Below are 57,671 nucleotides of genomic sequence, written 5' to 3'. Positions count from 1 at the left end.
GCAAGCCCGATCAAACCCCCTCCAGGAGAGACAGACATGACGGACGAAACCATCGTCGCCATCTTCGACACGGACGCCCAGGCCGATGCCGCCGTGCGTGACCTCACGGCGGCCAACGTTCCGGCGGAGGCGATCAGCCGGCACGCCCGCAAGGCACCGGGAACCGCCGCGGCGGCCCCCGCCCAGGAGACGGGCTTCTGGGCCAGCCTGTTCGGCGGCGACCCGGATCATGACGACGCCGTCTATGACCGCAGCCTGGACAGCGGTTCGACCGTCGTGACCGTCCGGACTCCGGCGCAGCACGCCACGATGGTGAGCGAAATCCTGGAGAGGCACGGCCCGGCCGACATCGACGAGCGGGCGTCCGGCTACGGGCTGTCGGGAACGACGACGAGCACCGCAACGTCGCCGGTCACGGCCACACCGGTGACCCCCACACGGGAAGGCGCCGCCGGAATGGCCGCGGCCAATGAGGGCGCAACCGAGAGCGGCAGCATCCAACTGTCCGAGGAGCAGCTGCAGGTCGGCAAGCGCGCGGTGAACCGCGGCACGACCCGCGTCCGCCGCTTCGTGGTCGAAACGCCGGTCGAGGAGCAGGTCAGCCTGCGCGACGAGACGGTGACGGTCGAGCGCCGCGCGGTGACCGGCGACCATCCGGTCGGAGACGTGGACTTCACCGAGAAGACGGTCGAGATGACCGAGGTGGACGAGGAGGCCGTCGTCGGCAAGACCGCCCGCGTCACCGAAGAGGTGGTGCTGCGCAAGGACGCGACGGAGCGCGTCGAGACGGTGCGGGACACCGTGCGCCGCGAGGATGTCGAGATCGAGACGACTCCGACCGCTCCGCCCGTCGCCAAAACCTGATCCGAATCCTGCTCACCCTGCCAACCTGCGTTCGGGGCGCCGTCAGGGACCTCGAACGCCCTTTTCCGGAGCGACCGCAATGTCAACGGACACCTATGCCGCCCCGCCGCTCCGCGGATCGGGCGTGCTCGAGACCACCACCACGACGGAGGGGCACTCGCACATCCACCGCCGCATCTCATGGGCGGCGATCTTCGGGGGCGTGATCCTGGCCCTCGCCATCCAGCTCGTGCTCAGCCTGCTGGGCGCCGGCATCGGCCTGGGCACGGTCGAGACCAACGCGGGAAGCACCCCGAGCGCCAGCAGCCTGGGCATCGGAGCGGGCATCTGGTGGGTCGTCAGCAGTTGCCTGGCCATTGCCGCGGGCGGGTATGTCGCGGCCTGGCTGGCCGGTGTCGAGATCCGGTTCGACGGGATGCTGCACGGCCTGGTCACCTGGGGGATCACCACCCTCGTGACGTTCTGGCTGCTGACCTCGGCCATCGGCGGGATCATCGGCGGCGGCTTCTCGGCCCTGGGCAGCGTGACCTCGGCGGCGGGCAGCGGGCTCGGCGACGCGGCCAAGCCGCTTGCCCAGGCGGCGGGAGTATCCCCCGACATGGTTCGGCAGCAGGCTGAAGCGTATCTGCAGCCGGCGAACCCCGATCCGGCCACGATGAGCCCGCAGGACGCCCAGAAGGCGATCGCGACCGATCTGGTGACCTATGCGGGCGGCGGCGGCGAGGCGGCGGCCAAGGAGCGGATCATCACCATCATGGCGGTCCAGATGAAGATCAGCCACGACGAAGCCGCCCAGCGTTTCGAGGACGGTCAGGCCAAGCTGCAGCAGACCCGCGACAAGGCCGTGCAGACCGCCAAGGACACGGCGGACTCCAGCGCGTCGGCGGCGTCCCGGACCTCCTTCGCCGGCTTCGCCGTCCTGCTGCTCGGCGCCGTCGCCGCGGCGGTCGGCGGTTCCCTGGCCGTGCAGCGCCGGCTGCGGGTGACCCAGCGCGTCGTTCGATAAACCGACCGGCAAGGATGACCGGCCACCGCCGTCGACGACGGCGTGGAGCCCGAAATCGCGGCGTGCGGCGGGCTCCCTCCTTTCTTGACCGGCCCATTCCTGCTCGATGCAGCAAAAAGTTCCTCAGTTATTCTCGCTGTATCCGGGACTTCTCGCTATATCCGGGACTTTTGTGGAAAAAAGAAAAATCAAAGGCGTCGAGTGCCCCCGAATTTATTAGAAGTTTCATTGACAGATATTTTATCAATATCAATTTTCTTTGACTGTTATCTGATTATTTCATTTGATGACACTTGTTATTGTGCAGTGCGTCATAATATAGATGCATGACACAACAGGTCGAGCCCACCCGCTCCCTGGCCCTCAATCAATTATCGATCAGTCATTGGAGTTCAACATGGCCGACGGCACGTCCCCGGTTCACACGATCCGCAGCGCCAGCGACGAGGCAGCCGCGAAGACGGAAAACCCCAAAACCCACAGCATCCGCAGCGCCAGCGACGAGGGGATGACGAAGTCCGGCAAGCCCGAGACCAAGCAGCCCCACGACCAGTCGGCCCGCTCTCTCGAAGGCCGGTCTTTCGAAGGCCGCTCTTTCGAAGGAAGGAAGGCACAAACCGGCGGCTCCGCCGAACGGCTGACCGAGCGGGCGGCCCAGCAATTCGCCGCCGGTGGCGAACTGGCCGGTCGCGCGGTCCAGAACATCGCCCGCCCCGCCGAACAGAACCTCACGGCCGCCATGGAGTTCGGCAACACCATGACCTCGCGCTATGAGGCGGCGTGTTCCGAGATCGTCCGGTACATGCAGCAAGCGGCCCAGCGCCAGAGCGAGATGATGAACGACATGCTCCGGGCGCGCAGCCCGAGCGACGTCCTGCTCGCCGGGAACCGCTACCTGCTTGGCGGGCTGCAGGCCTTCCTCGACGCCAACGGCCGCATTGCCCGGTCCTCGACCCAGATGGCGACCCAGATGGCGCCCCATACGCTGGATGAGGCGGATCGCAAGCGGGACCGGCGCCCGGCCTGACCCGCCCGGCAGCCGTCCAACCATCCGCCGATCGTTCGGGGGACGGCGATGCCACCCCATGCAGCGGCAGGAGGACCCCCCGTGAAGGCGCCCATCAACGAACAGCACACGCTTCCGGTGGTCGAGGAGCAGGTGACCATCCGCAAGCGCGAGCGGGTCACGGAAACGCTCCAGGCCCACACCGTCACCCACGAGCATGAGCAGCCGGTCGAAGCCGACCTGTCGGTGCAGACGATCCGGATCGAGCGGGTGCCGTGCGACCGGTTCGTCGATCACCCGATCGCCGACCGCCAGGAGGGCGACACGACCATCATCTCGGTCGTCGAGGAGGTCGCGACCGTGACCTTGCGGCTGAAGCTGGTGGAGGAGGTGCGCATCACCCGCGACACCGCCACCCGCCGGTTCGACGACACGGTCACGGTCCGCCGCCAGGACATCATCATCGAACGGGTGCAACCCCCGCCCGACACCGAGGTCTGACCGGCCTCGCCATCATCTGACTTCAACGGAGACCATCATGAGCACCATCGTCGTAGGACTGTACAAGGAGCCGCAAGCCGCCAAGAAGGCCTTCCAGGCCCTCGTCGCCGCCGGTTGCCGGGAGAAGGACATCGACACCTTCGACGGAGCCGGCAACGCCGACAAGGCGACGCAGGAGTTGCTGGGCCACGGCTTCACCAAGGACATCGCCCAGCGGTACGCCGCCGCGATCAAGCAGGGCCACACCCTGGTGGCGGCCGACATCGCCGATCAGGACGCGGATGCCGCGGAAGCCATTCTTGACGAGAACGGCGCCATCGACCTGCCCGACGCCTCCTCGCATCAGCCGAAGAAGCCGGCGAAGGCGGACAGTGGAAAGGCGGACAAGGAGACGGCGGACAGCGGCACGGACGAGGAGGAGACCGTTCCCGTGGTCGAGGAGCAGGTGGAGATCGGCAAGCGCCGCGTCAGCAAGGGCGGGGTGCAGGTCACGACGGAGGTGACCGAGACGCCGGTTCGGGAGACCGTCCGGCTGCGCGAGGAAAAGGTGGATGTCGAGCGCCACAAGGCCGACCGGGCTCTCGGGGCCCGTGAGGCGGACGCCGCCTTCGAGGAGAAGACCGTCAAGATGACGGCCACCTCCGAGACGCCGGAGGTGACCAAGGAGGCGCGCGTGGTCGAGGAGGTCGTGCTGTCCAAGAAGGCGACCGAGCACGACAAGACCGTGGAAGCTTCGGCGCGGCGCACCGATGTGAAGGTCAAGCCCACCGGCGACCGCCCCGCCACCAAGCGCTGACCTGAAGCCGTCCACCCCAAGCCGTCCCCCAAGCCGCGCACCGTTGCCGGCGAACGCCTGCTCCCCGACGGGGCAGGCGCCTCGGGACGGCTCGATCCAATGAGGGGAAGCCGGTTGGTCCCGGCTGCGGACGCCGTTCCCTTCACCGGATTGCGATAAATTTGACGCGTTTCCGGGGCTGTTTTCAGAAACAAAGCGGAATGTTCCGAATATCCTTGCGCCATTCTGCCGAAGCTCCGCGGCGGTGCTTATATAAGAAACACGGATGCGGTGACTTGACTTGAATTTCATAGCCGCGGATCGGAGGCCATGATGATTGACGATCTGGTTAATGACATTACGCGTGATGACCGGAAATCGGCCGCGATTCCGGGCGATGATGGGGTATGGGACGGGGCAGGGGGCGGATCATGGAACGCGGCCATGTCGGAAGGGTGGGCCCCGCCCGCATCGCCTTCCCCTTCGCACCATGTCGATCAAGTTCCAGGAGACGTCCAATGCTCGCACGCACCAGCCGCAGAACGGTGACGTTCTCGCACCCCTTCGTGTTGTCGGGGATCGACGGCGTGCAGCCGGCGGGAAGCTACACGGTCGAAACCGATGAGGAACTGGTCGATGGCCTGTCCTTTCCGGTTTATCGGCGTGTCGCGACGGTGATCCTGCTGCCGGCGCTCGCCGGCGGCACGACCCTCGCCCAGGCCGCCACGATCGATCCCCTGGACCTGGAGCGGGCCGAGCAGGCCGACGCGGCCATCCCACAGACCACCCCATAGACTGGTGCCGCGGGCATGATCCTTCGGCCCGGTCACAGCGCGCTCGGCAGCCAACCGGCGGCGCTCATCGCCTGCCAGACCGCTCCCACGACGATCACGGAGAAAAGGAGGGCGCCGACCAGCGCGACGCAGAGCAGCGCGCCGTCCTCCTCCAGATAGGCGAAGGCGATCAGGACGATGAGCAGCGCCGGGGGAAGGTTGCTCAAGGGGACGGGGATGAGGAGGCTCGCGCCAAGCAGCAGGACGACACCGCCGACCGCCCGCTTGGTTGCCGTGAACGGGGTGGCCCAGCGCGGGCGGATGAACCGCTCCAGATAGCGCAGCACCGGAACGGCCCGGCGGATGATCGCGGCCAGCCGGCGGGTCTCGACGTGACGGGTGGCGATGCGGCGGGGGAAGGCGGGGCCGGGGCGATCCAGGATCATCTGGAACGCGACGATGGTGAGCAGCACGCCGGCCATGGCCGATACGCCCGGAAGCACGCCGAGGAGCGCCAGGAGGAGCAGGATGACGCCGAAGGAACGATGACCGAGCCTGCCGGCGAGCCAGTCCAGCGTCACATGGTCCGCGGGCGCTTCGCCGAGAATCCCGTTCAGCACCACCGATGTGGGCGCACGCGTGATCATGGGAATGCCTCTTGGACGGTCGCCCCACCGGGAAAGTGGGGGCAGGCGGTTGGGAAGGGTGAAACGTGCGGGGTGGGGGAGAGGCCATGAACCAATCACAGGTGGGCCTGTTCATCGCCGCCGCCTCGGTCATCGCGGTTTCCGTCGCCCTGTACCGGCGCGGCCGCCTCAGCGAGGCCGGGTTGGGCGGCGTGCTGATCGGCATCGCCGCCGTGGTGGCGTGGATGCTCGCCAGTCCATGACGGGTTCACCGGGCGTTGGACCGGGCGTTGGGCCAAACGAATGAAAGGCTTTTCCCATGGGCACTGACAGAGGAACGGAACATCGCCGCCGCCGACAGCAACCCCGTGGAGACGGCGAAGCCGCGAAGCGGGCATCCGGTACGGATCATGATCCCGACCGGCTCCCCTTGAGACCCGACATGGCGCTGGGACTCTGGACATCCTGGCTGGAGGCCAACGTCGGCGCCGTCCGCGATTGGAGCGGAGCCGTCAGGCCCTGGTGGCAGGTTTCGCCCGACGATCTCACCGGCGCACGGCTGGACGCCGGAACCCGGCGCTTCAGCGATGCATTGGCCGGGGACCCGGTGCTTCGGTCCATCGATGGCCTGTGGAACGCCAACCCCTTCCGCAGCATCGTGCCGGTCGACTGGGCGGAAATCGCCCGCGCGCTCCGAACCGTGTGGATGCTGTCGCTCCGCCATCCGGACAGGACCCTTCGCAAGGCCGCCGACGTCCAGGCGGGCGTCTGGACATCGGCGATGGAGGCCTGGAACGACGCGGGCCGCCGCTGGTGGGGGCTGGCCGACGGCAAAGGGGCGGACACCGCCGGATCGGGTTCGGCGCCCCACGGCGACAAGCGCTTCGCCGCACCGGAATGGCACACCAACCCGGCCTACCGGACGCTCAAGGAGATGTACCTGCTGGCCTCCGACTGGCTGCTGGAGCAGGGCGAGCAGGCCGACGGCCTCGACGACGCCGAACGGCGGCGGCTGACCTTCCACCTCCGCCAGTTCGTCGACGCCATGAGCCCGACGCTGCTGCTGTTCTCCAACCCGGCCGCCTTGCGCCGGGTGCTGGAAACCGGTGGCGTCAGCCTGGCCGACGGCGCGCGCAACCTGCTCTCGGACCTGCGGGAGGGCCGCCTCAGCATGGTGGACGCCACCGCCTTCGAGCCGGGCCGCAATCTCGCCACGACCCCCGGCAAGGTGGTCCACCGCAACCGGCTGATCGAGCTGATCCAGTACCAGCCGGCAGGGGGGCCGGCAGGGGGGCCGGCAGGGGAGGCGGTGCACGCGGTGCCGCTGCTCATCCTGCCGCCGTGGATCAACAAGTACTACATCCTCGACCTCCAGCCGAAAAACTCGATGGTGCGCCATCTGGTCGAGCAGGGCTTCACGGTGTTCGTGGTCTCGTGGAAGAACCCGGACGCCTCGATGGACGGCGTGGGGTTCGAGGACTACATGGACCTCGGCCCGCTGGAGGCCGCCGACGTGGTGCGCGAGATCACCGGCGCCGCCTCCATCAACGTGATGGGCTATTGCATCGGCGGCACGCTGCTCGCCATCACGCTGGCCTGGCTGGCGGCGAAGCGCGACACCCGGTTCAACGCCGCCACCTTCATGGTGTCGCTCCAGGATTTCTCCCATGTCGGCGACACCGCGGTGTTCCTGGGCGAACCGACGGTGGACTTCATCGAACAGCAGATGATGGAGCGCGGCTACCTCGACAGCCGGGAGATGAGCAACATGTTCAACCTCCTGCGGTCCAACGACCTGATCTGGTCGAACGTCGTCAACAACTACCTGATGGGCGACAAGCCCCCGGCCTTCGACCTTCTGTACTGGAACAGCGACGGCACCCGCATGGCGCGGACGGCGCACAGCTGGTACCTGCGCAACACCTATGTCGAGAACAACCTGATCGCTCCGGGCAAGGTCAGGCTCAAGGGCGAGGCCATCGACCTCGGGCGCATACCGCAGGACGTCTACGCGGTCGGCGCGGAGAAGGACCACATCGTGCCCTGGGACGCCGCGTGGCGCGTCACCCAACTGCTCAAGGGAAGCAAGGTGCGCTACGTGCTGGCGTCCAGCGGGCACATCGCCGGGATCATCAACCCGCCCGGCGGCAAGGGCACCTATTGGACCAACGACACCAGAGAGTCCGGCGGAGAGCCCGGCGCGACCGCACAGGCGTGGCGCGGGAAGGCCACCGCGCACAGCGGCAGCTGGTGGACGGACTGGACGGCGTGGCTGGCCGAACGGTCGGGCCGAAAGGGAAAGCCGCCGACGCTGGGCAGCGCGACGCACCCGGCGCTCGCCGACGCGCCCGGAACCTATGTCCTGGAACGGTAAGCCCGCCCCGCCGCATCGCTTCCCCGCGGGCGCGGACGGGTGGTCAGGACCAGAGGCTCATCATCCCCCAGGCGACGAGCGCCGCCGTGAGCAGAAGCAAATACAGGGGGTTGATGCCGACCGGGCGGCGGCTCCGCTCGACGACCTCGCCGTTCGGGGCCGTGGCGGAGCCCCCTTCCGGCAGGAGCTTCACCAGGCGATCCGCCGTCGCGACGGCGTCCGGGGCTTCGGGCTGTTGCGCCGGAAGACGGCGGAGGATGACGGCAAGCGCCGATGCCGCGGCGTCCCTCGGCAGCGCCGCCAGGCGGGCCGCCTCGGCCCAGGGGTCGATGCCGAGCCGCGCGAGCGCGGAGAGAACGCTGAGGCGGCTTCCGTTCTCCTCGTCCCACAGCGGGGCGCACAGGAAATCGTTCAAATCGGACTGGTGCAGGGTGTATTCAGGACGCAACGGCATATCAACCTCCCGCGCTATTTTATGTTCTGCTCCTGTATATGGCGACACATTGGAAAAAATCAGCGGTGTGCCGATGGGGTCCATTGAATGATGGATTTTTGTGAAAGTCTTGCAGGCGGGATTTTTTATCGGGATTTTTTACCCAGCGTTCGTTTTTTTGGCGGCTGGATGTTCAAGGTCCTGCATTCTCCTCCGCCCCGATGCCCGTCAATCGGATGGCGGGAACTCGTCCCGGTGCTGGCGCAGCTCCGGCGCCCCGCGCCAGGGCTCGCCGTGCCGCCGCTCGTAGACGCCGCCCTCGCCCGCGACCCGAACCCCCTGGACCACGGCCCGCACCTTGTCGTCCGATGAGCCGAAACTGCGCAGGGCGTAGTCCATCAGCCCGAAGGCGAGTTCGCGCTCCCCCATGATCGCCAGACCCACGCCTTGCCGTTCCAGGTGGGCGACCTCCGCCTCGCTGTGGGTCCGCACCGCCGTGTCGATGGAAGGGTTGATCTGGCGCGCGAGATCGAGGACGCGCCGTGTCTGATAGCCCTGGGGCGTGGCGACGACGATCAGCCGCGCCCGCCGGGTGCCGGCGGCCTCCAGAACGCCCGGCGTCGTCGCGTCCCCATAGACCGCCGGCACGCCGCGTTTGCGCAACGCCTCGACCCGCCGGCGGTTCTGGTCGATGACCACGATCGGCAGGTCCTGGCTTTTCAGGCCCTTGCCGACGATGCTGCCGACCCGGCCGTAACCGACGATGACCACATGGTCCTGCGGACCCTCATGGGCCGGAGGCAGAACCGACAGGCTGTCGTTTCTCTGGCGTTCGAGGCGGCCCAGCATGCCCGGCCGCCGGCGCAGCCAGCCGGAGAGCCGGTCGAGTCCGACGAACACCAGCGGATTGAGCGTGATCGAGAGCAGCGCGCCCGCAAGGATCAGGTCGCGCCCCTCCGGCGGCAGCAGCCCGAGCGTCACCCCGAGGCCGGCCAGGATGAAGGAGAACTCGCCGACCTGAGCCAGACTGGCCGACACGGTGAGCGCGGTCGAGGCCGGATAGCCGAACGCCAGCACGATGCCGAAGGCCGCCAGCGTTTTGCCGAGGACGATGACCAGAACGACGGCGAGCACGGCCAACGGCTCATGGACCAGGATCATCGGGTCGAACAGCATGCCGACCGAGACGAAGAACAGCACCGCGAAGGCGTCCTGAAGCGGCAACGCGTCGGCCGCGGCCTGATGGCTGAAATCGCTTTCGCTCAGGACGACGCCGGCGAAGAAGGCTCCGAGGGCGAAGGAGACGCCGAACAGCTCGGACGAGCCGAAGGCGATGCCGAGCGCGGTGGCCAGAACCGAGAGCGTGAACAGCTCGCGCGAGCCGGTCCGGGCGACCTGCATCAGAAGCCACGGGATCGCCCGCGTGCCGACCACCAGCACCAGGGCCAGGAACAGCGCGACCTTGCCCAGCGTCAGCGCCAGGGTCACGGCCAGGGCGCCGCCGCCGGCTTCGCCCGCCGCGCCGCGCGGCGTGCCGCCGAGCACGCCCGCCAGGGCCGGCAGCAGCACCAGCGCCAGAACCATGGCGAGATCCTCGACGATGAGCCAGCCGACGGCGATCCGTCCGTTCGCCGAATCGAGGATGTTGCGCTCCTCAAGGGCGCGCAGCAGCACCACGGTGCTGGCGACCGAGAGCGCCAACCCGAACACCAGCCCCGCGCCGAACGGCCGGCCCCAGATGTGCGCGACGCCGATGCCGAGCGCCGTCGCCATCACGATCTGGCCGAGGGCGCCGGGAATCGCGATGGCGCGGACGGCGAGCAGATCCTTGATCGAGAAATGGAGCCCGACGCCGAACATCAGGAGGACGACGCCGATCTCGGCGAGTTGGGACGCCAGCCCCTCGTCGGCAACGAAGCCGGGCGTGAAGGGACCGGCCGCGACGCCGGCCAGCAGATAGCCGACGAGGGGAGGCAGCCGGAGCTTGCTGGCGAGAAGGCCTCCCAGGAAGGCGAGCCCCAGGCCAACGACGATGGTGGCGATGAACGTCGTCTCGTGCGGCATGACGATCCTTTGTCCGGTCCTGGGTCCAGCCCCCGGTCCGGCCCCGGGCGGACGAATCCCGCGATGGCGCCCGGCTCCGTCGGATAGGTGGTTGCTCGGCGAGCGGTCGGTGCGGTGCATGGCCGTACGGACGGCGGGTGTTCGTCTGCGCCGTCGCGTCCGCGCCCGCCCGCCTCCATGTCCATTGGATGATGATAGAATATGGGCTTCGCTTTGATTTCGACGGCTGGATGGTCATCGACACCACGGTGGTGAACGGCGAACTGGCCTGTGAGGCGGTTCAGCGTGGTTTGTCCTTCGCCGAGGCGGAGTATCTGGCGGAGTGTCTGATGCGGTACGTGACCGATCTTCACGCCGCCCGGAACTGAAGGCGCCGGGCGGCTGGTAAAATGCGCGGGATCCGCCTGTGCACCCTCGCAAGATGGAGGGTGGAACGCCACATAAGGGAAGGCCGCGGCTCAAACGTTGCCCTTGAGGACACCATGAAGCCCGCCGTCATTGCCCTTTTTCTTTCCTTCGCCATTGGAACCGCCGCCGCGGCGGCCGGTGAGCGCACCCCCACGCACCTCTTCGCCCCCGGCGATCACGTCGATGCCGCCGGCGTCGTCCGAGACCGGGGAAACCGGCCCATCGGGCGTATCGAGGCGGACATCGATGGAAGCCATGTGCTGCGCGACAACGCCGGACGCCACATCGGCAGCGTCGAGCGCGGCTTCTCCGACGGTGAGCTGGTCATCCGAGACGGCGAGGGACGCCGCCAGGGCACGCTCGAACGCCGGCGGTGACACGGGCCCCCTCACGGCCTGCACCCGCGGCTTGCCGGATCAGTAGAACACCCCGTCGTCCAGATCCTTTCTGAACGGTCCGCACCAGGCGGAAGGGAGCGACGAATGGTAGACCCGGCAGGTTCGGGTCGGCGCATAGGTCACCGTGATGGTGTGGAACTGGACCGTGCCGCCCCTGACGACCTGGGCCTCGACGCGGTCCTTCATCCTGAAATCGTCCGGGCGGAGCGTGACGTGGGCAACGCACCGTTCGAAGGCTTCCCTCTCGACATTCCTGAGCATGGCGATTCCTCCGGTTCAGGCCACGGGCGGTTCAGGCCACGGGCCCATGAATCAAGACGAAGAGCACGACCGCCAGCACGACGGCGACCGGGATCACCAGCGGCGGCACAAAATACTCCGTTGCAGCGCTCCAAAGGGTCGTGGAGCCGGGGGATGTGGGCGTTTGAGGGATCATGGTCATGTTCCGTATGTTCGGCGGACCGCATTGGGAATGCTTCGGCGACGTCCTCATCGCCGTTGCGCCTCCACCGGGGCCGATCAAGGGATTGCGATCGGCTCTATGGAAGAAGTGGTGCTGAAATCAGTTTCGCGCCGCGGCAATTCCGGCATATGAACCCATGAGGTCGCATCCCAATGCAATAAAGTCTTTTCCACTATATTTTGGAGAAAGCCGCCATATTTTTCCTGGAAACTTGGATGAAGCGCCCCATGTTATTTTGAATTCTTTTAGAAAGGCGCCGAACCCGCCGATCAAACGCCGTGGAGAAGTCCCGCCATGCCGCGCCGAATCTTCGAAGCGATGCCCGCCGCGGATGCGGTGGTCCTGCCCCCCTCGGCCACGGTCCACGCTGCGGCGGTGGCGATGAAGGAGCGGCGGCAGTGCGTGGTGCTCGCCATGACCGCCGGCCGGTTGGACGGCATCCTCACGGAACAGGACGTGGTTCGCCGCGTCGTCGCCGAGCGGCGGGATCCGGACCGCGTCACCGTGGCCGACGTCATGACCCGGCATCCGGACACGATCCCCGCCACGGACCTCGCGCTCACAGGGCTGCAGATGATGGAGGACGGCGGGTACCGGCACCTGCCGGTCATCCATGACGGGCGTGTCGTCGGGCTGATTTCGCGCGTCGATTTCGTAGGGTCGGAGAAGAGCGAACTGGAAACCGAGCGCCAGTGCTGGGAACAGCTCCGGTGATCCCCAACCGGCCCACCTTGCACACGGCTCCCAACGGCCCCGGCACGGCAGGAGCACGGCAAGACCGGCCGGGCGGGCTTCCCGAGACACACACCGGAAAAGGCAGCACCATGCCGACGCGGATCCACGGTCCGGACGGACGCGCGGCCACACCGGCGAAGCGGGAGGGCTGAAGCATGGGACACGCGCACTATCTCGTCGCGCAACGCGGAACCGGCTGGTTCATTCTTCTGGAGAAGAACCGGTACGGCCCCTTCCTGAGCGGGCGGAACGGCGCTCTGACCGCCGCCGTGCAGGCCGCGCATCAAGCCGGCAAGGACGGCCACGACGCCCGCGTGTGGTTGCGCGCCGTGGACGGCATCGCGCGGACCGTCTGGGCCTTCGGGGTTGACGTCTATCCCCCATGCTGGGTGGAGCCGTTGCGGATCGTGGCGCCGGAACCGCGTCCCAAGCGGCCGCGCCCGGCGGCGCTCGCGTCGAGGCCCCCCGAACCAGGAGGAGTTCCGTGATCGACCACGAACTTCTGGGGCGTTACCAGACGGTGTTCGGCTGCACCTTCAACGTGGCGCTCTGGACGCAACGGCCCGGCGACGGCGTGAACGACATGATGCGCGCCGCGCTTGCCGGGTATGGACCGCCGGTGACCGACGAGCGCATCGCGTCCCGCCTGCGTGAGCGGTTTGTATTCCCGGACGTCCCTTAGAGCGGAGCGAACCCATGTCCGTTTCCTTCGGCCCGGCGTCGGCTCACCACTGGCGCGGTGGTCAAGGCGTTGGGCGCGCCACGGGGGGCCTCCGGACGGGGGGCCTCCGGGCGGACGGACGGTGGACGGGCGCGTCTCGGAGACCCGCGCGACGGACGGCGCCCGGATTTCGCCGTCCGATGCCGTCCGTGCGATGCCGCCGACCATGAACGGCTTCCGTTCAAACCTCCCGGGCACACCGGAGCGTTCCGATGCGGAACGGACGGTGGGAGCGGTGCAGCAGCAGGGAGGGGTTTTCGTCAAGGCGGTTGCGGTCACCCGTGTGCCGATGATCGTCGCCGACGCAACGCTGCCGGGCAATCCGGTGATCTTCGCCAACGGCGCCTTTCTGGCCATGTCCGGCTACACCATGGACGAAGTGCTGGGGCAGGAGCCGCATTTCCTGGACGGGCCGGACACCGATCCCGCGACGATCCAGCGGTTCAAGGCGGCCCTTGCCGAGCAGCGCGACGAAACGCAGGAAATCCTGCAGTACCGCAAGGACGGCGGCACCTTGTGGGCAGCGCTGTTCGTCGGCAGTTGGGCTGACGCCAGCGGCCGGGTCGTCCATCATTTCCGGTCCTTCCTGGACATCACGCGCCGCCGCGCCGCCGAGGACGACCTGTGGCGCCTCACCCGGGATCTGGAGCGGCGCGTGGCCGAGCGGACGCATGAGTTGACGGCGGCCAACGCGCATCTGTCCCGCCTTCTGGCGGAGAACGGGGTGCTTCTGCGCGAGGTGGACCACCGGGCCAAGAACAGCTTGGCCATCGCGTCGTCGCTGCTGATCACCCAGGCCTACCAGCAAGCCGACCCGCGGGTCCGGGCGCTCTTCCTGGAAACGCAGGAGCGGCTGGCGGCGATGGCGCAGGCGCACGATCTGCTCAGCAAATCGTGGGACCCCAGCCGGATCGGGCTCGCTCCCTACCTGCGGGATCTCTGCGCATCCCTGATGACGGCGGCCGGCACGAACGCCGGCATCCGGATCGAGGCGCAGGCGGACGAGGACATTCACGTGCCGGCCGACCACGCCATCGCGCTGGGGCTGGTGGTGAACGAACTGGTCACCAACGCCGTGAAGCACGCGTTTCCGTCGTTTCGAACGGGACGCATTGCGGTCACGGCCCTGCGGTCGGACGCCGGCCACGTGGTCCTGCGTGTGCAAGACAACGGAGTGGGCATGTCCGGCGACCGCGCAGGTGCTCTTGGCTATGGGATCGTCCGCTCCCTCGTGCAACAGCTCGACGGCGAACTGGACATCAGCCACGATGCCGGTGTCGCCGTGACGGTCACCTTTCCGGGCTGAACAGCCCGGTCAGTGAAGCGTCCTGAGGCGTCCCGGACCACAAAACCGCCGGCCCGCCCCGGCCCAAGCCTTGCTCCGCCGCGGGTCACGGGCAGCGCCGGAGACCGAGATCCATGGCAGCGTCGAGCGCGCGTTCAAGGTCCGGCATCCCTTCGTCGGCTGTTCCGCCCTGCGGCAGGATCAAGCCGCAACCGGCCTCCACGAGCCGTCGGTTCATTCGCGAAAGGAGCGGATGATCGCCGCAAAACCATGAAACGGCGATTTTCCGGGCGCTTGAACACGCCCGATCCATTTCGCCTGGGCAGGCGGCGTGCCGGCTTTGCGGCATCCCCCTCAGACGAGATGGGGAATCAGGTCCGAAAGGTGCCGGATGGTCAGTGTCGCCATGTTTTCCGGGGCCGCGCCGGTTTTCGTCAGCATGATCCGCCGCGGGATGCCTGCGGCTTGCGCTGCGGCCATGTCGGTCGGCTGGTCGCCCAGAAACACCGACCGGGACAGGTCGAGGTTCAGCCTCCTGGCTGCTTCCAGGATCATGCCGGGGTTGGGTTTGCGCCAGAAGCTGTCGCGGGCGTAACGCTCGACCTTGCCGCTGCGATGATAGGGGCAGTGGAAAACCCCGGCGAGTTCCACGCCCTGGGCCAGGAACATTCCCCGCATCCAATCGCTCAGATCCAGGAACTCGGCTTCGGTGAAGTAGCCGCGCGCGATGCCGGATTGGTTGGTGATCAGGGCGACCCGGAACCCGCGGTCCACCGCGTGCCGTGCCAGGGGGAAGATGCCGTCCATGAAGGTGAAGCGGCCGATATCACCGACATAGCCGTGGTCGACGTTCACGATCCCATCACGGTCCAGCAGCAGGGCCTTGCAAGGCATGAAGTCCCCTGATCGGATGGGGTGGTTTGGAGTGTTGTCGCGAGGCGTTGCGCCGTGGCGTTTGGAGTCTTGTCGCGTGTCCCTAAGCGCGCGCGCAAGCCCGGTTCAGCGCATGAACTGGGTCATTTTCCGTTCCGGAATCGGGGGAGGGGAGGGATGCAGGAGCAGCCCGTGATCCTCCACATCGACCCGCGCTTCCGGATAGACGGCAAGCGCGAGCTGAAGCGCTTCGATGAAGCGTTTCCGGAAATCACGCAGACGGGAATAGCCGGCGCCGAACTGTTCGAACACCGCGGGCCAAGTGATGGTCGTGGACTTGCTCAGGCTGTGCAGCCGGTAAGCCAGCCAGATGTAGATATCGATGCTGGTGCTGTTGTTCTGGATGTGGCGCAGCGCCGGTTCCCAGATTGGAACCGGGTGGGCTTTCAGTTCGCGGAAGAACGCTTCTGAAAGCAGGACACGGTCTTCCCACAGAGTGCCTTGCGGGGAATTGTGCTCCGACGAGAAGTGGATGCCGCCCTTGACGATCGAGTCCTTCTCGAAGCCCAGGCTGTTGGCGTCTTCCCAGGCAAAGGTCAGGTTGCAGGCGGCGATCCGTGACGCCTGTTCCCGGATGTCGCGGTAGGTCTGGCCACCGACCGACAGGCCCATGCGGTCGAGCCAGTCGTGCATGCTGCGGCCCAGCTCGACCTCCCGGCTGTCCGTCTGAAGGGCGCGGGTCTGCAGATAAAGCAGGATCATGCGCGCCCGGCTGCCATAGGGAACGCCATAGAGTTTGAAGCCGCCGCCACGAACAGGCAGTCGGCCCGGCTCGATCAGCAAACGAATCCGATGCCCGCGCCGTTCCCAGGGCTGGTCGTCGGGAAGGCGACGATGCGGAAGCGCGGTCAAGGCAAAGCCTGAATAGGTAATGCCAAGGTCTTGGCGTTCCTCTTCCAGTACCGCAGCCGCGATGTCGACCAGCGACCGCTGATCAGGGTCGGTCTGGAGTGCTTTGGCCTGCTCTCGGCCCACTTGGCTGATCAGGCGATGCAACTGGCCCATAGCGCGCTGTTCTCGCCGTTTGTTCCGGGTCCACTTATGGTCCGATCCATAACACGGCAGGTTGACACCCGCAATTTGGAATCTTGTCGCGCAGACTATTAGTAAGGTTACTAGATTCACCTATTAGTTTGAGCGACAAGACTCCAGTAGAGAATCGCGATTCGCGCGACAAGAGTCCAGGAATTCCGCGACAACATTCCAGGGGATAACTCATTCGTCCTGTGGAAGCTTGGGTCGACGCGACAAAACTCCAGTTCTACGTTTCCGAATCGCTTTCGGAAACGATTCGGTCGGCGACTCGGCGATTTTTGCCCCGGGAGTGCCGTTCATGCTCCGCAGGGGTGGGTGGACCGGAGTGAGTCGGGAGAGGGGGCGCGACAAGACTCCAAACCTGGAACGGTCCGCGGGGGGCGGCGTGATGGGGGCCGCGGCAAGAAAAAGGGGAGGATGCCCGATGGCATCCTCCCCTTTTCCGGCCCCTTTTCCGGCCCCCTTCGCGGGGGCCGTCGTCCGCGTCATTGTCTGCGTCAGCCGAAGAAATGGCTGCGGAAATAGTGGATGGTCCGTTCCAGCCCGTCGCGCAGGGGAATGGTGGGCTCCCACTCCAGAAGGCTCTTGGCCTTGGTGATGTCGGGGCGGCGCTGCCTGGGGTCGTCCTGGGGCAGCGGGCGGTGCTCGATGACGGAGCGCGACCCGGTCAGCGCGACCACATGCTCGGCCAGTTCCAGCATGGTGAACTCACCGGGGTTCCCGATGTTGATCGGCCCGGTGACCTCGGCGGGCGAGTCCATCAGCCGGATCATGCCTTCGATCAGGTCGTCGACGTAGCAGAAGGAGCGGGTCTGGGACCCGTCGCCGTAGACGGTGATCGGCTCGCCCTTCAGCGCCTGCATGATGAAGTTCGACACCACGCGGCCGTCGTTGGGATGCATGCGCGGCCCGTAGGTGTTGAAGATGCGCATCACCTTGATCGGCAGCTTGTGCTGGCGGTGATAGTCGAAGAACAGCGTCTCCGCGCAGCGCTTGCCCTCGTCGTAGCAGGAGCGTGGCCCGATCGGGTTGACGTTGCCCCAATACTCCTCGGGCTGCGGATGGACGGCGGGATCGCCGTAGACCTCGCTGGTCGAGGCCTGGAGGATGCGGGCGTTCAGCCGCTTCGCCAGCCCCAGCATATTGATGGCGCCATGCACGCTGGTCTTGGTCGTCTGCACGGGATCGTGCTGGTAATGGACCGGGGACGCCGGGCAGGCGAGGTTGAAGATCTGGTCCACCTCGACGTACAGCGGGAAGGTGACGTCGTGGCGGATCGTCTCGAAGTTCGGGTTGCCCATCAGATGGGCGATGTTCCGCCGTGATCCGGTGAAGTAGTTGTCGACGCACACCACCTCGTCGCCGCGGGCGAGCAGCCGCTCGCAGAGGTGGGAACCGAGGAAGCCGGCGCCGCCGGTCACCAGGACGCGTCGATTGAAGCTACGAATTCCGGTCATGGAGTGTCTCTGGAGAGTTTCTCTGGGCGGTTCGGTTCACCGGACGTCACCGCCGGCGCCCGGATGGAAAACACGCTTGCACATGGCCGCAAGTCCGCAGCTTTGGCAAGCGATTATGCCGCGACCGCCGTTCCGAAGGCGGAGGCCGTTCAGACGCCGGCGATGCCTTGCCGGCGCAGAAGCTCCACCACGCGTTCGGCAAGCGCGTCCGCGTCCTCCGCCACCGTGTCCAGCCGCAGTTCGGGCGCATCCGGCGCCTCGTAGGGCGAATCCACCCCGGTGAAGTTGCGCAGGGTTCCGGCCCGTGCCTTGGCGTACAGCCCCTTGGGATCGCGCCGCATGCATTCCTCCAGCGGGGTGTCCACGAAGACCTCCAGGAAGGCGCCGTCCGGCAGAAGGGTGCGCATCGCCTCCCGCTCCGCCCGGAAGGGGGCGATGAAGGCGCAGAGCACGATCAGCCCGGCCTCCGTCATCAGCTTCGCCACCTCGCCGACGCGCCGGATGTTCTCCACCCGGTCGGCGTCGGTGAAGCCCAGGTCGCGGTTCAACCCCAGCCGGACGTTGTCGCCGTCCAGCATCATCGTGTGGTGGCCGAGCGCGTGCAGGCGCCGCTCCACCCGGTTGGCGATGGTGGACTTGCCGGACCCCGACAGGCCGGTGAACCACAGGACCGCCGGGCGCTGCCGCTTGAGCGCCGCGCGTTCCCCGGTGGACACCGCCAGTTCCTGCCGGTGCAGGTTGGCGGCGCGCCGCAGCGGGTGCCGGATCATCCCGGCGCCCACGGTCCGGTTGGAGAAGCGGTCCACCAGGATGAAGGAGCCGGTGTGCCGGTTGGCCTCGTAGGCATCGAAGGCGAACGGCGCCGCCGTGGACAGGTTGCACAGCCCGACGGCGTTCAGCCCCAGCACCGTGGCCGCCCCATGCTCCAGCGTTTCCACGTTGAGCGTGTGGCGCAGCGCGGTGACGGTCGCCGGGATCCACCGCGCGCCCGCGCGCAGCAGATAGGAGCGGCCGGGGATCAGCGGCTCCTCCGCCATCCACAGAAGATGCGCGGCGAACTGGTCGGCCACCTCCGGCGCGCCGTCCGGCCCGCTCAGCAGGTCGCCGCGCCCGGCGTCCACCGCCTCTTCCAGGGTCACGGTCACCGCATCGCCGGCCCAGGCCCGTGCCACGTCGCCGTCGAAGGTCACGATCCGGGCGATCCGGGCGGACCGGCCCGACGGCCACACCGTCACCGCGCCACCCGTCTCCAGCCGTCCCGACAGGACCGTTCCGGACAGGCCGCGGAAATCAGGGTCGGGACGGTTCACCCACTCCACCAGAAAGCGCAGCGGACCTTCCGCCGCCGCTCCATCCTCCACCGCGGCGCTCTCCAGATGCTCCAGCAGGGTGGGGCCCCGGTACCAGGGCATGGCCGCGGAGCGGTGGACGACGTTGTCGCCGCGCCGTGCCGACAGCGGGATCGCCGTCGCCGACAGGAATTTCAGGGGACCGGCGAAGGTTGTGAACTCCTCCAGGGCAGCGGCGAACACGGCTTCGCCGTCCTCCACCAGATCCATCTTGTTGATGGCCAGGACGACTTGGCGGATGCCCATCAGGGAGGCGACGATGGCGTGCCGCCGCGTCTGGGTCAGCAGCCCCTTGCGCGCGTCCACCAGCAGCACGGCGAGCGACGCGCCCGACGCGGCGGTCGCCATGTTGCGCGTGTACTGCTCGTGCCCCGGCGCGTCGGCGACGATGAAGCTGCGGCGCGGAGTGGCGAAGTAGCGGTGAGCCACGTCGATGGTGATGCCCTGCTCGCGCTCGGCTTCCAGCCCGTCCACCAGCAGGGAGAAGTCGATCTCCCCCTCCCGGTCCGTCCGGCCGCGGCTGTCGCGCCGGACCTGCTCCATCTGGTCGTCGGGGACCAGTCCGGCATCGTGCAGGAGCCGCCCGATCAGCGTGGACTTGCCGTCATCCACCGACCCGCAGGTCAGGAAGCGCAGCAGGCTCTGCCCGGTGCCGGCTGTCGGAGAGTCCGTCATCAGAAATATCCCTCCCGCTTCTTGCGCTCCATCGAGGCCGGCTCGTCGCCGTCGATCAGGCGGCCCTGCCGTTCGGAGATCCGTGAGGCCCGCATCTCCGCGATGATGTCCTCCACGGTCGCGGCATCCGAGTCGATGGCCCCGCTCAGCGGGTAGCAGCCCAGCGTCCGGAAGCGCACCCGGCGCATGTCCGGGACCTCGCCGGGGTTCAGCGGCAGGCGCCCGTCGTCCACCATGATGAGCGCGCCCGAGCGGCGGACCACCGGGCGCTTCGCCGCGAAATAGAGCGGCACCACGGGGATGGTCTCCGCGGCCACGTAGCGCCAGACGTCCATTTCGGTCCAGTTCGACAGCGGGAAGACGCGGACCGTCTCCCCCGGCCGGATGCGGGTGTTCCACAGGCGCCACAGCTCGGGCCGCTGGTGCCGCGGGTCCCAGGCGTGGGCGGCGTTGCGGATGGAGAAGACGCGCTCCTTGGCGCGGCTTTTCTCCTCGTCGCGCCGCGCGCCGCCGATGGCCGCGTCGAAACCGTGCCGGTCGAGCGCCTGGCGCAGCGCCTCGGTTTTCATGACGCGGGTGTGGACGGTGGAACCGGACCGGATCGGGTCGATGCCCCGGGCCACCCCCTCCTGGTTCGTGTGAACGAGCAGGTTCAGCCCCAGCCGCTGCGCCGTCTCGTCCCGGAAGGCGATCATCTCCCGGAACTTCCAGCCGGTGTCCACATGCAGCAGCGGGAAGGGAACCGGCGAGGGATGGAACGCCTTGCGCGCCAGATGCAACAGCACGCCGCTGTCCTTGCCGATGGAATAGAGCAGCACCGGATTGCCGAAGCTGGCGGCGGTCTCGCGCAGGATGGCGATGGATTCCGCTTCGAGGAGCCTGAGGTCGTCGGGCAGGGTCGGCATCGGTTCTCCGGTCAGGTGCGTCGCCTTCCGGAGTGTACGCATTTTCCAAAGGGCCGTTTGGACTCCACCGGCGGAGCGGAACGGTCCAGCCGGTGTAAGCCGGCCGGCCCTATCCGGCCCGCCGCGCCAGGAGGCCGGGCAGGGACCGCCACAGAAGGGCGCTGCCGCGCAGCACCGCGCGGGCGTCCGCCGGGGAACGGGCGGCGAGCGCGTGGGCCAGCCGCACCAGCGGCTCCACCGTCAGGGTCGCCGCCGTCACCAAGGCGGCGGCGGGGGCGGAAAAATGCTTGGCGGCGAATTGCATCCGGCTGCGCAGGGCGTAGAACAGCCGCCGGTCGCGCACCCGGTCGGTGGTGCCGCCGCCGCGGTGGTAGGCCTCAGCCCCGGCGAAATGCACCACCTCCCAGCCGGCGCGGCGGGCGCGCAGGCACAGATCCACATCGTCGAAATAGACGAAGAAGCGCTCGTCGAAGCCGCCCAATTCCTCGAACAGGGAGCGGCGGATCAGGAGGAAGGCGCCCATCACCTGATCGACGGGGCGGCTGTCCAGATGGTCCCACTCCGTCATGAAATGCGGTGGGAACAGGCTGGGCGCCAGCCGGTCCAGCCCCACCGCCTGGGCGAGGATGCGGCCCGGCGTCGGCGCCCGCGCGCAGGACCGCTGGGTCCGCCCCGCCTCGTCCACCAGCCGGATGCCGAGGATTCCGGTGCGCGCCTGCGCCGGTTCCGCCAGGAAGGCGAGCGCCGGGGCGAGCGACCGGTCCGACAGCCGGGTGTCCGGGTTCAGGAACAGCAGCCAGTCGGCCCGGGACCCGACGGCGCCCTGGTTGCAGGCGGCGGCGAAGCCGCGGTTCTCCGGATTGCGCAGGACGGTCAGCGGCCCGCCGCCCGCAACCAGGGCGCCGGTCTCCAGCCCGTCCGCCGACCCGTCGGCGGAGGCGTTGTCCACCACCACCATGGCTTCCAGCGCCATGCCTTCCAGTGGGGCGGCGCCGGTCAGCGCCGAAGGCACCGAGGCGGCGCAGGCGCGCAGCAGGTCCCCGGCGTTCCAGTTCACGGTGATGATGCGGACGCTCGGGATCATGGTCGGTGCGGGGCGATTCGGCGTTCCAGCCGCCGGGGGAATGTGGTCTGTTACCGCGCCCTCCCCATCCTGGGCAACGCCTGTCCGGCGTGAAGGAAGAAAAAAAGAGAGGATGCCCGGCCGCATGCGCACGATCTCCCGGCATGAGCCGACCCGGTCCGGTCCGCGGCTGGCCGCCGCACTTCTCTACGCCGCCGCGGCGCTCTTCTATGTGGTGTTCTGCGCGCAGCTCCTGGTGAAGACCCCGCCCTACGCCGGGCTGGACGAGCCGTTCCACTGGCAGCGGGTGTTGCAGATCGCCCAAGGGCACTTCCTGGCGAAGGAACTCGGCCCCAACTCCTGGGGTGGGCCGATCGACCGGGCCAGCTACCTCCACATGCTCCATTACATCGAGCTGATCCAGAAGCACGCCCCGGTCGATGCGGCGCAGGCCCGCGCGCTGTCCAACCATCTCGCCACCCTGCCGCCACGGGACGAGGTGGTTCCCTTTCCCAGCTCGGCCAGCTTCGCGCCGCTCGCCTATCTGCCGCAGGCGGCCTTCACCGCCGCCGCGCGCGCCTGGGGGCTGGGTCCGCTCGACCAGATGCACGCGGGGCGGATCGGCAACGCCGTGGCCTACGGGCTGATGGTGCTGGCGGTCCTGTGGGCGCTGCCCGGCGGGCGGCTGGTCTTCGCGGCGCTCGCCCTGTCGCCCTTCGCCCTGCAGAGCGCCTGTTCGCTCAGCGCCGACCCCCTGAACCTGACGATTTCCGCCCTGTTCCTGGCCCTGGTCTGGCGGTTCCGTGCCCGCGGCGCGCCGCTCGGGGCTTGGGAGGTGGCGGGACTGCTGGCCCTGTCGGCGGCGCTCGGCTTCCTCAAGCTGACCATGGCCCCCTTCGCCGCCGCGGTGCTCTACCTGCCGGGCGCGGTGACGGGCGGGACGCGGGGGCGGATCGCGCTGACCGCGCTGTGCCTGGGGCTCGCGCTGGGCATCGCGCTCTCCTGGAACATGGCCTATCCCTTCGTCCCCGGTCCCTATTGGGGAACCGCGGCCGACCCGGCGGCGCAGATCGCGGCCATGCGCGCCGACCCGCTGGAGACGCTGCGGATCTTCGCCACCACCACGCGGGACTGGGCGATCATGTGGTGGCGCGACGGCTACGGACGCTACGGCGGTCACCCGCCGCCCTGGAGCGGCTACGCCGACGACCGGCTGATCCTGGCGGCCCTGTGGGTCCTGCCGGTCCTGGCCCTGTGCGACGGCGCCCGCCGCCGCGATCCGGTGATCGGGGTGGGCTATCTGCTGCCGGCCCCGGCCTATGTGCTTCTCGTCATGGCGGCCTTCTGGGTCGGCTTCACCCCGGTCGGGGCGGGCACGGTTCTGGGCCTCCAGGGCCGCTACTTCCTGCCGGCCCAGGTTCTGGTCGTCCTGGCGCTTGCGGCGGCGGCGGGGCCCTGGCCCCCGGCGGGCCTGCGCCGCGGGCTGCGGCTCGGGCTGTTCGCCGTTTGTATGGCGCTGAACGGCGCGGTTCTGCTGGAGGTGCTGGCCGCCTGGGGGCGGCTGTGGAGTCCGGCGGGCGGCGTGAATTGACAGCGGCGGCGTGCAGCGCCTATCTGTTGCGGCCCGTTTCCTCCTTCCCGCGCTGGTGGCGGTGCCGCCTGCGGAGCTTTCCAGGACAGTCGCATGGAACAGCGCCCTTCCGCCCTCCGCCTTGCCGCCAGAACCCTTCGCGCCGCCCTGACGCGGACCGGGCGGCCCTCGCCGCAGCCGTCCCGCAAGCCCTTCGTCTACGCCATCGAGGTCTTCTGGTGCGACCGCAACGGCCTCTATCTGGAGGGCTGGATTCACGCCTATGAGCGGCGAATCCTGGCCCTGCGCGTCGCCGCGGGGGAGGATGCCTACGAGATCGCCAGCTTCGCGCCCCGCCCGGACGTGCTGCCCCATTACGCGGAGTTTCCCAACAGCGCGCAGAGCGGGTTCAAGCTCTATCTCCCCTGGCGGGCGGGCACGCCGGTGACGTTCGAGGTGATCACCGCCGACGACCGCTTCGTCGAAACGGTGGAGCTTCCCCGCTCCCCCGAGGCCGCCCGCAAGCCCTACTGCCTGACCGACGGCAGCGTCTGGCAGGACCCCAAGCCGGAGCACGGCGCCGCGGAGCGGGCGTTCGAGGATTTCCAGCGCGAAGTGAACGAACGCAGGCTGGTCGTCGCCGAGGTCGGCGCCCGTGTGGTCAGCTCGCAGATGAGCCCGCTGCGCGCCGCCTTCGCCGGGGCGGAGCGCTACATCGGCATGGATATCCACGCCGCTCCCAACGTCGACGTGGTCGGAGACGCCCACTACATCCACGACCTGATCGGAACGGCGGCGGCCGGGGCGGTCTTCTCGCTGTCGGTGATGGAGCATCTCGCCCATCCCTGGCTCTTCGCCTATGGCGTGAACCGGGCGCTGCGGGTCGGCGGCCTGACCTTCCACACGACCCACCAGTCCTGGCCCGTGCACGAGGAACCGAACGATTTCTGGCGCTTCAGCGACGAGGGGCTCAAGATCCTGTTCGGTCCGGCCATGGGGTTCGAGATCATCGCCGCCGGGATGAATCAGAGAGTTCGAATATACATGGAGCATTGTGTTCCGGCGCATGCGCTCATGCCGCTCGTTTCGTCCTTTGGCGGTTCTTTTGTCTTGGCCCGCAAGGTGCGGGATGTGCCGGATGGCGTGGTGACATGGCCGACCGATCGCAGGATTTCGGAAGATCTGGCTCGCCATTATCCGCAGCGTGGCTAAGGAAAAGCCAGTGCTGCGCCTGTCCGGTGCTGCACTCCTTGTGGTTGGAAGACCGTCTTGTTAAGACGACAGGACGGAACAGGACGATGTTGGGGATGGAATGAACAAGATCGACATGGGCGGTACGGAAATCATCGACTGGACCCAGACGATCGTTTGGGAGGCCGGGGATAATCATCTGGACGCCATCTGCCCGGCCTGCGGTGACGGCGCGGCCAAGCAGGTCCGTCTGCGCGTCCGTTCCCCATGGCCTCCGCATCCGGAGCAGCCCCTGGTGTCCTGCCCGGCCTGTGGAACCGCCTTCCATCCGACCATGGGGCAGCCGCCCTACGAGGCTGTGCTGGACCCGCTGGTGGACGTCTATCTGGAGCAGAATGCGGGCATCGACGTGATGGCCGAACTTCTGGCGGCGATCGATCCCACCGCGGTGCGCCGCTACATCGAGATCGGCTGCGGCTTCGGCTTCCTGCTCGATTACGCCCGCGTGGCGTTCGGCTGGGATGCCCGGGGCTTCGATCCGGGATACAGCGCCCGCTTCGGACGGGAAGCGCTCGGCGTCGACATCCAGCACGTCTATCTGCATTCGGCGGCGGATGCGGGGCCGGAACCCTACGATCTCGCTCTGTGCGCCGAACTGATCGAGCATGTCTTCGAACCGGAAAAGCTGCTCGTCGTCCTGCGTGATGCGCTGACGACCGATGGCACGCTGCTGCTCACCACGCCCAGCGCCACCGGGATCCGACCGGAAACGCAGCCGGGCACTCTGTTGTCGATGCTGTGCCCGGGCTATCATTACGCGCTCTACAGCCCCAAGGGGATCGAAGCCCTTCTGCGCAGGGTCGGGTTCAAGAGCGTCATGGTGGTGGACCGCGGGCACACCCTGAGGGTGGCGGCGTCGGTCGGCGAGGAGCTGAGGGCCGATTTGACCCGGCCCTTCGACCGGCGCCCCTACCATGATTATCTGCGGACGCGCGTCGGAACGACGGATCCGGTCACGCCCCTTGGCGTGGGGTACCGGTACCGGCTTCTGAAGGAAATGACCAACGCCGGGAACTTCGAAGCCGCGCGCGCCGCGCAGGCGGACGTGTTCGCGGCCTGCCGGCAGCACTGGAAGCTCGATCTCACCGACCCCGCCCGTCTGCTCGCCGATCTGTCGGCGGCTCCGAAGCCGAAGAGCATCGAGGAGCATCACGGCGCTTATCCGTTCTGCCTGGGCAGCATCCTGTATTTCAGCGGCATTCTGGCGTGGCTGGCCGACGGGCAGCATGACCTTGCCCGGCGGTGGTTCCAGGCGGCGGCGCTCGCCGGCGAACAGATGCGCGCGACCCTGCACATCATCGGGGCCGACGACGAGGAAAGCGAGGAACTGATGTGGCGGGCCCGCTGCTACGCCAGCCACCTGCTCGTCTGGAGCCAGCCCGACCAGGCCGTGGAAGAGCTGCAGGCGCTTGCCCACACACCCAGCCCGCTGCTCGGCGAACGCATTCCCGCCGGCATCCTGGAGGACGCGCAGCGCAAGATCTTCGTGGATCTGGTCAATCTCGGCCACTACAAGGCGGCGGACCGGCTGGCCGCGGGGGTGGAAGCCGCCCTGCCGGGGAGCGGCGCCGTCCTGGCCTCCACCGCCTTCGCGCTCGGCATCCTGACGCTGAACCACCGCAAGGCGCCGCGGAACGCCGCGGCCTTCTTCGGGCGCGCCCACCAAGCCTGCCTGGAACTGCCCGACCGCGCCACCGCGCCGATCGTCCAGGCCCTGCTGTGGCCGTCGCTGTTCCACCAGGGGCAGGCGCTGGTCAACGCCGGAAAGAAGGATGAGGCGGGCGAGGCCCTGCGCGGCCTGCTGAAGCCCGAGGCCGGCCTGCCGTCCGTGCCGCTCGACCTGCGGGCGCGGACGGAGCTTCTGGTCCGCACCCAGCGCCTGCCCACCTGAACGCGAGCCAGAGGACGGAAACGCCCCCATGCTGAGCACCCTGATCCGTCTTCCCTTCCGCCTGCGTTTCGTGATCGCCTGGGCGATCGTGCAGAGCAAGATCCTCGCCGGATACGCCTCCTACGCGCTCAGCGCCTTCCGCAAGGACAGCTATGTGCGCGAACGTTGGGACGGGCGGGTGCCGCTCGCCGGGGCGCGCCGGGTGGTGGTGTTCGTTCATTACGACCGGCAGGGCGTTGTCCACGATTTCGTGTGGCATTACCTGCGCCAGCTCCACGCGCTGGGCTTCGCCATCGTCTTCGCCAGCAACGCGCCGCGTTTGGTCGATTCCCAGATCGAGCCGCTGCGGGACATCTGCGCGCTCATCCTCCGGCGTGACAATGTCGGCTACGATTTCGGCGCCTACAAGGAAGGCATCGCCGCCGTTCCGGATCTGTCCGCGCTCGATTCGCTGCTGCTCGCCAACGACAGCGTCTACGGCCCGCTGCACCATCTGGCCGGGCTGCTGGAGCGGATGGACCCGCAGGACGCCGACGTCTGGGGCGCGTCGGACAGTTGGGAGTTCGCCTTCCACCTGCAGAGCTATTTCCTGCTGTTCCACAAGGGGGCGCTCGCGTCTCCCGCCTTCGCGGCCTTCTGGGACCGGCTGCGCTACGTCCAGTCCAAGACCTGGATCGTGCGCAAGTACGAGATCGGGCTGACCCGCGCGCTACGCCGCGCCGGCCTGCATTGCCGGGCGGCCTTCCCCTACCGTCAGGCGGCGACCGCCCTGATCGAGGCGGTGGTGGAGCGCAACATCGCCGGCGACGGCATGGACCCGGTGCGCAAATCCTTCATCCAGCAGGTTTTCCGGACGATCAACGCCGGCGTGCCGCTGAACGGGACGCATTTCTTCTGGGACTATCTGATCGCCCAGATGGATTTCCCGTTCCTGAAGCGTGACCTGCTGCAGAAGAATCCGGCCCGCATTCCGCTGCTGAACTATTGGGAACGGGTGGTGAAGCAGTCGAGCGACTACGACACCGAGCTGATCCTGCGCCACCTCGAATTGTCCTTGAAGAACCGAAGCGTCTGAGCCGTCTCACCGGATCGCCCTTGAGGTGATGGGAACACACCGTTCCGGAAATGGGTGTACAGTGCGCGTCGCCCCTTCCCGTCATGGAGGGTGCTGCCCTATGGTCAGACCGTAACGGTTGCCGTGCCGCGAACGAGATCGTCGATGGAAGAGCCTCTGGTCAGCGTCGTCATACCGGTCTTCAACCGGGCTCACACGCTGCGCCGTGCCATCGAAAGCGTGCTGACGCAGGACGTCGCGTCCTGGGAATTGATCGTCGTGGACGACGGCTCCACCGACGGCAGCCCGGATATACCCGATTCCTTCGGCGATGCGCGCATCCGTTCGATCCGGCACGAAATCAACCGCGGGGCGGCGGCGGCGCGCAACACGGGGGTTGAGGCGACGCGCGGCCGTTACATCGCCTTCCTCGACTCCGACGACGAATGGCTGCCGGGCAAGCTGCGCGCCCAGATCGGCGTGCTGGAGGGCGGGCCGGACGCACCGCAGGCGCTGTGCACCGGCTTCCTCCTGCACCGGGAGGAGACCGGGCGGCGCATGAAGCGGTGGCCAAAGCCCGAGGGAACCTGGTTCGAGACGATCCTCGACGGTTGCTACGTCTCCCCCGGCTCCACCCTCATGGTGCGGCGCGATTGTTTCGCCGCCGTCGGCCCGCTCGATGAAACGCTGCCCCGACTCGAGGATTGGGACTGGCTCCTGCGCTGCATGGAACGTTTCACCTTCGACTGCCTGCCGGTGCTGGGGGCGGTGGTGCATGTGGGACGGCCCGCGCGCTCGGGACCGGTCGCCGTCGCCATCGACCGTCTCGACCGGCAGCACACCGAACGCGTGCTGCGCATCGCCGGTCCGGAAGGGCTGCGGCGTTTCCGCGCCAGCCTCGCCATTGAACAGGCGGTCGCCGCCGTGCACGAGGACGCCCATGTGAAGGCGCTCAGCCACATCGGGCGCGCCTTTTCTTGGTCCCCGACGCGCACCGCGCGCTTCCTGGCACGCTGCGCCGTCCGGGCTTTCTGACGGCTGCGCTGTTCAGGCCTTCCGACGGCTGCGCTGTTCAGGCCTTCCGACGGCTGCGCCGTCCCGGCTTTCCGGCGCTTGCCCGCTTCGGCGGTGGGCGGGGTTCAGTGGCGGGCGGGCAGGCGGCGGTAGAGGGCCAGCAGACGGTCGGTCGCCCCCGGCCAGGTGAAGTCGCGGACGCGGCGGCGCCCGTCGGCGATCAGCCGGTGCCGCAGGGCGCCGTCGTCGAGCACCCGCTCCAGGACCTCGGTCAGGCTTTCCGGAGTGGCGGGGTCGAAATAGACGGCGGCATCGGCGGCGATCTCGGGGAAGCAGCTCCGGTCGCTCAGCACCGCCGGGCAGCCGTTGGCGAAGCTTTCCAGGATCGGCAGCCCGAATCCTTCGTACAGCGACGGGAAGACGAAGGCGGCGGCGTGCGCGTAGGCGTAGGCGAGGTCGGCGGCGGCCAGCGTGCGTTGGTGCAGACGGGTGGCGCAGCCCGCTTCCAGGAAAGGCTGGCGCTCCTCGTCCTGGAGATGCCCCCCGCCGACGCAGACCAGATGCAGGTCGGGCCGGCGCGCCAGCAGGGCGGCCAGACGCCGTGCGACTCCCGCGAAGTTCTTGTAGCCGTCGCGCCGGCCCACGATCAGCAGGAAGCGGTCCGGCAGCGCGATCCCCGCCCGGCGGCCCGGCACCCACACGGCGTCCCGCGACAGACCGTGATGCACCACCTCCACCCGCGCCGGATCGACTCCGTAGAGCCGGACCAGATCGGCCTTGGTGTGCGCCGACACCGCGACGATGGCGGCGGCGGCGGCGCAGAGCGCCCGCTTGCCGGGGTGGATCTCCTCCGGCTTCGGGAAGATCTCCGGCATCAGCTCCGGCGCCATGTCGTGGACGGTCACCACCATGGGCCGTCCGTGCAGGAGGTCGATCAGGCCGGCGTCGTAGAAGGTCTGGTGGAAAACGTCGAAGGCGCCGTGGCCGAGCGCCCGGCGGACCAGTCTGCGGTTGTGGGCGCGCAGCAGGCTGCGCTTGCCGGGAAAATGCCCGCCGCCCAGGAAGCCCCGGACGTCCAGGTCCGGCTGATCCATCAGGTGGCTGTTGATGACCTGACGGAAGGGCAGGACCACCTGCACGCCGGGACGGGCGCGCAATTCCGTGACGACCTCGGCAAAGCAGCGGGACACCCCGCCGTGGCGCTGGATGGAGAAGATATGGTCGTCGAAGAGAACGCGCATGCCGCGGCTCAGCGCCGCCAATTCACGCCGAGCCGCACCAGGATGCCCAGCGTGATCGTGCGCAGGCGCCAGAACGGGCTGTTCTGCATGCTGCTCAGCTCGTTCCGGACCGTGTGCAGATGCTGTTCGCTGCGCTGCAGGCGGCGGCGCAGGACCCAGGGTGACTCGTCGTCCTCGTCGCCGGCGCCGGCGGCCACGCCCGCCGCCTGCGTCGCCCGCAGTTCCTGCCACACCGGCGGCGGCGGGGCGAGGCGTCCGTCCTTCAGCTTCGACGCGCTGTCCAGCAGATGGGCGGCCATGGTCTCGGCCATGGCGCCGAAGGTGAAGCGGGCGGCCTGCTCCAGACCGCGGCGAACCAGGTCGCCCCGCCGCTCCGGGGCACGGGCGGCGGCGAGGGCCGCCACCATGCCGGCGGCGTCGTCCTCGCCCACGAACAGCGCGGCGTCGCCGGCCACCTCGATCAGCGAGGAGTTGGCGCAGGTGATGACCGGGCAGCCGCAGGCCATCGCCTCGACCACCGGCATGCCGAAGCCCTCGTAGCGCGACGGGTAGGCGAGGGCCTCCGCCCCGGCGTAGGCCAGCCGCAACTCCTCGTCGGTCAGCGACAGGCGCAGCGTCCGGGTGTCGGGAGCCAGGGCGCGGAACATCGGCTCCACCTCCTTGCCGCCGCCCACGCACACGACCGTCAGGTCGCGGGTCGCCGGGTCGCCCAGCCCGAGCGCGCGGAACAGCAGAAGGCCGTTCTTGTAGCCCTGATAGCCGGATCGCTCGCCCACCATCAGCACATAGGGGCCGGTCAGCCCGTGCGCCTTGCGGAAGCCGTCCACCTCCGCCGCGTCCGCCGTGCGGAAAGCGTCTCCGGCGCCGCAATAGGCCACCGCCGTGCTGCCCGCCGGGATCGAGGGGAACAGCCGCTCCAGGTCGCGGGCGGAGTTCCGCGAGATCATGATGTGGGCCGAGGCGTGCAGGATCGCCCGGTGCTTCTCCCGCCACGTCTCGTCGGCGAGCGGGAAGCCCAGCGCCTCCGGGATCATGTCGTAGCCCATGAAGACCGACGGCGTGGCGGTCGGCGTGGTGTAGTAGGTGGAGACGAAGAGATCCGCCCCTTCTTCCCGGCAGACCCGTTCCAGATGGAGGCTGTCGGCGCCCGGGGACGCCTTGTCGTGGGCGCGGATGGTGCGGGTGTGCACGCCGGGGATGCGCGGCGCGGTGCCGGCGCGGTCGAGCAGGACGACATGCTCGGCGAAGCCGGATGCCGCCCAGGCCTGGAGCACGGCCGTCCAGACCCGCGCGATGCCGGAGCCGAGATGCTGGTAGAACACCCCGTCCACAAGGATCTTCGGGCGCGTCGGCGCCAGGGCCTTGCGCCGTTCGGCGACCTTTGCGGGATCGAGGAAGCGCCAGGCCCCGCTCCCCGTCGCCTCATCCGGCACGGCGATGGGCACCACGCCACGCGCGGCGGCGGTGTCGGCCAGGGTCTCGTCGCTCACCCAGGGAAGATAGTCGCGCAGCAGCGCGGAACCCGTCACCTCCTCCTGCAGGCGGCGCCAGTGGGCACGGGCGTCCTTGTAGCCGTAATAGCTTTCCTTGAAGGCGGCCTGCGCTTCGGTCGCGTAGGCGAAATGCTGGAAGACGACGCCGGCCTCCTCCATCTCGTCCTGGGTGAAGGGGTCGATCTGGGCGCCGTCCTTGCCGTCGGCGCCGACGAGGGTCGGCGGCTCGTGCGCGGCCCAGGTCATGCCGGGCTCGAAGCGCCAGGTGCGCAGCCATTCCTGCTGCGGGTTCTGGGCGTAGTTGTGGCGCGTGCTGATGATCCGCTCCGGCCCGACGAAATAGTCGCACCAGTAGAAGGCGGCGGTGCGCTTCGGGTTGGCCTGGAACATGGCGTGGACGGTGCGGATCTGCTCCGCCGTCCACAGCTCGTCGGCGTCCACCTGCCAGAGCAGCCCGGCCTCGCGGATGTGGGGCAGGGGGGCGTTGACCATCTCGCGCTTGCCGTCCCAGAAGGAATCCAGCGGCTTGCGGTGGATGGTGATGCGGTCCGGGTGACGGGCCGCCAGCTCGTCCAGATAGGCGGAGGTGCCGTCGTTGCTGCGGCCCCGGTCGTGCACGCTGTCCAGCACCCGCCCGCCGGACGCCAGGCTCCAGCCGGTGTCGTGGGACAGCGAGGCCACGCCCTCCACGATGTGCCAGTGCCACCGCAGGGGCAGCGAGGCGAAGACCGCCTCGTGGTAGCGGATGAAGGGCTCGCCGTTCAGGACGATGGTGAAGAAATGGATCGGCAGGTCGGTCCCGGACTCCAGGGGGCGCCGCCGGAAGGCCGTCCAGTCCTCGCCCTCCGCGATCGTCTCCCAGCCGGGCTCGTCGCGCAGGCGGCGGCGCATCAGCCAGCCGCTTCCGCTCCTGGAGGACGCCCGGATCACCACGGTGGCGGTGTCGTCGGCCCGGTCCAGCGCGCGCAGCCCGGTGAAGCCGGCGTCCTCGACCAGCAGCAGGCCGAAGCCGCCGCGGGTCCGCCGTGCGCCGGCCTCGGGAGGTGCGGCGGGATGGCGCTTCAGATCCTCTTCGAGTTCGGCGAGCAGGCCGGCGAGCGGCGGCAGGTCGGCATCGCTGCGGAAGCGCAGCCAGGTTTCGCCGATCTCGTGGGCGTTGGGAAGCGGAAGGGCGATGTCGGCCCCGATCCCCCGGCCTCCGTCAGGGACGGGCGCAGCGGGTTGCCTGCCAGCCCGCGCCGCAGGGCGTCCCGCCCCGGCCCCGAACCGACCGCCAGAATTCGGGCGACCGGCTCGGTGCTCGCAAGCCGTTCGACAAAATCGGCGAAGCCGGGCGCGGACGGAGACTGGGATGAGGGCATGGACAAGAAACTCGGCTGGAAAGACGCAAAGGGTGTCAGGGTGTACCGGGGCGTTCCTTTGCCCGTTCGTGGCGGCGAAGGCAATAGTGGCGAAGGCAATAGCCGCTCGCCTGAAGCGCGAAGCGGGCCGGCCAGACGGGGTCCGTGGCGATGCCGGCGAAGGCCAGCCGGGCGGCCTGTCCGGCGCCGCCCTTGGCCAGGGCGCGGGTGGCGGCCCGGCCCAGTTCGAAGGCGTGCCAGTCCCGCGCCTCGCGGCGCAGGGCCGGCGAACTGGCCGGATCGTCCATCACCCGGCGGGCGAGCCGCAGGTGTTCGTCGAGCCATGGGACCATGTGACGCATGCCGCCGACGATGGTCATCGAGCCGGCGTGCTGGCGGTAGAGATAGACCCGCTCCGCCACCGGAACGGTCTTCATGCCGGCGGTCCAGGCGCGGATCAGGAACTCCCGGTCCCCGGCGTAGCGATAGGACGGGTCGTAGACGCCGACCCGCTCGTACAGGCCGCGTCGGAAGAAGCGGGCGTTGATCATCGGCACGCCGCGGCACAGGTCGAAGGGGCGCAGCCCCTTCATTGCCGGATCGTCGTAGCCGCAGGCCTCCTGCGGCCGTCCGGCCCCGTCGATGGCGGCGCCGGTTTCGACGACCGTGGCGCCGCCGCAGGCCGCGTCGGCGTCCGGCGCCGCGGCCAAGGCGCGGGCCACGGCGGCCAGGGCCCCCGGAAGCAGGAGGTCGTCGCTGTTGAGATGTCCGATGACCGAGCCGCGCGCGATGGCCAGCCCGCGGTTGATGGCGTCGTAGACGCCCCGGTCCGGTCCGGTGAGCACGCGCAGGTGCGGATAACGCGCCAGCACATCCAACGTCCCGTCGGTGGATCCGCCGTCCACCACGATGTGCTCGACCGTCGCCCCGCCCTGGGCCAGCACGCTCTCCACCGCTTCCGCCACCAGGGCGGCGCGGTTCAGGCAGGGGGTGATGATGGTGAAGGCGGGGGTGGCGTCCCGTTCCGGCGCGAAACCCTCGCCGCCGGTCGCCGGAGACCGCCCTTCAAGCATGCCCGTGATCGTCGCTTCCCCCTGGATTCGGGCTCCGGAACGCCGGCCCGTCGACGCGGCGGCCTTATGAACCCGCAAGGCTGCAAGGTGCCGGATTTCGCTGTAGCATGCCTGCGGCAAAACCTCTACACAGGGAGTTGAATTCTTAACCAAAGGTGCAGTTTCGCCAGCCATGACGAACGCCTCCCAGAACAGCCGGATACACCCCGTGATCTTGTCCGGCGGTGCAGGGGTCCGGCTCTGGCCTATGTCGCGCGAGCAGTATCCCAAGCAGTTCCTGCCGCTCTGCTCGGAACGTTCGATGCTGCAGGACACCGCGAACCGGGTCTCCGATGCGGGGCGCTTCGCCGACCCGCTGATCGTCTGCAACCAGGAGCACCGTTTCGTCATCGCCGAGCAGATGCGCCAGGCCGGGCGCGGCGCGGCGCGGATCGTCCTGGAGCCGGTCGGGCGCAACACCGCCCCCGCCGCCGCGGTCGCCGCCCTGATCGTGGCGGAGCAGGACCCCGACGGGCAGATCCTGCTGCTTCCGGCCGATCACGCGATCCAGGACCAGGGCTCCTTCCTCCAGGCCATCGCCACGGCGTCCGCCGCCGCGTCCTCCGGGCTTCTGACCACCTTCGGCATCGTCCCGACCGCGCCGGAAACCGGCTACGGCTACATCCGGCGCGGCGATGCGGTGGACGGCCATGACGGTGCCTTCCGCGTCGCCGCCTTTGTCGAGAAGCCTCCGCGCGAGCAGGCCGAGCGCTATCTGGCGGAGAAGAACTTCTTCTGGAACAGCGGCATGTTCCTGCTGCCGGTCCGCCAGTATCTCGCCGAGTTGGAGCGCTGGGCGCCGGCGGTCCTGGACGCCTGCCGGGCGGCGCTCGCCCGCGGCCGCTCCGACCTCGACTTCTTCCGCCTGGACGAGGAGGCCTTCGCCGCCTCTCCCAACATCTCCATCGACTACGCGGTGATGGAGCGTACCGAGGCCGCCGCCGTGGTGCCTTGCAGCATCGGCTGGACCGACGTCGGGGCCTGGTCGGCGCTGTGGGAGATCGGCGAGAAGGACCAGGGCGGCAACGTCTGCCACGGCGACGCCGTCGCCTGGGACAGCCGGGACTGCTACGTCCGCAGCGAGGACGGCGCGCTCGTCGCCCTGCTCGGCATGGAGAACGCGGTGGTGGTCGCCACCGAAGACGCCATCCTGGTCGCTGCCAAGGACCGGGCGCAGGACATCAAGCCGCTGGTCGAGCACCTGAAGACGCAGGGTCGCAGCGAGCCGCTGCTGCACCGCCGGGTGCACCGCCCCTGGGGCTTCTACCAGTCGCTGCACGCCGGCGATCGTTTCCAGGTGAAGCGCCTGACGGTGGCGCCGGGCGCCCGCCTGTCGCTGCAGAAGCATTATCACCGTGCCGAGCATTGGGTGGTGGTGAACGGCACCGCGCTGGTCACCCGCGGAGACGAGCAGATCCTGCTGCGCGAGAACGAGTCCGTCTACATCCCGCTGGGCGCCCCGCACCGGCTGGAGAACCCCGGCAAGGTGCCGCTGAACCTGATCGAAGTGCAGTCCGGCTCCTATCTGGGCGAGGATGACATCGTCCGTTTCGACGACCATTACGGCCGCTCCTAGCGTTCCCGCCCGGTCGGGAAGCCCCCTGTTGCCGCGCGGGGGCTTTCCGCCGGGTGGTGCGGTGCGTGGCCTGCAACGGAATGCCTCCCGGATGCCTCCGACACAGATCAGCCTGTCCGAAGATTCCGTTATCCTGACCCTCGCCTCGCCGGGCTTCGACGCCGTCTATCCCCGGATTCTCCATAAGGACCTGATCCCCCGGCCCGTCCTCGACGTCATGGAATGGGCGTGGAGAACGCCACGTTTTCCGGAGCGGCCGGTGCGCGTGGCGCGCCTGTCCGGTGTCTGGGTGGCCAAGGAGGGGCTGGTCTTCGACCGGGACGGCCGTCTCTACCGCGAGACCATCACCCAGCATTCCGGCGCGGAGATCGAGGACGCGCACGCCGCCGTGCTGGCCGCCATGGCGGGCGGGCCGGAGCGGGGGGAGAGCACCGACGGCAAGGGGCCGGTCCTGCTGTGCAAGAAGCGCGGCGTCGGCAATTACGGGCATTGGATGATGGAGATGCTGCCCAAGGCGCATCTCGTCCACAGCCGGCTGCCGGAGCTGGACGCGCGGTTCCTCGTGGCCCAGGCGCCCGAGCATCTGAACAACGCCATGGCCTTCTCCCTGTCCATGCTGGGGATCGATCTCGCCCGGACCATCGTCGCCGACGACACGCCGCTCCACTTCGCCGATCTGCTTCTGGTGGACGGCTTGAGCGAGCATGGGGGCTACATGTCGCCGCTGGTCCTGGAGGGGGTGGATGCCCTGGCCCGGGATACGGCGCCCGCCGGCGTGGAGCGGCTGTTCGTCACCCGCCGCTCCACCGGTTTCCGCCGCGTCGTGGACGAGGACGCGCTCGCCGCCCATGCGGAGGCCTGCGGCTACCGCCTGGTCGAGCCGGGCACGCTGTCCCTGCCGGAGCAGGTCGCCCTGTTCAAGGGAGCGTCGCGGATCGTCGGGGTGATGGGGGCGGCGATGACCAACATCGCCTTCGCCCCGCCCGGCGCGCGCGTGGTCAATCTGGCGCCCGCGGGCATGCCGGACACCTTCTTCTGGTTCATCGCGACCCTGCGCGGCCTCGACTACACCGAGGTCCGCTGCGTGCAGGACGGCCCGGTCCGCGGCGTCATGCCCTGGGACAACGACCTGATCCTTTCCCCGGACGACCGGGACATCATCTTCGGCGGCTGACGCCGGGCGCGGAACGACGGGGATGCGGGGATGACGACGTCCGAACCATTCGACTACTACATCGAACGCATCGAGGTCGGCTCCGAGCTTCGGATCGAGGGCTGGGCCTTTCACCGGACGCATGGCCTGTGCGGCTTCGGCGTGGTGATCGATCAGGGACATTGTCCGTCCGCTCTCCATGTCCGGAGGGGCATCGACCGGCACGACGTCGGCCTTTCCCTCGGGAACCCTCTGGCCGACCGCTCGGGTTTCGTGGTGATCGCCGCCGTGCCGCTCAGCACCTCGGCGGTCGTCCTGCGGCTGACCGCCGGGGGGGAGGAGCGCATCATTCCCCTGATGCTGCGCGAGGGGTTGTCTCTGCGCAGTTGGCAGGTCGCCTGTGAACGCGCGCCGGCGGCGGTCGAGTACCGCTTCCTGACCGAACGCGGCCTGGGCTACGCCGCCGCCCTGCCGGCGCCGCTGACGCGGGCGCGGAACGCGGTGGGCGCCGGTCTTCCCGCCACCGCCGCTCCCGTCACGATCGCCCCCGTTACGGTTGCCCCGGTGACGATCGCCCCGGTAACGATCGCCCCGGTAACGATCATCGTGCCGGTCTATGGCGGCAAGCATTTCCTGACCCCGCTGGTGCACGCGCTGATCGAGACGGTCGATCCCCGGCACCGCATCGTCTTCGTCGACGACGGCAATCCCGACCGCAGCATCTCGGCCTTCCTGGTGGCGCTCGGCACCGCGCTCGACCATGTGACGGTCGTCGCCAAGCCGCGCAACGAGGGGTATCTGAAGGCCGTGCTCACCGGGCTGGAGGTGGCGGAGCGGCTGAACCCCGACGGGCATGTCGTCCTGCTGAACACCGATGTGGAGGTGCCGCCGGGCTGGCTGGAGCGGCTGGTCCGGCCGATCGAGGCGACGCCGTCCATCGCCAGCACCACCCCCTTCACCAACGCCGGCACCATCTGCGGCTTCCCGTCCATGCCGGCGGACAACGAGCCCTTCCTCGGCGCCACGGCGGCGGAGATCGACGCGGGCTTCGCGGCCTTGGGGGATCTGCCCCCGGTGGAGGTGCCGACGGGCGTCGGCTTCTGCATGGCGCTGAACCGCCGGGCGCTGCGCGAGGTCGGCGTCTTCGACCAGGAGGCCTTCGGGCGCGGCTATGGGGAGGAGGTGGACTGGTGCCGGCGCGCCATGCGGCGCGGCTTCACCAACGCCGTGGTGCCCAACCTCTACGTCCACCACCGGCACGGCGGCAGTTTCTCCAGCGAGGAGAAAAAGGCCCAGATCCAGGCGTCGGGCGACATCATCCGGCAGCGCTACCCGGAGTTCGACGCGGAGGTGCAGGACTTCATCCGCGCCGACCCGCTGCGTCCCATCCGCGCCGCGGCGGCGGTCCGCATTCTGGGCGCCGCGGCGTCCGGCCGTCCGCAGACGGTGCTTCTCTTCGACCATGCCGGCCGTGGCGGAGCCGCCGCCTTCCGCATGAAGGAGATCGCGCGCCTGCACGCGCAGGGGCGGACGGTGCTGCTGGTGCGGCCCTCCACGGAACCGGCTCTGGCGATGCCGGAACATGCGCTCGATATCGAGCTTCTGCACCGCGAGGCCACCTTCCGCTTTCCCGCGAACGACCTGTCCGATCTCGGCGCCCTCGTCTCCGCCCTGCCGCCGGCGGAGGTGGTGGTCAACTCGCTGGTCGGCTACGCGGCATCAGACGCGGTGATGGCCTTCCTGCGGACCCTGCGGCGGGAGCATGGGGTGCCGCTGCGCCTGATGCACCACGACTATTTCCCGATCTGCCCCTCGCTGAACCTGATCGACGCGGAGGATCGTTTCTGCGGTGTGCCGGAGCCGGCGCGCTGCCGGACCTGCGCGCCGGCCAACCGGCATTTTCGCCGGGCCGACGGGGAAGGCGTTCCCGTCGAGGGCTTCGACATCGCGGAGCACCGCCGGGCGTGGCAGGCGCTGTTCGACCTCGCCGACCGCCACGTCACCTTTTCCCGGAGCGCGCTCGCCATGCTCCGGCGGGCCTTCGCCCTGCGCGACGACCGTCTGCGGATCATCCCGCATCTGGCCGACCATGTGACCGTGACGCCCCTGCCGCCGCCCGCTCCGGACCGGATCGCCCGCGTGGCGGTGGTCGGCGGCATCAACGTCGCCAAGGGGTCGGGAATCCTGAAGGCGATGGTGCGGCTGGCGGAGACGCAGCGGCTTCCCATCCTGTTCGAGCTGTTCGGCGACAGCGACCAGCCGATCGTCTCTCCGCAGCTGCACGACAACGGCCGCTACGAACCGGAGCGGCTGGCCGGTCTGCTCGCCGCCCGCGGCTGCCACGCGGTCTTCGTGCCGTCGATCTGGCCGGAAACCCACTGCTACGTTCTGGACGAGGTGGTCGGTCTGGGGCTCCCGGTCGGCGTCTTCGACATCGGCGCGCCCGCCGAGCGGCTGCGCCACTGGCCGAATGGCTTCATCGTCTCTTCCATCACCCCGGAGGCGGCGTTGTCCGCCCTGCTGCGCGTGACCGGCCACGGGATGACGGCGCACTCCGTGACGGGCGGGGGGACGGCGCCCCCGCCGTACGGCGGCCGGACCGGCGGCGCCTGAAGGCGCCGACGGTATCAGGCGTCGTAGCCGCGGGGCAGGTAGCTCCGTTCCGTCCGTGGGTAGAGGCGGGGGCTGTACCAGCGGCTTGCCCGCGGCACCGCCACGTCAAGAGCGGCCAGCAGCGCCTCGCCGGGCGGAGGCGGCTGGACGCAGGCGCGCTTCGCCAGTGTCCAGGTGCTGAATGGCGTGTAGAGCACCCGTTTGCCGTCTGCGTGGGCGCGCAGCGCGATGGCGCTTGCGATCTGCCCGGCGGTGGCATCGCGCGGGATCCGCCGCAGGAGGCCGCTCATGAAGCTGCTGCGGGCCAGCCAGTGGCCGGGCGACACGCCGTCCACGGACCGTTGGCAGAAGGCCATGCCGTGATAACCGCCGTCGTCCGCGCGGCGCCCGTAATCCGCGGTGGCCAGGAAGCCGCCGAACCCGAAGAAGCCGCCGGCCCAGGCGACGCGGCCATCCGGATCCAGGACGCGCCCGCCGACGGCCGTGGCGTCCTCCACCCCGTTCAGCAGCCCCGCGAGTTCGCGCAGGGTGCCGGTCTTCGCCGGGACGCAGCCGGCCTGCACGAAGGCGACGAAGTCGGCGTCGGCGCAGGCATCCGCGAGCAGGGAGGCGAGCGGGGCGTCGTGCAGGGTCAGGCCCGCCAGGGTCCAGCCGGCCCCCCGGCGGTCGAGATGGGCCTTCAGCCGCTCCGCGTCCTCGGACGAGGCCACCCGGACCCGGACCGGGCCGGACGATGGGGTGCGCTGCATCAGGATGGCGGGGATGGCCTCCACCACCGTCTCGTCGACCGCTCCGGCGTCGATCACCATCGCCACGGGGACGGACAGCCCGTCCGCCGGCGCCAGCCGCCAGATTCCGGGATGGGGGAACAGCGTGTTCTCGACGACGGCGAGCGTCCGGCTGCGTCCGGTCAGGGCCAGATGCTGTTCCAGGACGTGCCGCTGGCTGTCCAGCGCCTCCGGCTTCATGCTGGTTTCGACGGATGCGGTCGACCCGGGGTTGATCCGCCACGCGTAGAGCAGATGCGGGACATGGACGATCTTGTGGCCCGCCCGCTCGACGCGGGTGAAGGTGTCCCAGTCGTGGCTCCAGGTCGCCTTCAGGTCGGTGTAGGCGCCGGTCTCCACCGCCACGTCGCGCCGCAGGGCGCAGAGGTGGCAGGTGAAGCAGATGTTCATATGCAGGACCCAGTCGAAGTCCGGCTTGTGGAACGGCGAGAACAGCCGGGACTGCGGGTTGCTCTTGAACTCGTCGGAGTAGAGCACGGCGGGGAAGCCGTGGGCGTGGATGTGCTCCGCCATCACCTGGAGGGCGTCGAGCGTCAGGAAATCGTCGGCATCGACCGGCAGGACGTAATCGCCGGACGTTTCCCGGAAGGCCATTCCATACCCGGCCATGATGCCGCGGTTCTCCGGGCTGACGATGACCTTCACGTTGTCATGGGCGGACACGTCGCGCAGCCAGTCCAGCAGCTCCGGCCGGTGGTCGCCGTCGCTGACGATCACCCATTCGAAGTTCCGGTAGAACTGGTTGAGGATGGTCTTCTCGATCTCGCGCAGGAACCGGATCGGCTGTTTGTAGGTGCTCATGAAGAAGGAGAAGCGGATCGACTCCTCGACGGCGGGGCGGGTCCGCGACGCGGCGATGCGCGTCATGATCTGCTCCTCCACGTCGCGCACGGGCCGGTCCGAGGGGGTGCGGGCGATCTCGTAGAAGGGATTGGCGGAAGTGAAGTTCGGGTTGACGTTCGGGTCCCGTTCGATGCCCCAGCGCCGGATGAAGTTCTGCAATTCCCAGTTGAAGGTTCCTTCCTTCGACAGGGACTCGAAGTGGTACAGCTCGATGGCGGGATCGACGACGATCCGCAACCCCTTCGCCCGCACCTTGTTGCAGAAATCGACGTCGTTGTAGTTCAGCCAGAGGCCGGTGTCGAAGCCTCCCACCTCCTGGTAGAGCTTGCGCGAGACCAGCAGGCAGGCGGCGGTCGTCGCCGCGGCGTTGTGCGTCAGTTGCGCGATCCCCTGCGGACCCGGCGACAGGCGGTGTTCGCCGATCATGGCGTGGGTCGGGCTGCCGTTCAGCAGCATGATGCCGATGTGCTGGATCGTGCCGTTGGCGAACAGCAGGCGCGGGCCGACGATGCCGACCCCCGGCTGGGAGGCCAACCCCACCATGTCGCGCAGGAAATGCTTGGATATGGCCTGGATGTCGTCGTTGAGCAGAAGGACATAGTCGCCGCGCGCCTGCTCCACGCCGATGTTCACGCGTTCGGAGAAGTTGAACACCGGACGCTGGGCGTTGAACTCGCGCACGTTCGGGAAGGCGCGCAGGAAGCGCAGCGTGGAATCCTCCAGTTCGCCGTTGTGCACGACGACGACCTCGAAGTTGCCGTAGCATTCGCTGCCGAAGAGGCTCATCACGCAGTTCGTCACGAGATCGACGGTCATCCCGAACATCTCGCCCTTCCGGCCCGCCGTGGGAATCACGACGCTGACGGACGGGGCTTGTTCAGGCGGTGCGTAAACCACGCGCCAGTTGCCCGTCGACCAGTGGGGACGCACCTCGAAGGGCGTGGCCGCCTGCGAGGCCAGGGCCTCCTCGATGGCTTTCCTCTGCCGTTCCACCGCGTAGCTCTTGGCCGACAGGACCTCGGCCGTGGAACCCGGGATGGCCACCCAGTGGTACAGGATTTTCGGCACATGGACGAAGCGGTCGGTCACCGCCGCGACGCGGAGCGCCAGATCGTAGTCCTGGGTCCCGTCATAGGCACTGCGGAAGCCGCCGACCGAGCGGACGACGGAGGCGCGGTAGCAGGTCAGGTGCCCGATGTACATCGTGCTGCGCAGCAACTCGGGCGACCAGCCGGGCTTGTGCGTCGCGTCGTAGAAGCGGCCGTCGACGCTCATCTTGTCTTCGTCGGAATAGATGGCGTCGGGGTCGTGTTCGACGACGGCCGCGGCAATCTCATAGAGCGCGTCCGGCGTCAGCAGATCGTCATGGTCGAGCAGCGCGATCCAGTCGCCCGTGGCGAGGGACAGGGCGGCGTTCGACGCGGCGGAGATGCCGCCGTTGGCCGGCAGGGTCGCGACGCGGATGCGGGGGTCGCGCGCGGCGAATTCGGCCAGCAGTTCCTGGACATGCGGGCTGGGCGAGGCGTCGTCGGCGATGCACAGCTCCCAGAATGGGTAGAGCTGGGCGAGCACGGAGTCGACCGCCCCCCGCAGCCAGCGTTCCGGCGTCTGATAAACCGGCATGACGATGGAGATCGTCGGCCAGCCGTCCCCGGCCGCGATCCGCTGCAGGATGTCGTTGGTCGCGATCGCGCGCGGGGCCGGTTCGCCGTGATCGATCCCGCCCTTGCGCGCTTCCCGATGGCCGTGGCTGAGGAAGTGGTGATATCCCGAAGGGATCGCGCGGTTCGACACCGCCTCCGATACGTCGGGGTTGTTTGAGAGATAACGGTTTTCGCAATAGCCCGGGATGCGGGGCGCGGTTCCGGCCAGATCCTCGGTCAGCCCGTGGTTGCGCCAGTGCTCGGCGCCGGAGGGAAGTTGCCGTCCTGCGATGGCGATGGCCACGTCGGGGCGGTGGGCGCGGTAGATTTCCTCGGTGAAGCTGTCCGCCGCCGGGCCTGCGAAAAAGCTTCTGGCGTTGATCATGGCCCAGTTCCGTCCGGTCGGGCCGGGCGCAGCCGGGGCGCCATTGAGTTCGCCGCTTATCATGGCGGCGAATTCGGGACGGCTTGGCAGTTCATGGGCGTGGAGCGGCGGCAGCGCGCTCCACGGCGCTGTGGAGCGGCCTTCGGCGGCACCGAACATGATGTAATGGCGGTAGCCGCTGATCAGATGGCGGTTTTCCACCAGATCGGCGACGTCGTCGTTGATGCGCAGGTAGGTCTGTTCGTCGAATCCCGGAACGGCGTCGAAGCCGAACACGCTCCCGGCGACATAATAGTGATCGATCGGGGTGGCGGCGCGAACCCCGCGCATGCCGCGGATGATGGTCCCGTACCGTTCCACATACCATGACATGTTTATGGGAACATGGGGCAGGCGTTCCTGGGCGCGGCCGATGAACAGGTAGTGCAGATAGGGCGACGCCCCGGTTCCACGGCACCATTCGGCGGCGTCGGGGTAAATCTGCGAATACCACTGGGCGTCGAATATCCCGCCGCCGGCCAGCATGGCGACATCGCCAACGGCATCGACCGGCCGGTCCTGCGGGGCGACACCCGCTTCGGCCAGGCTCGCCGGGCTCTGTCCGCCGAACAGGGCGCGGAGCGGGGTGGGGCGGTCGGACGGGCTGATGGAGGCGCTGCCGATCAATTCCCCGTTGGCGACGACATGGAAGACCCGCGGCGCGTGATCGGGGAGATGCTCCATCGGGATCAGGATGGAAAATGCGTGAAAGCCGCCGCCCCTGCCGCTCTTGAAGAGATCGCGCCGGTAGTAGCGCGCTGTGGACATCGCGATGCATTGCCCGTCCGTGAGGACGCTGATGGCGACCTTGTGGTCAGGATTCGCGCTGTCGAAGGCCCAGCCAGAGAGAGAATAGCCATAAATATTGCTAAAATCGACGGAGTCGAGGTTGCCGATGATCTTTGGTCGCTGCATCATCTTCAGTATCGTCTTGTGCTGGAAAATATGGCGTTTTTCAAAGGCGCCCGCCGAGCGCCGCGGTGAGCGCCGGTGCCGGTGCCGGGGGCGATGGCCGGAAACGGGGGCGCCCTATAATCGGGGTTTGGGGGATAGCCATGTTCCGGAGGGCGGCGGGCTCGGCGTGGCCTCGGCTACCGGGAAGGGCATGATGGAAACCGTGTGCCCTGCATCGTTTAGGCTCAAGGATTCCCGGTATGTATTCATACGGATCACAGCGCAGTACGCCTCGTTCTTTCCAGGAATTCAGTCAAGCGCGTAAGGCACACAGAAGAAATCGCAAAAAACTGTAGACGATAAATTTTCGCATTATTTTATTTTATTTTTATGAATAAAATTCTTCTACCTTGTAGTGCAAAGATGCATTTTTTAGTATTCATAAGTTCATTAAGATGTCTAAAAAATAAACTTTATGGTGTGCGATGTGCTGGTACAACACACGTCTCCCCTTTGCGGGGCGTGTGTATTAAGGCGAGCCTTTTGTGCGCCATTCCATCGGCAGTGTCAATACTGTTATGAAGGGATAGCTCGGTTTGATATAGTGGGTAAACAGGCACGTTTGGCTTGAAAACGCGGTGTCACCGCAAGGTCATGTCCAGGTGCGGGCGTGTGGTGCGGGGCATGGGAGGTGGAGGGTTGCTGTGCCCGCCCTTCAGTCCCGGGCATGGCCCTTACTACGGAGGCGAGGCGGAAGCTGTTCAAAATCGTACGCTGATGTTCAGTTCCTGGGTCTCATGGTAACGACCTTTCGCTGTCGCTTCCTCGAGCGTGCAACTCATCCGCGTGATTTGACCGTTGCTTCAGGGATGGCTGGGTGGCGACAGACATGGGGCGTTTGCCCTGGGCTGCCCACGCCTCTTTTCCTGGGGCCGTTTCCCTGCCATGACACACCGGGACCGAGCGTCTGAGGCCGATCGGCGCGGTTGGGAATTCTTAATCAAATATCAAGAAGATCGACGTAACCGTACCGGAGGTTGCGAGCGCGCGGACGGCATTGGCAAGGTGTAAAATGGCACTTATTAAATTAACAAACGAGGTGTACATCAATATAGATGCGGTAGGCGTCGTCGAATTTAAAGTTGAAAAGAAAGATCCAAATATAATTTGGAGTGTGATTGTAAAAAATCACAGCGGAAATGTGCTGTATCAGAAGGCATATTCTGCAAATAAAAATGATAACATTTCTATATCGAATATAAAGAAAGAATTTGAGGAAGTGCAGGCTCGCGTTAACGGTTTTTCTGCTCAGGTGTGAAGATGGCCGCGGATTTTTCGATTGTGTCAGCCGTACTCAACAAGTCGGCTTCTTTGTGGGATTATTTTTCTTCGATAAAGCGACAGGATTTTAAGGGGTCCATCGAGATCATCATTGTTGACGATTGCTCAACGGATGGTTCCCCGGACATTGTGAAGCTGGCGTCCGAGAAGCTGGGCGACGAGAATCTGACCATCCGGCTGATCCGCAACGACCGGAACGTGGGGAATTGCGGGTGCCGCAACAAGGGGCTGCTGGCGGCTTCCGGGCGTATCCTGTGCGTGGTCGACGCGGACTGCTGCCTCAGTCCCAATTTTGTCTCTTCGCATGTCGCCGCGCACGACGACGCCGGAGCGGACGTCTGCATCGGTCCGATGGGGATCGAGGGCCAGGGCCGCGACATCCAAGCGCTCCACGGAGCCTTCGCGGCGGCGCCCGACAAGGCGCTGAAGGAAATGCGGCTGCAGTTCAACGTGGAGCCGACCGCCTTCGTCAACACGGTGACCCGAAACTTCTCGATCACCTCGGAATTCCTGGACAAGCTTGGCGAGCCGCTGTTCGACGAAGCCTTTTCCTACAGCCTTGACGCCAACTCCGGCTTCGGCTGGGAGGACATCGAGATGGGCTACCGGCTGTACCGGCTGGGGGCCAAGATCAGCTTCAGCCGCACCGCCGTTTCCGTCCACAAGACCCACCCACCGGAAGTGTCCGACCAGGAGAAGGCTCCGCGTTCGGCTAAGAATTTCCTGAAGCTGATGCGCAAGCATCCGGAGCTTTCGCTCGCGGCTCCGGACTGGGCGCATTCGACGTACCAGAAGATCATGGACTGGCTGGACCGTTACGACATCTCCGCGGCGGAGGAGCGTGACGGGCTGGCCGAGCATTTCGCCACGTCGCACCGGGTGGTTCGTCCGCGGACCATCGTCAGCCATCCCAAGAAGAAGGTGCTGACCACGCGGTGGCACATCGGTCACCAGTACGATCTTTGGAAGCTGCCTTATTCCTTCACGCTTCTGACCGGCTTGCCGGGGTTCGGTTCGGCCTGGGACTACAAGTCGCGTCCTTTGCCGGATAATGCGAACTTCCTGAACGTCAACGAAAAGCAGTGCAATTTCAACGATTATGATTTTGCCATCCTGCATTTTGATGAGTTCATTCTTCGGCCTTATCTGTATCCGAAGCACTCGACCCATTGGGGCGCCGCGTTCGAATACATGAAGCGCTTCAACGGAAAGAAGATCGCGATCTGTCATGGGACCCCCCTGTCGGAGCGGGATCTGAACCTGTTCGGGCGCAGGGATGAGATCGTCGGGCCGGGAATCGCCGCGAAGCTCGAAGCGGAAACCTATGACGTCGACAAGCTGCGCCGTGAGATCGTGGACGCGCTGTCGGACTGCCTCGTCGTGTGCAATTCGCTTCAGGCGGCCAAGGAGTGGGGATTCCACCGCTCCCATGTGATCTGGCACGGCTTCGACCCGATCCATTATCCTCCGATCGATCCGAGCGATAAGATCATCACGGTTGGGGATCTTGAAGATCGTCCCGATTACCGCGGTGTTCTTTTCTACGACAAAGTCACGGAGCGTCTGCGCGGCAAGGCCTTCCTGCTCGGGGGCAAGCGTGCGAACAGCGTGCAGAAGCCGCCCGTGACGGCGGCTTTCAAGAACGAGAACGATCTCGGGCTTGCGCATTACCAGAACTATGTCCATTTCGTCCGCAATTTCGGCATCTTCTTCAATCCCACGGCCCGCAGCCCCATGCCGCGCGTGCGTGGCGAGGCCATGATGCTGGGACAGGCCGTGGTGACGACGTCCACGCACGATGCCGACCGGTTCATCGACCATGGCTACAACGGCTTCCTGTGCGACGAGCCGGACCACGCCGTGGAGGTGCTGAACCAGCTTGTCCGCGATCCGGGCCTGCGTCGCCGGGTCGGCAAGCGCGCGCGGGACACCGCGATGGAGTTGTTCCATGTGAACAACTACATGCGCGAGTGGGAGGAACTGATCGCTCGCGAGATCGATGGGAACGCGGCACCGCCGGCCGCCATGGCGGGCGATGCGGATCGCGGGACGCCCTGGCGGCGGACGGGACGCATCATCCGGAACGCGATCAAGGGAGTCCTTCTCGTTCACGGCTCCGAGGGCGGAACGCGAACCTGGCGCGTCGATCATCCCGAGGCTGCCCTGCGTGGCGCGGGAATGCCCGTCCGGCGGCTTCCCCTGGAAACCTTCCTGAAATCCGGCCGCGAGGAAATCGCCCTCGGCACCCACAACGTCATCATTTTCCACCGGACGCCGTTTTCCGGGCGGCTGGGCGCGCTGATCAGCGAAGCGCGCGCGAAGAACATCGTGTGCCTGGCCGACTTCGACGACGTGACCTTTTCCCAAGCCTACGCCGAGCAGCTCGTCCGCGCCGGAAAGGCCGAGCCGGGGAACGCGGAGGACGAGGCGAAGCGCTTCGCCGCCCTGCTGCGGGCCTGCAACGGCGCGACATGCAGCACGGCGCCGTTGGCGCGCATGTTGGCCGACGAGGGGGTGGAGCGTGTCGGGCTGTTGCCGAACTGCCTGTCGCAACAGCTGCTGACCGCGTCGGAAGCGGCGCGGGCCGGACGCCGGGGGGCTGCGACCGGCGGCGTCGTGCGCATCGGCTATGCCAGCGGCAGCGCCACCCACAACGCCGATTTCGAACTCGTCCGCCCCGTCCTGGACGAACTCCTGCGGGTCCATCCGAACGTCCATCTGGACCTGATCGGGTTTCTCGATCCGGGTGAATTCTCCCCCGAGGTGGCGGGCCGCGTTCACCAGCACCGCTTCGTCGAACATTGGGAGCTGCCGTTCCAACTGGCCAAGTTCGACATCAACATCGCTCCGCTCGAGATCAATCCGTTCAACGAATGCAAGAGCGCCATCAAGTTCATCGAAGCGGCCGTCGCCGGTGTGCCGACGGTCGCCAGCCCGACGGAGCCGTTCCGCGATGCGATCGAGCATGGCGTGACGGGCTTCCTGGCCGGGTCGGCGAGCGAGTGGCTGGAATGCCTGGACGCGCTTATCCGGGACGGCGAGCTGCGGGAGAGGGTCGCCAACGCGGCCGCCGATGCCTGCATCGCGGCCTATTCCCCACAAGCCTGGCTGCGGAACTTCCCTTCGCGGATGGAAGAGCTGTTCGATGCCGGTTCCGCCGGGACCGGGGTGGACGCGGAGCCGTCACGGCCTTTGACGGTTTCGGAGCGCTGATGGCTTCCTGGGATCACAGGCGTCTGGAAGCATTCCGGCCACCGCAGCGGAGGGGCCGGTTCGACATTGACCGCGGCATAGAGTGGGGATCATGCAGGTGATCGACATCGCAGAGACAGTCTCGTTTTCCGAAGCGGGCGTTCCCGATCGGCGCGCGATCAAGGGGGATCTGACCGGTCTCTCCGGCACTGTGGTGTTCGGTTGGGCTTTCGATCCGGACCTGCCGGACAGTGCGGTGGATGTTTCGGTGTGGGTGGACGACCGCAAGGTCGCCACCGGCCCCGCGGACCATCTGCGGAACGATCTCGGGGATCAGGGGATCGGCGAGAGCCGGTGCGGCTATTCGTTCGACATCAAGGACAGCCTTCTGGACGGACTTCCCCACCGTATCCGGGTGACGGCGGGGCGCGACGACCAGGAACTGTCTGGCGGCAATGTGCTCTTTTCGCCGTACAGCGGGCATGTGGACGAGGTGCTGAACGGCCAGGTCACCGGTTGGGTGTGCAATTGGGGAAAGCCCGATGCGGCGGTCACGGTCAATCTGATCCTCAACGGCGAGGCCATTGCCTCGGCTGTGGCAAATGTCCACCGTCCCGACCTGGTCGCAGCCGGAATCGGAAACGGCAATTACGGTTATGCCCTGCCCATTCCGGCCAGGCTGCTGTCCGACGAGGCGATGGAAGCCACGGTCGAGGTCAGCGGCACCGGACTCATGCTCGACGGTTCGCCGGTGACGATCGGTCCGATGATGCCGTTGGACGTGCCCGCGGTTGCTGGAACCGGCAGGGCCCGCAACCTGGACGCTGACGCGGTCCGCGCGAACGCCCTGCGTTTCCGCCGCGCGCTTGAGGCGCAGGGGCTGTGGATGTCGGAACCCGTGTCCGACGAGGCCGCGGCGGACGGCGATCCCGTCCTTCTGTGTTTCGACGCCGCGTACTACCGCTCGACCACGCCGGCTCTGCCGGAGGACGCGACGGTGGAGGAAGCCTTCGCCCATTTCCGGGCGCATGCCGCCACCTCCATCCTGCGTCCCAACATGCTGTTCGACGAGTTCTGGTATCAGCGCCGGTACATCGACGTTCCCCAGCAGATCGCGGTCGGGCATTACGGTTGCGGGCTGGATCACTTCCTGCGCAGCGGCCTGTCGGCGAACCGCAGCCCGACCCTTTGGTTCGACGCCGCCCATTATGCCGGGCAGCTGGCCGCGCCGCCGTCCCTTACGGAACACGCGGGTTCGGCCTTCCTGCACTTCCTTGACCAGGGCGCGCGGGCGGGGCTGGCGCCCAGCCGCCTGTTCGACCCGACCTGGTACCTGCACAAGTATCCGGAGGTCGAGCGGCGCGTCCAGGCCGGCACGATCGGCTCGGCGTTCGCGCATTATCTGAGCGAAGGAGGCCGCCAGGGCTATGCCGCCCTCGCCGGATTCAATGAAGCCGGTTTCGTCGCTTCCCGGCCGCAGGTTGCGCGGGCGATCAAGGAGCAGACGTTCCGCAGCGGGTTCGAGTGGTTTATCCTGTACGGCCTGCACACGGGCGATTACTTCGAGCAGGATCACCTCCTGAAGGCCCTGGTCGGGCGCACGGATCAGATGATCCGCCGCATCAACACGCTGACGTCCGAGCGGCGGCGTCTCGTGCAGCATCTCGAAGCCATGCAGGGCCTGACCAGGACCTGGATGCTCGAGGCGGAGGCCATCGGTGAACGCTGCGTGGCGGCCGCTGAAACGCCGGATCTTCAGGAACCTGCCGTTGCACCTGTAGCGAAGCCGAGAGCTGGGGGTACCGCATCCCGGATCTGCCGGTTTGAATGCTGATCGAGGTTTGGAATGCGCATCGTCATTCTTGCTCCCCAGTTTCCGCCGTCGGATGGTGGACCGTTCACCCGTATTGGCGTCCGTATCGAGACGCTGTGGGGAGCTCTGAGGGAGGCGGGGTTCGATCCGGTCGTCGCCGTGGACATCGCCGCCGGCGATCCCATGGCGCCGGCATCGGAGCGGGTCGCTTCTGAACGCTGGAATCCCGCCCACAGCGATGCCGTTCTCGTCCGGCTGAACGCCGCGGCCGCCGTCTGGTGCGCGCCCGGACAGCCGCTTCCGCCGCGCTTCTCCCGATTTGCCGGCCTTAAAATCGCCGATGGCGAAACGCTCGGCGACGCTGCCGGTTTGAGCGGAATCTTCGATCTCGTGCTGAACGACGATCCGCTGAAGGACGCCGGCATGCTGACCAACGTCGGCGGCGGGCGCGGCGAGAAGACGGGAGGCGAGGGCGTCCAGGTCGCCATCCTGGCCGATCTTGCGCCGGCGGATCAGGTCGTCGCCGCCCTTTCCGACGCGCTGTCGAAGCATTCTTCCCGCGGGCCGGTGCTTTTCCGTGTCATCCACCACGCTGCCGATGGCGCCCCCGCGCCGTCCGAAGGGCTGCCGGTGGAGGTGGCGTCCTACACGAGCATGGCGGAGCGGACGCGCCTGCTGTCGGCCTGCGACATCGCGATTCCGGTCGAAGCCATGCTGCCGGAACTGGGATCGGCGCTTCGCTCGCCGTTGCTCGATGGCGTTCCGGTCATTCTGAACGGGCTGTCGCCGCTGGGTGATCTGGTCCGCCTGTGCGGGCTCGGCGCGGTCATGCCGGGGAGCGGCGTGACGGAAGCGGTGGAGACGGTTCTGGAACTGGCGCGCGGGACCGACCTGGAAGCGATCCGCCGGCAGACCGCTGGAGTTTGCCGGAGGCTCAACGCCCGCGCCGTCGGGGCCTTGCAGCGGCTTCTTGTGGACCATGATTCGCCTCGCGGCGCGCCGATGCCCTCCGCCCTGCGCGGAGCCAAGCCGCGCGTCCTGGCCTTGCTCGAGCAGCGCAGCGGATTGGGTGCGATCCGCGGAATCGAGCCGCTGGAGGTGCTGCGCCAAAGCGGAAAGATCGATTCCTACTGCGCGGTTAACTCGCTGGACGAGTTGACGCCGGCGGCGAGGAAAGCGAGCTATGACGTCGTCTGGATACAGCGCCGTTGCAGCCCCGTGATCGTGAGCGCGATCCATTATCTGGGTGGCTGTCTTTTCGACATCGATGACAATCTCCTGGCCAAGCAGACCTATCACCGGAGCCCGCTGTCGAATCCGCTGGAACTGCTCAACAACCTCCGGCTCGCGCGGAGCGTGGTGACCACCAACCAGCGTCTTGCGCAGAGGCTGGACCGGGGGGCCGGCGGCGGCCTGCTGGAGAAGACCTTCGTCGTGCCGAACGCCGTCCGCTTTTCACCGGGGGCCGCGATGAAGCGGCCGTCCAAGCCCGAGGGGCTGCTCTGGGTGTCGAGCGACAATCCGCCGCTGTTCTCGCAGAAACGGGCGGTGGTGAGCGCGATCCAGGACTTTTCCCGGGAGCGCGGTCTGCCGATCTATGTGCTCGGCGTCGCCGACCGCAGTCTGGACGACGACGAGATGATCCGCCATATGGGGCGGATGAGCTTCAGCGAATATCTCCGGTTCCTGGAGCATCAGCCGACGCTCATCGGCGTGTCGCCGATCCAGACCATCGAATCCCCGGATGTCATGGACTTCATCAACTGCAAGTCCGACATCAAGATGGTGGAGTTCGCCGGCTTCGGTCACATCGGGGTCTACAGCGACGTGGCCTATTACCGGGATTCGGATCTGGACGCGGGCGTTCTCTGCGCGAACACCTATGGTGATTGGCGGGACGCGCTGGACTTGGCCTTCGAAACCGAGTGGGCCGGTATGGAGCGGCGCATGGCCGCGATCCGTGAAACCCGCGGCATGGCGACCATTGCGCAGGATGCCTGGCTTCCCGCTCTCCTCCATGCCGCCATTCCGGGCGGCGTCACCGGAGAAGCGATCATCCGGATGGTGGAGGCGATCAGGCCGACCGAGCGGACCCTGCCGGAGCTGCAGGCCCCCGCGGCGGAGACCGAGCCGCTCGTCCTGGCTTACCGCAACCGGCGCTTTGCCCAGGGAGACTTCCGGCGTCCCGATTCCGATCAGCTTCGCAAGGATACGTCCCGTCTCCTGGAGATGGCCGAGAAGGCGGTCGCCGCAGCGCGGTCAACGGACTGACCGTTCCCGTTCGGCAGGGCTCTCAGGGAACGGCAGCCGCGAAGGGTTGAACGATGCATGGCACCGCCGATGCCATCGGCCGCTTGTTCCTTGAGGTCTATTGGCGGCCTGAGTTCCGGCGCATCCTCGACGTCGGCGCGTACGACGTCAATGGCAGCCTGCGCCGGCACAAGCCTGATGGCGCGGAGTGGGTTGGCATCGATCTGGCCGCGGGGCCAGGCGTCGACACCGTTCTGGAGGACGCCTGGGCCTATCCGTTTCCGGACGCGTCCTTCGATGTCGTGGTGTCCACCGCGACGTTCGAGCACGACCGGCTGTTCTGGCTGACTTTTCTGGAGATGTGCTGGGTTCTGAAGCCCGGAGGATTCATCTACATCAACGCGCCCAGCAACGGGCACTACCCCGCTGGACTTCTGGCGCTTCTCCCGGACGCCGGGGGCGCGCTCGAAGTCTGGGCCCAGCGCATGGGACACCCGGTCCATTTGATCGAGTCCTTTATTGCCCCTCGCATCGCCGACCATTGGAACGACTTCGTCCTCGTCTTCTCAACCGCTCCGGCATCCCCATCCTCAAGCCCGATCGCGGACTGCATTCCCAATGCCTACAATGTCCGTGCCGGTTCTGCGGGACCGATTAAGCACCATTCCGTGGAAACGGAAGACATGCGGATACAGAAAATATATTTATTAAAATACCACAATATTATCATTAATTGAAAATGAAAAGATGATTAAATTATTTCCTGTTATCATCAATCAGATCAAAACTAATCAATAGAATTAATGAATTATTCGGATGAATTCTAAGGCAATGGTATTGGCTAAACAAGCTATAAATCCTAAGGTTGCATTAATATCATTCGCCCTCTAACTAAAATGTGCTCAATTTATTTCTTGTCGTTGTAATAAAAATACCTGCCAAAGTTGTGTACTGTGAGGCGTCATGTATGCATATTCACTACGTATTAAAAAAATCTAGCACACGCCGTTAACCGGAAGGCCCTGTCCGTAAAAGGGCTGCATACAAAAGGCATTGGCAGGAGATGATGGTGAGCAACATGACGTCCTTCTTCACCGCAACGGTCCACGATCTCGGTGCCTGGAGCGCTGTGAACGTCAAGGCCACTCCCCATGCGCCCCTGGCGCGGCCCGGGTGGAAGGATCCCGCCGTGTTGTCCTTCGCCCTGACCGAAACGAACACCGACGGAGTGCATTGGGTTCATTGGACCCGGACGGCGGTATCGGATGGCGAGGCCGTGTCGGTGCGGATGCTCCTGCGCAACCGCGATGCCAATGGCCTTCGAATTCGGTTGGTTTGCGGAGGATGGTCGTCGAATGCCTGGATCTCCTTCGCGAATTCCGTCGCATCCCGGATTCCGGCGGATGTTTTCGAGGTCATGATGCTGGAACCCGATCTTTTCCACGTCCAGTTCACGATTCCGGCCTTCACCGCCGGAGCGCATTATTCCATCGGCATCATGTTGCTGGACGGGGGGGAGGCTACTGACTATCCCGGCCGCGGGCGTGGCGTGGTTGTCGAAGGGTTCAGCCTGGTGCCTAGCGGGTCCGCCGTGGCTCCGGCCAATCCATCGCCCCAAAGGGAAGCCCGCGGCGACCTGAAGCGAACCGAACGTACCACCCTGTTCTTTTCCGCCGTCAACCGTGCCTACGATCACTTCGTCGTCCCATGGGCGTTCAGCATCCTGTACCATCATGACGATGCGCTGGTCGAAGTGTGTGTGCAGGGCCTCCAGAATTTTATCGTCCGCAACGACGAAGCGATCAAAACTCTCCACAATATCTTCGGCACGGATCGCCTCGTCATTCGAGAGGGAAATTTCGCGAACATTATTCCGAACACCGTTCGGTTCGTCGAGGTTCCTATTTCCAACGCCCATTATGTCTACATCGGTGACATCGATATCTTCATTCTTGAATCGAATATCCCGGAAAAACATCTTTCGATGATGGAGCAGACCAAGCTCCCCTACAGCAACATCGTGCGTCCCAACTCGACCTTGATGACGGGCCTTCATTTCTCAAGATTCGACGCCTACTATCCTTTGCCCGATATTTCGGACATTCCGCTCGACAGCACCATCGATGAGAATGTGCTTTACGAGATCGTGCGCCGCAAGGTTGGGGCGCTGCCGTCTCCGGGGCCAGCTTCCGCCCCGTTCATGGCATCCATATGAGCCCCAACCGTCCCAATCTGGAAGAGAAACCGGGGCTGCCCGGGTGGGGCATCACTCCGGAATACATCAGCCGCTGGCTGGATGTGACGTCGTCGGAAGAGTGGCTGGCTCTCTGGCCGTTCCTGTCTCCGTCCTTCAAGTCCGTGCACAACAGGCTTCTCAATTATTGTCTGATGCACCAGACCACGGGCGACGCCGCGACGCCGGAGGCGTTGTGGCCCGGTTCGACATGGCAGGCCACACAGCGGATTCGCCATCTGCTGTCCAGCTTCATCGAGGAGAACCGGGTGGGCAGCCTGTGCGATGCAGGCTGCGGGAACGCGAACTGGGTGGTGGGCATTACGGGCGGCATCGACTCCTATCTCGGGATCGATATCGACGAGGCGACGCTGTCGCTGGCAAGAAGCTCCTGCTTTCTGCCCGGCCATCGCTTCGAACGCGGCAACATGATGGAAGCGGACTACAGCGGTTACGACGCGGTGCTGTCCCATGACGCCCTGAGCTTCCTTTCGAACGCCGACATTCTACGGACCATCGACCGGATGGCGGCGGGCGGTGGCCGGTTTCTCATGCTGTCTACCTATCCGGCCCTTGGCGCCAACATGGATTCTCCCGGCGGTGCGTGGCGTCCGATCAATTTGACAAAGCCTCCGTTCAATCTCCCGGAACCACTCCATCTCTTGCCGGAGCGTCAGGCAAACCCCAACGACCCGAACAGTTCCAAATCCATCGGCGTCTGGATGGTTTCCGATCTTCTGGCCAGCCGGGCCGACCAGGAGCGGGCCGCAAGGGCGGGGGCGGAGCAGTCGGATGCGCTTCCCTTCGACGGTCGGGGCGTCATTCTGCCGGACAGTCAGAGGCGATACACGGATCTGGGGCATCATCCGACGACCCCGTCCTTCAGCATCCTGCGCATCAGCCCTCGATGGGTCCGCTGACGGGCGGGGTGAGCGTGACGATCCATGTGCCGACCGCGGACTTGAAGCGTCTGAATGCAAGGCAACTCCATGCCCGCTTCCTGGGATGGTCGTCCGAGGCCCGTGCGGACGTGGTTTGCGAACCGACGATCCTGCCCGGTGTCAGCGTCCTGTCCTGCCGGCTTCCCGAATTGAAGGCTGGCCCACCGCTCGTCAACGAACTGAAGCAGGATCGCGTTCCTCAGGTGGCGGACGTCGTTCTGACCGATGGCTGGAATTTCATCGGGGGCGCGCAGTTTCTCTACCTTGATCCCGAATATGACTTCGGTGGACCGGTTCTGGTTTATCCTGGCTGCGAGCGGGATCTGGAAAAGGCATGATCAATCTCGATTTCCGACCTCACAGGAAGGACGGGTTGCAGGCGACGCTGTGGGAGTTCCACATGGGCCTCCGCGCGTTCGAAGCGGATTCGGTCGATGGGATCACGATTTCCCATATGATGATGTACGTGCCAATTTCGCAATATCATGAATTCTTCAAGGACTGCTTCCGCGTCCTCAAGCGCGGCGGCGTGCTGCGGGTTACCGAAGACAACGCGAACCTGCACGGGCCTTTGAATGCCATTATTCGATGTCGCCCTCATCCCCAGCACGATGCGGCAGATGCTGGAGGAAGCCGGCTTCCGGGTCTTTGACCAGACTCCGCACAGGTCGGTGTCGGAGTTTCCCCAGATCAAGCGGTTCGCCCATCCACCCCTGTGGAACGAGGGGCAGATCCGCTCGCAAGGGCAAACCCGCTGCTATTTCATCGACGCCCAGAAGATCCGGCGTGGCTGGTCGCTTGGCATCTACTGCGGACGGTCACCGTTTGAACTCTACGATCCAAGCTGCCGCTGAAGGCGGCGGCCGGGATTTCTCGAACCCGGTCATCAGTCACGAGAACATACCAGAAGGGGTCCTGGGCCACGTCAAGGGTCGAGCCATGCTCTGCGCCGATCCTTTCCTGGTGGCGGCCAACGACCAGTTCCACATGTTCTTCGAGATGGGCAACCAGAAGGGGGCGATCGGCCACGCCGTCAGCGCCGACGGCCTGGACTGGCGGTTCGATCAAGTCGTGCTCTCCTGTGACGTGCACATGTCCTATCCCCATGTCTTCGAACATGAGGGTGAGTTCTACATGATTCCGGAAACGGTGAACGCCAATCAAGTGAGGCTCTATCGCGCCCGGAACTTTCCATATGATTGGGAATTGGACACGGTTCTTCTTCCGAACCAGCCTCTTGCTGATACCAGCATCGTGTACTGGGAGGGCCAGTGGTGGCTGTTCAGCTATGACCACAGGAAAAACGGGCTCTGCCTGTTCCATTCCGAGAATTTGCGCGGCCCCTATACGCCTCATTCCGGCAACCCGGTCGTCGCCGGGGCGGCCACCGCTCGGAACGCAGGGCGGCTCATTGTCCATGAGGGGGCGCTTCACCGCTTCTCGCAGGACTGCGTCACGATCTATGGTAAGATGATCCGCTGCCATCGCGTGACAGTTCTGACAATCCAGGACTATGCAGAGGAAACCATCCGTGACCCGTTTCTCCGGGGTTCCGGAAGGCGGTATGGGGCCTGGAACGGAAAGATGCACCATATTGATCTTTTGCAGGTCGGCGAGAACGCCTGGATTGCCGCCGTGGACGGGGCGGACGCCGTCGTCCCGGATTGACGCCAAAGGCGTTCGATGAAAGTCATCGAACGCCCTCTGATGGAGCATTGTCCCATAAGCTGTCCAGGCGTGGCGGTCTGAGCCAATGCAGAATCTGATCTGGTGGAAACGACCATGCCAATCACCAGATATAAGTAGAAAGGGCATGGAAAAGGCGCTTGATAAGGACCATCAAGCGCCTTCAGTTCGGGCGATGCCGTGAGCCCCGCCCAAGCTGGATCCTTTCGGAGCAGAGTTTTAGCGTAGATTGGTCACGCCGATGTGACCCGGCGCCCATTCCGAAATTTTTTGCTGCTCCACTCTTTCCCAAATCTGGTCAATGGCCCTTCTTGGGTCATTAAAGGCAATCCCGAACAGGTCCCAGGAAGCGAACCGCCCCATTTGATTTCGAGCAGGTCCGCCATAGTCCTGGCGTCGAAACGGTAGCGGATCAACCGTGCCGGGCAGCCGCCAACGATTGCAAAGGGCGGGACATCCTTGGTAA

Annotated in this window: 48 protein-coding genes; 33 read left to right on the top strand and 15 right to left on the bottom strand. The window is 66.7% G+C overall.

Features of this window, described 5'->3' with window-relative positions; all coding sequences use genetic code 11:
* The first annotated feature begins 36 nt into the window (after positions 1–36).
* From TSH58p_RS18135 to TSH58p_RS18110, 6 genes are all read left to right on the top strand, one after another.
* Positions 37–864 (top strand): YsnF/AvaK domain-containing protein, encoded by an 828-nt coding sequence (locus TSH58p_RS18135; protein WP_109067634.1) that lies wholly within the window; start codon positions 37–39, stop codon positions 862–864.
* 79 nt (positions 865–943) lie between these two features.
* Positions 944–1,870: a hypothetical protein gene (locus TSH58p_RS18130; protein WP_109067633.1), complete on the top strand. Its 927-nt coding sequence runs from the start codon at positions 944–946 to the stop codon at positions 1,868–1,870.
* A 397-nt stretch (positions 1,871–2,267) separates the two neighbouring features.
* Positions 2,268–2,897 carry a phasin family protein gene (locus TSH58p_RS18125; protein ID WP_158282534.1) on the top strand — a complete coding sequence of 210 codons (630 nt, stop codon included), beginning with the start codon at positions 2,268–2,270 and terminating at the stop codon, positions 2,895–2,897.
* Positions 2,898–2,978: 81 nt separating this feature from the next.
* Positions 2,979–3,377, top strand: a complete 399-nt coding sequence (locus TSH58p_RS18120; protein ID WP_247873785.1) for a DUF2382 domain-containing protein — start codon at positions 2,979–2,981, stop codon at positions 3,375–3,377.
* Between the two features lie 37 nt (positions 3,378–3,414).
* The gene (locus tag TSH58p_RS18115) at positions 3,415–4,173 is read left to right on the top strand and encodes a YsnF/AvaK domain-containing protein (RefSeq protein WP_109067630.1); all 759 of its coding nucleotides are present in this window, start codon (positions 3,415–3,417) and stop codon (positions 4,171–4,173) included.
* Positions 4,174–4,670: 497 nt separating this feature from the next.
* Positions 4,671–4,946 carry a hypothetical protein gene (locus TSH58p_RS18110; RefSeq protein WP_109067629.1) on the top strand — a complete coding sequence of 92 codons (276 nt, stop codon included), beginning with the start codon at positions 4,671–4,673 and terminating at the stop codon, positions 4,944–4,946.
* Between the two features lie 32 nt (positions 4,947–4,978).
* Here the strand turns inward: TSH58p_RS18110 and TSH58p_RS18105 are convergent, their stop codons facing one another.
* Positions 4,979–5,572, bottom strand: a complete 594-nt coding sequence (locus TSH58p_RS18105; RefSeq protein WP_109067628.1) for an exopolysaccharide biosynthesis protein — start codon at positions 5,570–5,572, stop codon at positions 4,979–4,981.
* Positions 5,573–5,658: 86 nt separating this feature from the next.
* Between TSH58p_RS18105 and TSH58p_RS33210 the strand changes: the two genes are divergently transcribed.
* On the top strand, positions 5,659–5,814 hold the full coding sequence (locus TSH58p_RS33210; RefSeq protein ID WP_158282533.1) for a hypothetical protein: 156 nt from the start codon (positions 5,659–5,661) through the stop codon (positions 5,812–5,814).
* A 179-nt stretch (positions 5,815–5,993) separates the two neighbouring features.
* Entirely contained in the window at positions 5,994–7,925 is a 1,932-nt protein-coding gene (locus TSH58p_RS18100; RefSeq protein ID WP_199229995.1) for an alpha/beta hydrolase, read from the top strand.
* Between the two features lie 43 nt (positions 7,926–7,968).
* Here TSH58p_RS18100 and TSH58p_RS18095 read toward each other — a convergent pair whose 3' ends face one another.
* Positions 7,969–8,379, bottom strand: coding sequence for a hypothetical protein (locus TSH58p_RS18095; protein WP_109067626.1), 411 nt, complete (start codon positions 8,377–8,379; stop codon positions 7,969–7,971).
* Between the two features lie 207 nt (positions 8,380–8,586).
* Positions 8,587–10,422 (bottom strand): YbaL family putative K(+) efflux transporter, encoded by a 1,836-nt coding sequence (gene ybaL, locus TSH58p_RS18090; RefSeq protein ID WP_109067625.1) that lies wholly within the window; start codon positions 10,420–10,422, stop codon positions 8,587–8,589.
* 137 nt (positions 10,423–10,559) lie between these two features.
* On the opposite strand from ybaL, the gene TSH58p_RS18085 reads away from it, so the two are divergent.
* Together TSH58p_RS18085 and TSH58p_RS18080 are read left to right on the top strand one after the other, a co-directional pair.
* Positions 10,560–10,790: a hypothetical protein gene (locus TSH58p_RS18085; protein WP_109067624.1), complete on the top strand. Its 231-nt coding sequence runs from the start codon at positions 10,560–10,562 to the stop codon at positions 10,788–10,790.
* A 114-nt stretch (positions 10,791–10,904) separates the two neighbouring features.
* Positions 10,905–11,207, top strand: coding sequence for a hypothetical protein (locus tag TSH58p_RS18080; RefSeq protein ID WP_109067623.1), 303 nt, complete (start codon positions 10,905–10,907; stop codon positions 11,205–11,207).
* 39 nt (positions 11,208–11,246) lie between these two features.
* On the opposite strand, the gene TSH58p_RS18075 is transcribed toward TSH58p_RS18080, so the two are convergent.
* Entirely contained in the window at positions 11,247–11,489 is a 243-nt protein-coding gene (locus tag TSH58p_RS18075; protein WP_109067622.1) for a hypothetical protein, read from the bottom strand.
* A gap of 31 nt (positions 11,490–11,520) precedes the next feature.
* Complete coding sequence (locus TSH58p_RS33205; RefSeq protein WP_158282532.1) at positions 11,521–11,670, bottom strand: hypothetical protein; 150 nt, start codon at positions 11,668–11,670, stop codon at positions 11,521–11,523.
* Positions 11,671–11,985: 315 nt separating this feature from the next.
* Here TSH58p_RS33205 and TSH58p_RS18070 point away from each other — a divergent pair, with 315 nt between their 5' ends.
* The 4 genes from TSH58p_RS18070 (at position 11,986) to TSH58p_RS18055 (ending at position 14,453) form a co-directional block, all read left to right on the top strand.
* The gene (locus TSH58p_RS18070) at positions 11,986–12,405 is read left to right on the top strand and encodes a cyclic nucleotide-binding/CBS domain-containing protein (RefSeq protein WP_109067621.1); all 420 of its coding nucleotides are present in this window, start codon (positions 11,986–11,988) and stop codon (positions 12,403–12,405) included.
* A 176-nt stretch (positions 12,406–12,581) separates the two neighbouring features.
* On the top strand, positions 12,582–12,914 hold the full coding sequence (locus tag TSH58p_RS18065; protein ID WP_109067620.1) for a hypothetical protein: 333 nt from the start codon (positions 12,582–12,584) through the stop codon (positions 12,912–12,914).
* Entirely contained in the window at positions 12,911–13,108 is a 198-nt protein-coding gene (locus TSH58p_RS18060; RefSeq protein ID WP_109067619.1) for a hypothetical protein, read from the top strand. Before TSH58p_RS18065 ends, TSH58p_RS18060 begins: the two co-directional genes overlap by 4 nt.
* A gap of 121 nt (positions 13,109–13,229) precedes the next feature.
* Positions 13,230–14,453 (top strand): histidine kinase dimerization/phosphoacceptor domain -containing protein, encoded by a 1,224-nt coding sequence (locus TSH58p_RS18055; protein WP_199229994.1) that lies wholly within the window; start codon positions 13,230–13,232, stop codon positions 14,451–14,453.
* A 333-nt stretch (positions 14,454–14,786) separates the two neighbouring features.
* Here TSH58p_RS18055 and TSH58p_RS18050 read toward each other — a convergent pair whose 3' ends face one another.
* The 6 genes from TSH58p_RS18050 to TSH58p_RS18025 all read right to left on the bottom strand — a co-directional run bounded on the left by TSH58p_RS18050 (position 14,787) and on the right by TSH58p_RS18025 (position 21,870).
* Positions 14,787–15,326: an HAD family hydrolase gene (locus TSH58p_RS18050; RefSeq protein ID WP_109067618.1), complete on the bottom strand. Its 540-nt coding sequence runs from the start codon at positions 15,324–15,326 to the stop codon at positions 14,787–14,789.
* A 105-nt stretch (positions 15,327–15,431) separates the two neighbouring features.
* The gene (locus TSH58p_RS18045; protein ID WP_109067617.1) at positions 15,432–16,370 is read right to left on the bottom strand and encodes a replication protein RepA; all 939 of its coding nucleotides are present in this window, start codon (positions 16,368–16,370) and stop codon (positions 15,432–15,434) included.
* A gap of 527 nt (positions 16,371–16,897) precedes the next feature.
* A complete protein-coding gene (locus tag TSH58p_RS18040) occupies positions 16,898–17,857 on the bottom strand; it encodes a UDP-glucuronic acid decarboxylase family protein (RefSeq protein ID WP_109067616.1) in 960 nt (319 codons plus the stop codon).
* Positions 17,858–18,006: 149 nt separating this feature from the next.
* Positions 18,007–19,881, bottom strand: a complete 1,875-nt coding sequence (gene cysC / locus TSH58p_RS18035) for an adenylyl-sulfate kinase (protein WP_109067615.1) — start codon at positions 19,879–19,881, stop codon at positions 18,007–18,009.
* Positions 19,881–20,786 (bottom strand): sulfate adenylyltransferase subunit CysD, encoded by a 906-nt coding sequence (gene cysD / locus TSH58p_RS18030; protein ID WP_109067614.1) that lies wholly within the window; start codon positions 20,784–20,786, stop codon positions 19,881–19,883. The genes cysC and cysD overlap by 1 nt, the downstream gene beginning before the upstream one ends.
* 109 nt (positions 20,787–20,895) lie before the next feature.
* Complete coding sequence (locus TSH58p_RS18025; RefSeq protein WP_109067613.1) at positions 20,896–21,870, bottom strand: glycosyltransferase family 2 protein; 975 nt, start codon at positions 21,868–21,870, stop codon at positions 20,896–20,898.
* Positions 21,871–21,994: 124 nt separating this feature from the next.
* Between TSH58p_RS18025 and TSH58p_RS18020 the strand changes: the two genes are divergently transcribed.
* The 5 genes from TSH58p_RS18020 to TSH58p_RS18000 all read left to right on the top strand — a co-directional run bounded on the left by TSH58p_RS18020 (position 21,995) and on the right by TSH58p_RS18000 (position 28,650).
* The gene (locus tag TSH58p_RS18020) at positions 21,995–23,440 is read left to right on the top strand and encodes a DUF2142 domain-containing protein (RefSeq protein WP_109067644.1); all 1,446 of its coding nucleotides are present in this window, start codon (positions 21,995–21,997) and stop codon (positions 23,438–23,440) included.
* A 93-nt stretch (positions 23,441–23,533) separates the two neighbouring features.
* Positions 23,534–24,631, top strand: coding sequence for a hypothetical protein (locus tag TSH58p_RS18015; protein ID WP_109067612.1), 1,098 nt, complete (start codon positions 23,534–23,536; stop codon positions 24,629–24,631).
* A 100-nt stretch (positions 24,632–24,731) separates the two neighbouring features.
* A complete protein-coding gene (locus TSH58p_RS18010; RefSeq protein ID WP_247873784.1) occupies positions 24,732–26,561 on the top strand; it encodes a bifunctional 2-polyprenyl-6-hydroxyphenol methylase/3-demethylubiquinol 3-O-methyltransferase UbiG in 1,830 nt (609 codons plus the stop codon).
* Positions 26,562–26,589: 28 nt separating this feature from the next.
* Positions 26,590–27,636: a rhamnan synthesis F family protein gene (locus TSH58p_RS18005; protein WP_109067611.1), complete on the top strand. Its 1,047-nt coding sequence runs from the start codon at positions 26,590–26,592 to the stop codon at positions 27,634–27,636.
* 144 nt (positions 27,637–27,780) lie between these two features.
* Complete coding sequence (locus TSH58p_RS18000; RefSeq protein WP_109067610.1) at positions 27,781–28,650, top strand: glycosyltransferase family 2 protein; 870 nt, start codon at positions 27,781–27,783, stop codon at positions 28,648–28,650.
* 104 nt (positions 28,651–28,754) lie between these two features.
* Here the strand turns inward: TSH58p_RS18000 and TSH58p_RS17995 are convergent, their stop codons facing one another.
* The 3 genes from TSH58p_RS17995 to TSH58p_RS17985 form a co-directional block, all read right to left on the bottom strand.
* On the bottom strand, positions 28,755–29,870 hold the full coding sequence (locus TSH58p_RS17995; protein WP_146205798.1) for a glycosyltransferase family 1 protein: 1,116 nt from the start codon (positions 29,868–29,870) through the stop codon (positions 28,755–28,757).
* 8 nt (positions 29,871–29,878) lie between these two features.
* Positions 29,879–32,254, bottom strand: coding sequence for a glycosyltransferase family 1 protein (locus TSH58p_RS17990; RefSeq protein ID WP_109469311.1), 2,376 nt, complete (start codon positions 32,252–32,254; stop codon positions 29,879–29,881).
* A gap of 505 nt (positions 32,255–32,759) precedes the next feature.
* Positions 32,760–33,776 (bottom strand): glycosyltransferase family 2 protein, encoded by a 1,017-nt coding sequence (locus TSH58p_RS17985; protein WP_158282531.1) that lies wholly within the window; start codon positions 33,774–33,776, stop codon positions 32,760–32,762.
* Between the two features lie 172 nt (positions 33,777–33,948).
* On the opposite strand from TSH58p_RS17985, the gene TSH58p_RS17980 reads away from it, so the two are divergent.
* From TSH58p_RS17980 to TSH58p_RS17970, 3 genes are all read left to right on the top strand, one after another.
* Positions 33,949–35,391, top strand: a complete 1,443-nt coding sequence (locus TSH58p_RS17980) for a mannose-1-phosphate guanylyltransferase/mannose-6-phosphate isomerase (protein ID WP_109067606.1) — start codon at positions 33,949–33,951, stop codon at positions 35,389–35,391.
* 91 nt (positions 35,392–35,482) lie between these two features.
* Positions 35,483–36,565: a DUF563 domain-containing protein gene (locus tag TSH58p_RS17975; RefSeq protein WP_109067605.1), complete on the top strand. Its 1,083-nt coding sequence runs from the start codon at positions 35,483–35,485 to the stop codon at positions 36,563–36,565.
* Between the two features lie 30 nt (positions 36,566–36,595).
* Entirely contained in the window at positions 36,596–39,157 is a 2,562-nt protein-coding gene (locus TSH58p_RS17970) for a glycosyltransferase (protein ID WP_109067604.1), read from the top strand.
* 14 nt (positions 39,158–39,171) lie between these two features.
* On the opposite strand, the gene TSH58p_RS17965 is transcribed toward TSH58p_RS17970, so the two are convergent.
* A complete protein-coding gene (locus TSH58p_RS17965; protein ID WP_109067603.1) occupies positions 39,172–43,773 on the bottom strand; it encodes a glycosyltransferase in 4,602 nt (1,533 codons plus the stop codon).
* Positions 43,774–44,821: 1,048 nt separating this feature from the next.
* Between TSH58p_RS17965 and TSH58p_RS33200 the strand changes: the two genes are divergently transcribed.
* From TSH58p_RS33200 to TSH58p_RS17920, 11 genes are all read left to right on the top strand, one after another.
* A complete protein-coding gene (locus tag TSH58p_RS33200) occupies positions 44,822–45,067 on the top strand; it encodes a hypothetical protein (protein ID WP_146205797.1) in 246 nt (81 codons plus the stop codon).
* 2 nt (positions 45,068–45,069) lie between these two features.
* Entirely contained in the window at positions 45,070–48,303 is a 3,234-nt protein-coding gene (locus TSH58p_RS17960) for a glycosyltransferase (RefSeq protein ID WP_146205796.1), read from the top strand.
* Positions 48,304–48,394: 91 nt separating this feature from the next.
* Entirely contained in the window at positions 48,395–50,116 is a 1,722-nt protein-coding gene (locus TSH58p_RS17955) for a hypothetical protein (RefSeq protein ID WP_146205795.1), read from the top strand.
* 12 nt (positions 50,117–50,128) lie between these two features.
* Positions 50,129–52,366 (top strand): hypothetical protein, encoded by a 2,238-nt coding sequence (locus tag TSH58p_RS17950; RefSeq protein WP_146205794.1) that lies wholly within the window; start codon positions 50,129–50,131, stop codon positions 52,364–52,366.
* Positions 52,367–52,419: 53 nt separating this feature from the next.
* Entirely contained in the window at positions 52,420–53,082 is a 663-nt protein-coding gene (locus TSH58p_RS17945) for a class I SAM-dependent methyltransferase (RefSeq protein WP_109067599.1), read from the top strand.
* A gap of 341 nt (positions 53,083–53,423) precedes the next feature.
* Positions 53,424–54,560 (top strand): hypothetical protein, encoded by a 1,137-nt coding sequence (locus TSH58p_RS17940; RefSeq protein ID WP_162600063.1) that lies wholly within the window; start codon positions 53,424–53,426, stop codon positions 54,558–54,560.
* Positions 54,557–55,498 (top strand): bifunctional 2-polyprenyl-6-hydroxyphenol methylase/3-demethylubiquinol 3-O-methyltransferase UbiG, encoded by a 942-nt coding sequence (locus TSH58p_RS17935; RefSeq protein WP_109469309.1) that lies wholly within the window; start codon positions 54,557–54,559, stop codon positions 55,496–55,498. Before TSH58p_RS17940 ends, TSH58p_RS17935 begins: the two co-directional genes overlap by 4 nt.
* 8 nt (positions 55,499–55,506) lie before the next feature.
* A complete protein-coding gene (locus TSH58p_RS17930; protein WP_162600062.1) occupies positions 55,507–55,857 on the top strand; it encodes a hypothetical protein in 351 nt (116 codons plus the stop codon).
* On the top strand, positions 55,854–56,171 hold the full coding sequence (locus TSH58p_RS17925) for a class I SAM-dependent methyltransferase (protein ID WP_109469307.1): 318 nt from the start codon (positions 55,854–55,856) through the stop codon (positions 56,169–56,171). The genes TSH58p_RS17930 and TSH58p_RS17925 overlap by 4 nt, the downstream gene beginning before the upstream one ends.
* Positions 56,140–56,373, top strand: a complete 234-nt coding sequence (locus tag TSH58p_RS33195; protein ID WP_162600060.1) for a hypothetical protein — start codon at positions 56,140–56,142, stop codon at positions 56,371–56,373. Before TSH58p_RS17925 ends, TSH58p_RS33195 begins: the two co-directional genes overlap by 32 nt.
* On the top strand, positions 56,306–57,187 hold the full coding sequence (locus TSH58p_RS17920) for a hypothetical protein (RefSeq protein ID WP_162600061.1): 882 nt from the start codon (positions 56,306–56,308) through the stop codon (positions 57,185–57,187). The genes TSH58p_RS33195 and TSH58p_RS17920 overlap by 68 nt, the downstream gene beginning before the upstream one ends.
* Positions 57,188–57,671 lie beyond the last annotated feature (484 nt).

Origin of the sequence: Azospirillum sp. TSH58, from assembly GCF_003119115.1 — a bacterium.
In the GTDB taxonomy this organism is placed as follows: Bacteria; Pseudomonadota; Alphaproteobacteria; order Azospirillales; family Azospirillaceae; genus Azospirillum.
This window is presented reverse-complemented; position numbering and strand designations above follow the sequence as displayed.

What these genes read in the sequence shown, in the direction of transcription:
- TSH58p_RS18135 (WP_109067634.1), top strand. Translation starts at nt 37, where the DNA reads ATGACGGACGAAACCATCGTCGCCATCTTCGACACGGACGCCCAGGCC.
- TSH58p_RS18130 (WP_109067633.1), top strand. Translation starts at nt 944, where the DNA reads ATGTCAACGGACACCTATGCCGCCCCGCCGCTCCGCGGATCGGGCGTG.
- TSH58p_RS18125 (WP_158282534.1), top strand. Translation starts at nt 2,268, where the DNA reads ATGGCCGACGGCACGTCCCCGGTTCACACGATCCGCAGCGCCAGCGAC.
- TSH58p_RS18115 (WP_109067630.1), top strand. Translation starts at nt 3,415, where the DNA reads ATGAGCACCATCGTCGTAGGACTGTACAAGGAGCCGCAAGCCGCCAAG.
- TSH58p_RS18110 (WP_109067629.1), top strand. Translation starts at nt 4,671, where the DNA reads ATGCTCGCACGCACCAGCCGCAGAACGGTGACGTTCTCGCACCCCTTC.
- TSH58p_RS18105 (WP_109067628.1), bottom strand. Translation starts at nt 5,572, where the DNA reads ATGATCACGCGTGCGCCCACATCGGTGGTGCTGAACGGGATTCTCGGC.
- TSH58p_RS33210 (WP_158282533.1), top strand. Translation starts at nt 5,659, where the DNA reads ATGAACCAATCACAGGTGGGCCTGTTCATCGCCGCCGCCTCGGTCATC.
- TSH58p_RS18100 (WP_199229995.1), top strand. Translation starts at nt 5,994, where the DNA reads ATGGCGCTGGGACTCTGGACATCCTGGCTGGAGGCCAACGTCGGCGCC.
- TSH58p_RS18095 (WP_109067626.1), bottom strand. Translation starts at nt 8,379, where the DNA reads ATGCCGTTGCGTCCTGAATACACCCTGCACCAGTCCGATTTGAACGAT.
- ybaL (WP_109067625.1), bottom strand. Translation starts at nt 10,422, where the DNA reads ATGCCGCACGAGACGACGTTCATCGCCACCATCGTCGTTGGCCTGGGG.
- TSH58p_RS18080 (WP_109067623.1), top strand. Translation starts at nt 10,905, where the DNA reads ATGAAGCCCGCCGTCATTGCCCTTTTTCTTTCCTTCGCCATTGGAACC.
- TSH58p_RS18075 (WP_109067622.1), bottom strand. Translation starts at nt 11,489, where the DNA reads ATGCTCAGGAATGTCGAGAGGGAAGCCTTCGAACGGTGCGTTGCCCAC.
- TSH58p_RS33205 (WP_158282532.1), bottom strand. Translation starts at nt 11,670, where the DNA reads ATGACCATGATCCCTCAAACGCCCACATCCCCCGGCTCCACGACCCTT.
- TSH58p_RS18070 (WP_109067621.1), top strand. Translation starts at nt 11,986, where the DNA reads ATGCCGCGCCGAATCTTCGAAGCGATGCCCGCCGCGGATGCGGTGGTC.
- TSH58p_RS18065 (WP_109067620.1), top strand. Translation starts at nt 12,582, where the DNA reads ATGGGACACGCGCACTATCTCGTCGCGCAACGCGGAACCGGCTGGTTC.
- TSH58p_RS18050 (WP_109067618.1), bottom strand. Translation starts at nt 15,326, where the DNA reads ATGCCTTGCAAGGCCCTGCTGCTGGACCGTGATGGGATCGTGAACGTC.
- TSH58p_RS18045 (WP_109067617.1), bottom strand. Translation starts at nt 16,370, where the DNA reads ATGGGCCAGTTGCATCGCCTGATCAGCCAAGTGGGCCGAGAGCAGGCC.
- TSH58p_RS18040 (WP_109067616.1), bottom strand. Translation starts at nt 17,857, where the DNA reads ATGACCGGAATTCGTAGCTTCAATCGACGCGTCCTGGTGACCGGCGGC.
- cysC (WP_109067615.1), bottom strand. Translation starts at nt 19,881, where the DNA reads ATGACGGACTCTCCGACAGCCGGCACCGGGCAGAGCCTGCTGCGCTTC.
- cysD (WP_109067614.1), bottom strand. Translation starts at nt 20,786, where the DNA reads ATGCCGACCCTGCCCGACGACCTCAGGCTCCTCGAAGCGGAATCCATC.
- TSH58p_RS18025 (WP_109067613.1), bottom strand. Translation starts at nt 21,870, where the DNA reads ATGATCCCGAGCGTCCGCATCATCACCGTGAACTGGAACGCCGGGGAC.
- TSH58p_RS18020 (WP_109067644.1), top strand. Translation starts at nt 21,995, where the DNA reads ATGCGCACGATCTCCCGGCATGAGCCGACCCGGTCCGGTCCGCGGCTG.
- TSH58p_RS18015 (WP_109067612.1), top strand. Translation starts at nt 23,534, where the DNA reads ATGGAACAGCGCCCTTCCGCCCTCCGCCTTGCCGCCAGAACCCTTCGC.
- TSH58p_RS18010 (WP_247873784.1), top strand. Translation starts at nt 24,732, where the DNA reads ATGAACAAGATCGACATGGGCGGTACGGAAATCATCGACTGGACCCAG.
- TSH58p_RS18005 (WP_109067611.1), top strand. Translation starts at nt 26,590, where the DNA reads ATGCTGAGCACCCTGATCCGTCTTCCCTTCCGCCTGCGTTTCGTGATC.
- TSH58p_RS18000 (WP_109067610.1), top strand. Translation starts at nt 27,781, where the DNA reads ATGGAAGAGCCTCTGGTCAGCGTCGTCATACCGGTCTTCAACCGGGCT.
- TSH58p_RS17995 (WP_146205798.1), bottom strand. Translation starts at nt 29,870, where the DNA reads ATGCGCGTTCTCTTCGACGACCATATCTTCTCCATCCAGCGCCACGGC.
- TSH58p_RS17990 (WP_109469311.1), bottom strand. Translation starts at nt 32,254, where the DNA reads ATGCGCCGCCGCCTGCGCGACGAGCCCGGCTGGGAGACGATCGCGGAG.
- TSH58p_RS17985 (WP_158282531.1), bottom strand. Translation starts at nt 33,776, where the DNA reads ATGCTTGAAGGGCGGTCTCCGGCGACCGGCGGCGAGGGTTTCGCGCCG.
- TSH58p_RS17980 (WP_109067606.1), top strand. Translation starts at nt 33,949, where the DNA reads ATGACGAACGCCTCCCAGAACAGCCGGATACACCCCGTGATCTTGTCC.
- TSH58p_RS17975 (WP_109067605.1), top strand. Translation starts at nt 35,483, where the DNA reads ATGCCTCCGACACAGATCAGCCTGTCCGAAGATTCCGTTATCCTGACC.
- TSH58p_RS17970 (WP_109067604.1), top strand. Translation starts at nt 36,596, where the DNA reads ATGACGACGTCCGAACCATTCGACTACTACATCGAACGCATCGAGGTC.
- TSH58p_RS17965 (WP_109067603.1), bottom strand. Translation starts at nt 43,773, where the DNA reads ATGATGCAGCGACCAAAGATCATCGGCAACCTCGACTCCGTCGATTTT.
- TSH58p_RS33200 (WP_146205797.1), top strand. Translation starts at nt 44,822, where the DNA reads ATGGCACTTATTAAATTAACAAACGAGGTGTACATCAATATAGATGCG.
- TSH58p_RS17960 (WP_146205796.1), top strand. Translation starts at nt 45,070, where the DNA reads ATGGCCGCGGATTTTTCGATTGTGTCAGCCGTACTCAACAAGTCGGCT.
- TSH58p_RS17955 (WP_146205795.1), top strand. Translation starts at nt 48,395, where the DNA reads ATGCAGGTGATCGACATCGCAGAGACAGTCTCGTTTTCCGAAGCGGGC.
- TSH58p_RS17950 (WP_146205794.1), top strand. Translation starts at nt 50,129, where the DNA reads ATGCGCATCGTCATTCTTGCTCCCCAGTTTCCGCCGTCGGATGGTGGA.
- TSH58p_RS17945 (WP_109067599.1), top strand. Translation starts at nt 52,420, where the DNA reads ATGCATGGCACCGCCGATGCCATCGGCCGCTTGTTCCTTGAGGTCTAT.
- TSH58p_RS17940 (WP_162600063.1), top strand. Translation starts at nt 53,424, where the DNA reads ATGACGTCCTTCTTCACCGCAACGGTCCACGATCTCGGTGCCTGGAGC.
- TSH58p_RS17935 (WP_109469309.1), top strand. Translation starts at nt 54,557, where the DNA reads ATGAGCCCCAACCGTCCCAATCTGGAAGAGAAACCGGGGCTGCCCGGG.
- TSH58p_RS17925 (WP_109469307.1), top strand. Translation starts at nt 55,854, where the DNA reads ATGATCAATCTCGATTTCCGACCTCACAGGAAGGACGGGTTGCAGGCG.
- TSH58p_RS33195 (WP_162600060.1), top strand. Translation starts at nt 56,140, where the DNA reads ATGCTGGAGGAAGCCGGCTTCCGGGTCTTTGACCAGACTCCGCACAGG.